The organism is Peribacillus sp. FSL R5-0717 (genome assembly GCF_038002945.1).
Lineage (GTDB): Bacteria > Bacillota > Bacilli > Bacillales > DSM-1321 > Peribacillus > Peribacillus frigoritolerans.
In genome coordinates this window covers 346,029-403,699 of the sequence record NZ_JBBOOF010000001.1, presented here as the reverse complement: position 1 = coordinate 403,699, position 57,671 = coordinate 346,029, and the positions used below count along the sequence as shown (strand labels likewise).

Genomic DNA, 57,671 nt, shown 5'->3' with positions numbered 1-57,671 from the left:
CACATACGTGGGGCCAACGTCGGGTGCAATGGGATATGGACTGCCTGCTGCTATTGGGGCAAAACTGGCGCAGCCTCACAAACATGTTGTTTCTATTTCGGGGGATGGTGGCTTCATGATGACTCTCCAAGAGATTGAAACCGCTGTAAGGTATAAAATTCCGACCATATCAATTGTTGTGAACAACAATATTTACGGAACAATTCGAGCACATCAAGAAAGGCATTTTCCAAACCGGGCCGTTGGAACTGACTTATCTAATCCTGATTTTGCTGGATTGGCCCGCTTATTTGGGGCACATGGTGAAAAGGTTGAAAAAAATATTGATTTTGCGCCAGCGCTGCAACGGGCGATTGCTTCAGGGTTGCCGTCTGTAATAGAAGTTGCAGTCAATCCAAAGATTCTTTCTGTAGGCCAGGACAAGAAGGAAGTATACGAAAAGTTAGTGTCTAATAATTAACTTTGGAAGTTAGCAGGACCCAATAAAAGGCATGTAAGGGAGGTATCATAGTTGTTAAAACCATATATAGTTGTTGAATGGAATGATACGGAAACAGATGCTAAAGGCTGGCTGGTTGTCCATAACTTTGTAAAAGGATACACAGGTGGCGGTACAAGAATGCACCCAACGGTTACAAGAGAAGAGGTCGAAAGGCTGGCCGAGGCGATGGCTTATAAGTATGTAGCCTGTGAGTCTGAGACGACTGGCGGTTGTAAAGCGGGCATTGCCTATGATTATAAAGCGCCAGACGCATATGCAGTGTTAAGAAGATTTCTGATTGCGATGATGCCTTATATAGATATAGGGGTATCGTTAGGCAGTGATTTAGGTACCAAATATGAAGATGTACTCAAAATATTTAATGAATTTGGCATTGATATCCCCTTAACGAAATCAATGAAGCAGAATCCGAATGTTCTGCAAGGGATAAAAGATTTCGATGAACTGTTGACGACAAAAATCGACGGGTTGTTTTTAAACGATGTCGTAACAGGCTATGGCGTGGCTTTCTCCGCAGATGAGGCATGGAAATTTAAAGGCGGAAAAGGTGGAGCAAGAGTCGTCATTCAAGGATTCGGCTGTGTAGGGGCAAGCTGTGCATTGAAAATGTTCCAGTTAGGTTATAAAGTTGTGGGAATTTCCGATGCAGCCCTTTTGGTTACATGTGACGAAGGATTGGATGTCCAAAAGCTTATTGATCATAAAAATATGTACGGGGAAATGGATAAAGCCTTTTTTGAACCGCATTATGATGTAAGGCCAAACACGGAATGGCTCGACATAGATTGCGACATTTTAATTCCGTCCGCACTGGAGGATGTCATCCACATATCCAATGCCAAAAGCGTTAAAGCGAGCTTGATTGTGGAGGCGGCAAACATTCCCCTTTCTCCCGAGGGAGACGAAATCATAAGACAGAGAGGTATTGATGTTGTCAATGATTTCGTTGCCAACCTGGGGGCGATAAGATTTTATGATGCGGTTATTTTCGGACTGATTAAACCAAATCCACAAGCTGTCGTCGATGATATAGAAAAACTATGCAGGAAAAATACGTATCATTTGTTTACTCAAGCAAAAAAACAAAAAAAATATCAAAGAGAAGTAGCTTATGAAATATTTAAACCGACAATCAGCGACCCTCCGGAATATGCAGTGCCTTCCGAAGCGTTATCGGGGAACTCTCGTTAACTTGTGTTAATCATGAAAGTGTTCAGGCAGTTTATCAATCAGGAACGGGGGGGAATTCATGCAAACAGAAGATGAAAATCAGCCAAAAGAATTACAGCGTTCAATGAAGAGCAGACATTTATTCATGCTCTCCTTAGGTGGGGTAATTGGAACAGGTCTTTTCCTGGGATCAGGATATGCAATCGGTGAAGCTGGACCCTTAGGAGCGATTGTTGCCTATTTGGTCGGTGGTTTATTAATGTACTTGGCGATGATTTGTCTCGGTGAATTATCGGTAGTGATGCCGGTATCCGGTTCCTTTCAGGTCCATGCAACGAAATTTATTGGTCCCGCCACTGGATTTGTCATTGGCTGGATTTACTGGCTAAGCTGGGCTCTTTACGTAGGCCTGGAATTTGTAGCGGCCGGTTTGCTCATGACCAGATGGTTTCCCGATATACCAGTATGGATATGGTGTGTGATATTTACGGTCCTTTTATTCACTATAAATGCATTAACTACGCGAAGTTTTGCAGAGACCGAGTATTGGTTCTCCGGGATTAAAGTGCTTGCCGTCATTCTCTTCATAATTATCGGTGCAGCAGCGATGTTTGGATTGATTCATATGGAGGATGCACACCCTGCCCCGTTCCTTTCCAATTTTATAGGAGATGGACTATTCCCTACAGGGTTCACGGGTGTTTTTATATCGATGATGACAGTCGTATATGCTTTCCAGGGATCGGAAATCATGGGTGTTGCAGCAGGAGAAACGGAAAACCCGCAAAAAAGCATTCCGAGAGCGATTCGAAACATCGTAATACGTGTGCTGCTTTTCTATGTACTGGCAATCTTTGTTCTATCGGCCATCGTTCCTTGGAAAGAAGTTGGGGTACTGGAAAGTCCATTTGTTACCGTGTTTGAAATGGTAGGCATTCCTTATGCAGCAGACATTATGAATTTCGTAATTTTGACGGCGGTCCTCTCTGTAGGAAACACGGGTCTGTTTGCTTGTACCAGGATCCTTTTCTCTCTTTCTCAAAACGGTATGGCACATTCTTCATTTGGAAAGCTCAATCGTCGCGGTGTACCTATGAACGCCTTACTAGTCACCATGGTCTTTGCCTTGCTGTCGCTGCTTACTAGTGTAGTAGCGGAAGAAACGTTATTCGTTGTGCTGCTTTCCATAAGCGGGGTTGGAGGAGTGCTTACTTGGATGGCGATTGCGTTCGCACAGTACAGATTCCGCAAGCAGTATATCAGAGCAGGCGGAAAGGTTGAAAATCTGAAGTTTAGAGTACCTTTTTTCCCGTTTGCCCCGATTCTCTGCATCATTATGTGTCTAGGTATTTTCGTGTTCACCGCTTATGATCCGACACAGCGAACTTCGTTGTATTGGGGATTGGGCTTCGTCGTTGCTTGCTATATATTTTACTATTTCAGATATGCGCGAAGGAACGTCGAGGTGCCAGCCTTAAAAACTGAACAGACCAATGATTTTATTCAATAGTGATTATTATATCAAGATATAAGAAAACGGTCGTTTAAGATTCATTTAGAAGTGCAGTTAAAAGCAAAACCTATAACTTAGAGAAGTAGAATAATAGAATACGGAGGAAATAGTATGCGTTACTTAAATTATATTAATGGAAAATGGAAAGAACCCACTACAGGGGAGTATAGAGAAAATCTTAGTCCCCATGATGGTGAAAATTTAGGAGAATTTCCATCTAGTGCGGCGGCTGATTTACATGATGCAGTGGCAGCCGCAAAAAGTTCATTCCCTTTATGGAAAAAACTTTCGTTTCAGCAACGGGCTTCATATTTGCAAAAAGCAGCTGATATTTTGAAAAAGAATATGCAGGAAGTAGGTCAAGATTTGATAAAGGAAGAAGGAAAAACATTCTTGGAAGGGATGGGGGAAGCCAATCGGGCTGCCAGCATACTTGAATATTATGCTGCTGAAGCTCGGCAGCCACTCGGGGAAGTAATTCCTTCAGCCAATGCCAATACATTTTTATATACTACCCGCACGCCGCTCGGTCCGGTGGGTTTGATTACACCATGGAACTTTCCTATCGCCATCCCTGTATGGAAATTGGCGCCGGCCCTGATTTACGGGAATACAGTCGTGATTAAACCGGCTGATCTTACACCTAAGTCTGTCCATCATGTGATAAAAGCCTTTGATGAAGCGGGTCTTCCGCCTGGTGTCATCAATTGTGTATTCGGAAGGGGTTCCGTCATTGGTGCTGCATTAGTGGAACATCCTGATGTGAAGGCTATATCTTTTACGGGCTCGAATCAAATAGGTCAGCAAATTCAAAAACAAGCCATTGAGCATGGAAAGAAAGTGCAAGCGGAAATGGGAGGGAAAAACCCGCTTGTCGTCCTCGCCGATGCTGATCTTGAAAAAGCAGTGGAAATAGCGATTGGCGGAGCTTTTAAATCCACAGGGCAAAAATGCACAGCCACTAGCCGGGTGATTGTGGAGGAAGGAATTTATGAAGTATTCCGGGAACGGCTTGTCGCACGTACGAAAGAATTAAAAGTGGGCGACCCGCTCAACGAAGAAACATATATAGGTCCGGCTGTATCTAAATCACAACGCGATGGCGTGCTTGAAATGATCGATGTTGGAAAATCAGAAGCTACACTTTTATGCGGAGGAGAGATCCCGGCAGGAGCGGAATTGGCGAATGGTTTTTATGTCAAGCCGGCAATCTTTGAAAATGTTCCTCAACATGCCCGCATTGCGCGTGAAGAAATCTTTGGACCAGTCATTGCCCTTTTTAAGGCCGGAAATTATGAGGAAGCAGTTAAGATGGCGAATGATACAGAGTATGGATTGAGCGCAGCCATTTGTACGAATAATTTAACTTCGGCTCAACGGTTTATTGAAGATGTTGAAGTGGGTCTTGTTCATGTCAATTCGGAAACGGCAGGAACCGAACCGCAAATGCCATTTGGCGGATGTAAAAGTTCAAGCGCAGGCAGCCGTGAACAAGGGAAGAGTGCCGTTGAATTCTATACAGAAGTCAAGACAGTCTATATGGATCGGATATAACTAAAATAGAATTAAGCGTTTTTAAACTTGTAAATTAGATCAGAAACAGGAGGGGGATTTCAAAATGTCCACGAAAGAAAATGTACAGTTCAGCCCAACACTGCCTTATTCACGGTATGTCGATCCAGAGGTATTCAATGAAGAAAGCAAAAAGATCTTCAGAAAGAGTTGGATTTTGGCAGGGCATGCAAGCCAAGTGGAAAAGGTAGGCGATTTCATGACATTGGATATCGCCGGAGAGCCTATTATCGTTTCTCACGGGACCGATGGTGAACTGCGTGCTTTCTACAATATTTGCCCTCATCGCGGAATGAAAGTAGAAAATGCCGATAAAGGAAATAAGAAAATTTTACAATGCGGATACCATGGATGGACGTTCAAATTAGATGGAAGTGTAAATAGAGCCCCTAATTTTAAAACGAATGAGCTGGGGATACACAGCTGTATGAAATCCATTCGCATAGAAGTTCAGAATGCCATGATTTTTGTCAATCTTGACAAAAATGCACCCCCTATGGCAGAAGCATATCGGGAATTTTTAGAGGAAATGAAAGAGTATCCATTCTTTGATTCACTGAAACTAGTTAGGGAAACCCGCCGTGTGGTAAAAGCTAATTGGAAGGCCATTGTTGACAATTACCTGGAATGTGATCATTGTTCCATTGCTCATCCTGGCTTTGCTAAATCCTTTGATTTAGCAAACTTTTGCACAACGACACATGACAATTTCACCTATCAATATATGACAGCAAGCAAGAATGGCGAAGGGGACCAAGCGCGTTTTTATTGGGTTTGGCCAAATATGATGATTAACGTTTATCCAGGAGACGGAAACGTGAATACCATTCAAGTAATTCCCGTTGATGCTGTGACGTCGTTAGGTATTTATCGGGATTATTCCTTAGATGAAAAAACAACCATAGAAAAAGAAGAATATTTTAAATTTGTTGATCAAGTACGGCAGGAAGATTTTGATCTAGTGGAAAAACTGCAAAAAGGATTAAGTTCCGAGGCATTTACAAATGGAATCTTTTCTCCAACAGAACATGCTGCAGTCTATTTTCATGAACTCATTGAAAATAAGCTCCAGAACTAACCACTGAGCTCTCAATTGGAATGCACTAAAAAAGGAATGTTCATGGAGAATTTGTAAATGAAAAAAACTAAGCAACCAACCAGTGTGATTCGGCAGTTTACCGGAGCATACTGGTTGAGTTGTTTTTTGTGTCGCCTTTTTTGCCTTATTTGTTATGGAATTTGCGAACTTCCTTTTATTTATTCGGAGTGGGAGGATTTGTTCTTCGATTGTTGTTCTTCAGCAAGAAACTCAAGAAAAACATTCATGGCAGTAAGCGGATGCTCATTTACTCGTTTAAAGTAGTTGTTTTTTCTGGCATCTGTTAAATAGTTGCTTTTTTTGATTCTCTCCAACATATATTTTTGACTCATTTTCACTATTTCTCTTTGGTTGTGTTTGTTTTCTTTTAATAAGGCAAATCCTACAGCTCCCACCAATGCATAGATTCCAAGTGCGATTTTCGAGATGGGTAAAGAGTCGTTCTTAAATAAAAGAAAAAAAAGATTAATGATGGAAAAGCCTATCATCACCGTTGAAAAAAAACCGTATTTCATATTTTTCTTCAACATGGGGGACAACTTTAATTGGAGTTGTTCGATTTCGTTTTGCATGAAACCGGGTATATTATTTATTTTGATATTCATTGTTTCCTCCTTATTATCTTGCACCAATAAATAAATGGCACTGTAAAATCGTACTTATTACTGAAATAGGAAAAGGAACCTATATATATCTTATCGTTTGGAAACATGTTTGTCATTTATTATACACTTGGACCTTTTTGAGGGAAAAGTAAACGCAGTGACACATGTGGATGATCAATGGAATGCCCTGTTATATGTGTTGAAAAAAATTCTTGAAGTATGAGGAGTCGAAATACAGATCATTTACCTTAATAAACCAATAGTGGTATGAATGATGAATGAATTATGGTAAAATGGTCCTCAAATGGAAGCTTTATTTTTTGTTTTTTCATTATTAATAGTTATGGATGACCTTCCCGCGCCTTTTTTTGTCATAATTACGTGACTATTGTGGTATTTAGTACTTTTAAATCGAGTTTTGGAACAAATCAATATATAATTAGAAGGCGAGATAGTAGATTCAAAGATTAAGGAGGGACATAGAATGATGGAATGGGCTCTGATCATTTTGTTCGCTGCAGCAGTATTACTGTTCATTTTATCGTTTATTAAAAAGGACTCTGTAAAAGTGGACAGTCAATTGGAACAGATTGCCAGCACTTTTGGGGATGAAATGAATGTATTACAGGAAAAAATCAGGAACATCGAGATAGATGCTGAAATTACGGTGCAAGAGGCAGGCATTTTGGCAATGTCTTCCGAAAAGCGAAACATGTTGCGTGAAGTACTCGACCTACATAAGCGAGGCTATTCATTTGAAAGCATCGCACTTAAGACAAAACAGCCGGAAGAAGAAATAGAACGGATGCTTACTCCTTACATGAAAACGACGAATGAAAGGAGAAATGTGGCCAATGACATCTAAATCAATGCGCAGCTTTGCCGGAGGCCTTGTTGTTGCCGCAGGCTTATGCGGTGCAGTGTACTTCTTTGGTCCAGGTGAAGCGACCGGCACGTCTGAGAAACTATCAGAAGATGAAATGAAAGAGTCTCTGGCTTCAGAAGGGTATGTCATACATTCCGAAAAAGAATGGGAAGATCAGATTGCTGAAGCACAGTCGGTTAAAGATAAGGCGGAGGCGGAAAAAGAAACGGTAAAAGAACCAACGGAAAAAATCATATACCGTACAGTTCTTACTGTGTCTAAAGGCTCGACAAGTATCGATGTGGGTAAAAACCTGCAAAAAGCAAAAGTCATCAAAAATGCCAATGAGTTTTCCGACGCGGTTGAAAAGAAAGGCAAGGCCAACGGATTACGACCTGGAACATATGTGGTGGATAGTGCGATGACTACGGAAAAAATAATTTCCATCATATTTAAATGAACATAAAAATGACCATCGGTAAGATGGTCGTTTCAGACTGTAGACAAACTCGATTTTCATCGAGTTTGTCTACAGTTTTTTTTGCTTGTACAAATTTGGACGTTGATTGGAGACGTTTGCTTAGAGAAGGCTTGAAAGGCAGTCGGCGGAAAGGGAGCAGGTACCTGAAATCAACTGGAACGTTTTTTAAAATGGCTGTTTTCCCATACTTTGTTGCAATATACCAGGTAGTGAGTTGTGGTTGATTTCCCCTCCAGATGCTCGCTTTCCGCGGGGCGGGCGGTGAGCCTCCTCGGCGTAAACGCCTGTGGGGTCTCACCTGTCCCGCTGCTCCCGCAGGAGTCTCGCACTTCCGCTCCAATCAACCTTAAATAGTTTCGTATTAAAAACTCTTTACGAAAAGTGCCTTTAAAATAAAAAGACCTATAATGGAATATGGTGGTCTCAGTTAATTCGCAAAATAGGCGTGAATGGTCTTATCCGAATCCCTTTCACGATTTTTCTGAGGGAATGGATACCATAATTTTAAAACAGACTTGGTTATACACCATGACTTTTTATTCATTTAAATAGAAAGAAACCTCAATAGATTGAAGAAATTTGCGACACTCCTGCCGAATAACTGGCTAGCCGAGACCCCGGAGACGTTTGCTTAGAGAAGGCTTGACAGGCAGTCGGCGGAAAGGGAGCAGGTACCTGAAATCAACTGGCATGCTTTTTTATATTTTTTTTAACTTAATCTTTGTCCGCACTCCAGCCCACACTGCAATGATAAGTCCTCCAATCGTATCCGCGATTAAATCGATCATTGTATCTTTATTTCCCCCGCCTTGCAGTGTCATTCCGAATAATTGATCAGAACTAAATTCGTAGATCTCCCATATGACACCTCCAAGTGCCGAGAAAGAAAGGGTGAACAAAAAGACGAACCAAGGGGATATCTCTTTGCCCGCATTTCTGTATACCAATCGTTCATATAAAGCAATTCCCGTAAAAGCAAGAAGGGAACCGCTTAACAAATGCAAAAATGTGTCCCACCAACCCAGTCCATACCAACCTAAAATAGATCCTAAAAATTGTGAAGCGAATAAGAAGATCAAATAGGAAATGATAATTGGCAAATTGAATTGAAGCTTGGTAAATAAGGCCAGTGAAAGGGGAATTGCCCCACATACCACACCGCCTATCGAAACCAGTGATTTGAAAGTTTCATCGGCTGTATAGTAATAAATAGATAAAGCTCCCATGAAAAGTACATACACTAAACTTAATGAAATAACTAACTTACGATTCATATGATTACCTCAACAAATCATCATAATTTTAATTTTTGTACACTAGAATAAATGGAAATGAGCAGGCCGCCGGTTAGCCCGAAAATTATATCGTACATGGTATCTTTGTTACCGCCTCGCTGCATGGTATGAGTAAAAGTGAGATCTCCCACAAATTCATATATTTCCCAAAAAGCAGTGACACAAGCTGAAAGTGAAAGAACAAAAAGGAAAATGACCCACCTTGAAGTGTCTTTTCTCGCTTTTTGAGGGATGTAAAGTTTATAAAGGGCAATCCCCACAAAACCCACGAAGATGCCTTTGTAGAAGTGAAGTCCAGAGTCCCACCATTTAAAATCAATATAAAAATTTGCGATGGATCCTAAAAATGCCGTACAGAAAATAAAAACATAATAGCCGATTATGATAGGAATGTTAAAGGGATTATTTTTTACAAATAGTAATGAAATGGGCAAGGCACTTACCACTATTCCGCCAAGAGCTACCATCCATCGGGAAGAATCATCTTTTTTGAGGTAGAAGATGAGTAACCCAGTCATGAATGCTATAAATACCAAACTAAAAATAATGATTATTTTATGTTTCAATATACTCACCTCATTCGTAAATATTCATTACGATCATCCAATCGAGCCAGATTGAACCCGGAAAAAATGACTATTTGGAGTATTTTTATGACGTTCATTTAAACTCTCTAACTCACTCAGTATATGATCACAATATTATTGGCTACCATGGTGCTTTTTAAAGATGTTTCTAAATTTAGCCGTTATAAACAATAATAAAGGCATGACCAGACCAAAAGCCGCTGCATGGAATAACCATATATTTTTATTGTATTCCCCGGATGAAGAGACCGTCGGAAAAACAATCAATGAATAAAAAACCATTATCACCCCTAAAGCTGTAGTAAATGGCCGATAATCCTTTATATTGAAAATGTTTGAAAATACGACAACCGAAACATAAAAATACATAACCGTCCTCGTATAAGTTGTGAAAATTCAAATAGTGGCAATTACTGCTTCGATCCGCATTAGGAAATTCCCTACATTTATTTTTTTTGCCATCGTGTAACTTGGAGCAATATTTCTTGCGGTGTTATCGGGTCCAAGAACCAAGATATCTAGCATGATAACCAGAATTAATATGATTCCTCCGATCAAGGTGCCAATATAAAAGGCTTTTCCCCCTTTTTTTCTTTCATTTACTTTTGAAGGGAAAATCATTAAAAACATAACAGGGGAAAGCGTGAACACGCTGACATAAAAAAGTATCGCCCGTATGATCACTACTGCAGCTAACAATATATTTAAAGCTACAAGAGGAGTATCCGGCATCCTAAAAGTTTTAATGAAATTCCCCACATAATAAGTGGTCTCGGCAGCAGTTGAAAAAGACCAGAAGAAAAATGTGAGATTGATCATCTTTCCGACTAACTTACCGAAAACCTTTTCATTTATTTGATCTAAAGCGAGATCAGGATATAAATTTCCAACCCTGATGTAAAACCATACAAAAATTAATGCGATTCCTGTTCCAAATAATGCAGCAAGCCATGCATCCTGCTTTGCAAAACCAGCTAAAGGAGAAGGAGTATGTAAAATAACCGTTCCTACCGAATACAAGAGGATTAAAATCATCAATTGATGTGATGAAATTTTGAAACTACCAGGCATTATTTTTCACCTATTTGTTTGTTCCTTCCTTCTTAATACTCCCTATTTTTGGCTATTCTTGTTCAAGTTATTCACACGGACATCAATTGCCTATCTTCAACAATCCACCCCCGTTACATCAATCGGTCGCGAATTTTCTGCCTTTTTACTGATGTAGCTCTACTATACAATCATAGAATTACTGTCCAAGAGAAAGTAATTTAATTCCTTATTCCCGAACCTTAATGGTTTAGGAACCGTATATTGTTTTAACTATGGCCTAACTTTTCAGTAATTCCTCATAGTACTTGATAGGGACCTTCTTGACTTTCCTGGAAGATATTAATTGCACTGAACGTGTACATTTCCTTTGATATGGCACAATTCTTGCAAATGATTTATTGGTATATCTAATATTTAGAGAAAGGAAGAGGAACTGTTGGACATATTGAAAAATATTTAAGCTCTAGGTTATCAAGCATATTTGATAGGCTTAAATGTCAGAAACTTAATCCGGATTCATAAAGGGCAAGGCGAAGCGGTTAAACTTAAAATGTTAGGAGAAATTAGTATGAAAATACCAGTGGAAAATATAGTGGAGTTAACTGTAGAACATCAATTTTTACAGGCTTTTCCTATATTGAGTCAGTTACGTACAGATTTGACTTTAAAGGAATATCTAGATTTATTAAATGATATGCGTAAGGAGGGTAAACGGTTATTTGCTTTATATCATGATACAAGCATTGTAGCATTAGCAGGTATTAGCTGGCGTGAAGATTCATATAATGAACGCTATGTTTATGTACAAGATTTGGTTACTGATGTAAATCATCGTCCTAGTGGCCTTGGATATAATCTGCTCAGTTATATACATAATTGGGCAAAAGAACAAGGAGCTGAATATATTACATTGGAAGCTTGAAATCGGCGCCTTGTCACCCATATTAGGATGGGGAAGAAGACTTATTGGGCGTAGTCTTTTTATCGTACATATGTACCGGAAATGAAATGTTGCGACTTCAAGAGTGTTGGGAAAATGGGGACAAAACAATTAAGAAGTTGAGTTTGGAAAAATACTTGGAATGAAAACAAGTTGAAGGAAAAAGCTCTTTACTCCCTAATTCTTGCCATCCAAAAATTAGTTGAAAGCTTTTAAAAACTCTGTGGAAATCTGCAGGGTTTTTTTTTGCTCTAAACCATCCCTTTTTCTGTCAATTTAGTCCAATAATGGATTATGCGAATATTGGCAATCTATGCATTTACTCATAGAATGCTTTTATACATAATTTCCAATGGATTTGATTTAGATTGTGCACCCTGCCGAATTGATTCTAAAAGGCAAATTTTTTCCGAGTTTGAAAAGATGGCGGGAAGTGGTTGATAACAATCGTGGATTTAAGGGAAAAAGTGAAATTTTGATAAAAGATTATCATGTATATAATGTTTTTTGCACAGCGATTTATTTTACATACATGGATATAATTGCAAAACGTTAGGAAATAGTTCAGACATCGTTATAAGGGATTTCCAAGCAGGTAAAAATGGGGAAATTAAGTTAGGAATCGTTTACACAGATGGATTAACGGATTCTGCTTCCATCCAGGATTTAATCCTCGACACTTTGATGGTTGAAATTCGGAACTCTGACTTGGACGTAGCGGTCCCTGATTGTTTTGAATTGATAAAATCACATACTCTTCCTGTAGAGGGAATAGTGGAAATAACAGAGTTTCAAAAGCTTTTCAACCATGTTTTATCAGGAGACACGATGTTATTGATGGACGGCTCCCCAAAAGGATTGGCACTCGGCTCGAGAGGGTGGGTCGATCGCGGAGTTCAAGAACCTTCCTCCCAAACAGTAGTAAGAGGGCCAAAGGATGGATTTACTGAAACGCTGCGAACAAATACTGCCTTAATAAGACGGAGAATAAAAGATCCTAACCTTTGGCTTGAAACAAAGCAGATTGGAGAAAAAACGCAAACGGACGTTGCGATTATGTATTTAAAAGGTGTTGCAAATGATAAAACGGTTTCAGAATTGCAAAGCCGGTTAAATCGAATCAATATAGATGCGATTCTTGAGAGTGGATCCATTGAAGAGCTTATTCAGGATGAAGTATACATTCCATTTCCAACGGTTTATAATACGGAGCGTCCTGATGCTGTAGCCGCTGCCATTTTAGTAGGAAGGATTGCGATAATGGTTGACGGAACGCCGTTTGTCCATATCGTTCCAGCACTGATGGTGCATTTTTTCCAGTTCCAGCGAAGACTATTATCAACGGGCAGATATTGCCACATTAATTCGAGTATTACGGTATTTATCCTTTTTCCTAGCTTTGCTAACACCGTCACTTTATGTAGCTGTTTCGACTTTTCATCAAGAAATGCTTCCTACTCCATTTCTCATAAGTCTTCATAACCAATATATATGGTTAGCTTCCGGCAACAACGATCCGAGATATCAATGTCGGGGATCGTTGTTGTGGGAAAATATGCATTTTTGCACTAACATAAAAAGAGTATATATTAGTGCAGCTCCCAACTTTTAACTAAAGCAGGTGCCCGCATCATAAAATAGCCATAATACGACATCAAATTCCAACATATTTCTACTTTTCCATTTTGTATAATGAGATAGAAGAATATTTTTAGGGAGTGATTGTTGTCATATGAAAAACAGGAAGGTTATTTCAACTCTGGGAGTTGCCGTTTTATCGGCGAGTATTGCGACACCAGCATTTGCAGCTAATGAAACATCCCCGGGAACACCCATTCAACAAACTTATTCGGTTTCAGGTTTTACAGATCATGCTGAACTAGGGAAAAAGCTAGAACAAATTGCGAGTGATAGCCAAGGTAAAGTAAAAGTGGAGGTAGCTGGATATTCCAATAGACATAGAGAAATCTATAAAGCAACCGTAGGAACTGGCGACAAAGTCGTTTTCATTCAAAGTGAGATCCATGGGAATGAGAAAACTGGTACGGATGCCATCTTGAATATCTTGAAGTTTTTGGGGACCAACTCACCTGAAGCGGAAAAAATTCGTAAAGAAATTACCTTGGTAGCTTTGCCTAAAATGAATCCCGATGCCGCTGAATTGAACCGTCGCGGAAATGATATGACCTGGGCAGAGGTCGTCGACCAGTTTCCGCAGTTAGCAGGAGCGAATCCATCTTGGAACTACTATACATACAAAAATGAATCATTCGATTATGAGTCCAAACCAGGTTTCGATGTTAATCGTGACTTTAATCCTGATTTAAATTATATTCCCCAAGCTAAAGACTTCCCTGGAAAATCATCCACCCCTGGTTGGTTCATAACACCTGAATCACAAATAACACGTGATGTTTACAAGTCTCTACTGAAGCAATACGGTAAGGTGGAGACTTTTGTGGACCTGCATCACCAAGCTCCCTATTATGAAGTTGATGGAACGGATGATTTAGTCACCTACTCGATTTCCGCTCAATTTGTTCCTGATCCAAGCTCGCCTTCAGGACAGGATTATGCAAAATATGCAAAAAACTATAATTATGATTTTTCCAGACAATTGAATGTGGCGGTATATAATGCCATGAAAGCACAAGGTAATTCTCCATATGGGAATATATCCTTGTATCCGCAAAATCAAAACCTTCCTGGAACGGCTTTAGGAGCCTTTGCTTTAAACGGAAGCGGGACAGTACTCTTTGAAGTTAGAGGTCAAACACAGTCTTTTGGCCAAAAGAAAAAAGGCATGCTCATTAAAGCAGTTGAAAGTGGCCTATATGGAATAATTGATGGAGTTACTGATGGCTCTGTATATAAAATCAATCCGGAACAATACGAGTCAATTCCACTGACGGAGGGCAGGCAATAATTAAAAGTGAGGAAAAGATAGTTTTATAACTTCCAGCCTATATTGAAGTAACCAGACGGAACTCTAGGCAAAGGTGTTCTATCTAAAAGGTAAGACAAAGTTGATTGGAGCGGGTGTACGAGACTCCTGCTTAGAAAAGCGCGCTAGGGGAGACCCCAAAGGCGAAAGCCGAGGAGGCTCCCCCGACCGCCCGCGGAAAGCGAGTGCCCTACGTTCCAATCAACGTCAGACGGGTGTCCGTCTGGTTTTTCTTCATCGGGAACAAAAATGTTTTTTGGTAGAAGAAAACTATTTGGAAACATAGTCATTTTTCACTATTAACATAAAGTAGTAAAAGTGTCAGAATATTATTAATAGTAATTTTTTCTGATTATTATATTTGATAAGGAGGGTTTTTATTGAATTTTAAAAAGAAGGTTCTATCAGTTTCATTATCTAGTTTAATGACGTTAAGCGCAGTAACAGCTGTTGCGTTACCTGTCGGAGCGGTTGGAAATGGTCCCAGTGCTGGAAATGGACAAGTTACAACTTCAAATCTTCATACATATGAAAGCCTGGTGAGCTATCTTGAAACGCAGGATGCTAAACAAGAAAGGCTGGCACTGGAAGTAATCGGGGAAACGGTAAAAGGAAGGGACATTTACCTAGCGAAGTACATCTCAAATCCTAAGAATCCAACCATACTATTTTTAACGCAACAGCATGGAAATGAACAACTGACTACCGAGGGTGCACTCGAATTCATTAAACACCTAGGCACGAACAAGGCTAAAGGTATTTTGGATAATGTCAATATACTGATCATTCCCATGTTAAATGCAGATGGGGCCATGGGAGATGTTAATTTCCCTCTTGATGACTATTTAGCAAAAGGTGATCGGCATTTAACACGGGCAAATGCAAATGGGATTGACTTGAACCGTGAGCATGATAAAAAAACTGATAACATGCAAGTAGAGGTAAAGGCTTTACACGAAAATGTATTTGCGAAATACGATATAGATTACATGATAGATTTACATCATCAAGGGACGCTAAGCGAAACGGACGGTGAACTTGTTTCAGGTTCAATTCTTTATCCTACAAACCCGAACGTAAAGCCTGAAGTGTTAGAAGCCTCAAAAAAATTGGGTGCTGTCGTATATAACTCCATTGAACCAACTGGTTGGGGGCATATTGGTAGGTATGATGGCGGTTCTGGAGAAAATATAGGCCGTAATGGTGCAGCCGTTCGCTATGATATTGCCACACTGCTCTTTGAGATGCGAGGTATGTCGGACCACAATGTCGAGTCAGTAGCGCTTGGACAAAAAAGTAATGGCTATCTAATAAAGCAAACGGTAACCACTTTGGATGCAGCTGTCAGAGCTCTTGCCGATGATTCAATTGAAACTGTAGATGCAAGCTTTTGGGACACCCTGCCAACACAATCCAATCGTCCCGGGATAGAATCGGACGAATAAAATGAAGACACATTCCATTCTTTCAGATGGGATGTGTTTTTTTATTTTCCTACACCGATAGACGAAGTTTTTATATGGAATGATTTATAGTCGAAATAGCAGGACAAGGATAAAGATGACATAGAAAAAAAGGCATCTGCTTTCACCTAAGATGCTCAGTTTGTCGACAAAAGGGGGTTCGGAATGATTTCACATAGAACCATGATTTTAAAGGAAGATTAGATGATCCTTAATGTTTTTTTCTGTTTAATGAAATCCTCAATAGATGGAAGAAATTTGCGACACTCCTGCCGAATAATTGGCGGATTTCTGAAATCAGGTTGAACATTTTTAAAGAAAAAAGACTGTAGACAAATTCACTTTCTTCGAATTTGTCTACAGTCTGAGCATCTGTTTTCATAAACAGGTGCTTTTTGAATTTCAGGACTTTATTTTGTACTTAGACTTTTATATCATTGGCTTGGATCTATCTGATCGATTAATAGTATCGGCCTATATGGCCAGTGTTTGTCCTATAAACTTTTTTCGGCTGAATTCTCCTTTTTTTCTTCTTCTTTTAGTTGTAAGGCTACTAGACTGGCAAAGTCATGAATGATGGTGGCTGCCAATAGTGATGTAATTTGTGTTGGATCATACGGCGGGAGGACTTCCACCAGGTCGAACCCAATAAAGTTGAATCCTTGCAGAGAGCGTATCATCTCAAGGGTTTCAAAGCTATTTAGACCGCCGACCTCCAATGTGCCAGTTCCAGGAGCGCAGGATGGATCGACAAAATCAATATCGAATGTCAAGAAACATGGTGTATCCCCAATGGTTTTCTTGACTTCCTTCACGACATCTTCGATTCCTCTCTTCTTCAGCTCGGGCGTAGTTATCACATTGTACCCTAGTTCTGTACTGGAATCTAAATCTCCTGGATGATTGAGCGTACCTCTGATGCCAATCTGGAAAACTTTATCCGTTTGGAGCAAGCCTTCCTCATATGCACGGATAAACGGGGAACCGTGCCAGTATTTTTCTTCGTAATAAGTATCCCAAGTATCTGTATGTGAATCAAAATGAAGAAGTGCAACAGGACCGTGGATTTTTGCGGCTGCTCTAAGATTGGCCAATGTTACGGAATGATCTCCTCCGATGCCTATTGGAATGATCCCGTTTTTCATCAAGTCTGACATAGCCTTTTCAATTAACTCATAGCTTCGATGTATATTATGGGGAATCACCGAAACATCCCCTATATCAATTGCATTACATTCATCAAAAGGAAATACCTTGTGAATGGGATGATAAGGAAACAACGTCATGGATGCTTGGCGGACTGCCTGTGGAGCAAACCGGGCTCCTACCCTGAATGAAGCAGCTGTATCAAAAGGCATACCTACCACTGCCAATTTGGCATTTTCCCTTGAAGAAGGTAAGCGCATAAATGATCCGGTGGTACAAAACTCTGGTTTAACATCAGGTGATAAAGGATATTTCATTTTTCTATTCCTCCATTTTCTTATAGCTTAATAATTTTGAAACTCATTTAAATGAATTCCTATTAGATGATTAATCATGCAATTACCATGCCAAGTCACTGTGAGTGATTTAATGAGGGTTTTTACCAGATAACATGGGCTTTGTGTATGCAAAGGCGAATAAGTTATGGGAAATTGAATCGCCGATGAAGAGATACTGAAAGACTTCATATCTGTGAATCAATCATTTGCCGGTAAGAATACAGGAATTAAGGTGTTTTTCGTTTGTCGAAATAAACCGAAATCATATGGCACAGAAATTGCATAAAGGTATACAGGTAAAACTTTTAAAAAAGAGGGAGGCATGGGGATTATTCTAGTTAAGAAATTGAACTCAATAGTTTGAAAGCGGTTTCAAGGAGGAATGATAGGTGGAAAATGAGGTTACATTGAAAAGATCACTGAAATTATGGCAAATCGTTATGATGGGGTTAGCATATATGACCCCCATGGTCGTATTTGATACATTCGGCATTGTATCTGGGATTACGGGCGGCCATGTGCCGACTGCCTATATCGTTGCATTGGTGGGGATGCTTTTTACAGCTGCGAGCTATGGAAAACTTGTAAAGGTTTTTCCTGCTGCAGGTTCTGCCTACACTTATACGCAAAAGGCGATAAACCCGCATTTAGGATTCCTGGTAGGATGGTCTTCGTTGTTGGACTATTTGTTTTTACCTATGGTCAATGCATTGTTGACCAAAATTTATTTGACAGCATTATTTCCAGGAGTTCCTACATGGATTTGGGTAGTATTGTTCGTAGCAATCGTCACCATTCTCAATCTCAGGAGCGTCAATGTACTTGCTAACTTTAATGCGCTTTTTGTTTTAATTCAGATTGCCATCATGGCAGTGTTCATCATTCTTGTTGTCAAAGGTTTGAATGATGGAGAAGGTACAGGAGAAGTGTTTACATTAATGCCTTTCGTAAATGAAGGGATGGACTTCTCGGCCATAATAACCGGGGCTACGATCCTTTGTTTTTCCTTTTTGGGATTCGATGCGGTAACGACACTATCTGAGGAAACGCCGGATCCGAAAAAAACGATTCCAAAAGCGATATTTTTAACTGCGCTATGGGGTGGAATCATCTTCATTACCGCATCTTTCTTTATTCAGCTCTTTTTTCCGGATATATCCCGTTTTAAGGAACCGGATGCTGCATTACCGGAAATCGCCCTTTATGTAGGCGGGAAGCTATTTCAATCCATTTTTCTTTGTACGACTTTCGTCAATACGCTAGCCTCGGGACTAGCATCACATGCCAGCGTTTCCCGTCTTTTGTATGTTATGGGCCGTGATAAAGTGTTTCCGGAAAAATGGTTTGGATTCATTCATCCCAAGTGGAAGACACCAGCCATTAATGTACTCATAGTTGGAGTCATTTCAATGTCGGCTTTATTCTTTGATTTAGTGACAGCAACGTCACTGATCAACTTTGGTGCATTAATGGCATTTACCTTTGTAAATCTTTCAGTGATCAGCCATTTTATCATTCGGGAAAAGGAGCACCGAACGATAAAGGGTTGTATTAAATACTTAATTATGCCTTTAATTGGAGCTATAGCAATTGCCATTCTATGGATCAACCTTGAGACAAGTTCCTTAATAATGGGGACAAGTTGGTTCATTATTGGTTTTTGTTATCTATTATATATCACAAAGGCATTCAGGAAGGCACCGCCCCAATACCAAGTTGAAGAAATTCAGCTATAAGACTTTGCAAGGAAAAACGCATCCGACAAGGATGCGTCAGAATGTAGACAAACTCGATGAAAATCGAGTTTGTCTACATTTTTTTTGGCTTGTACAAATTTGGACGTTGATTTCCACTTCAGGCACTCGCTTTCCGCGGGAGGTCCGGGAGCCTCCTCGGCGCAATTACGCCTGTGGGGTCTCCCTTAGACTCGCTATTCCCGCAGGAGTCTCGCACCTTCCGTTCCAATCAACTATGTTTAAAATTTTAGATGGAAGCTCCTTTTGTCTACAAACTGACGCATCCGATAAGGATCGTTTTTTTATATGCAATCCTGAAATGCCTATGAATTAATACATACCAAGCCTCTTAACGAAATGTAGTAAAACACATCCTTAAGCAGGCTATCTTCTTAGGCGTAGAATTTCTTCACGTGCTTTTTGATAGTTATCCATGGTTTTTTTATCGATTCGATGAAAAACACTTAAGTAAAGAGCATCAACCATGTTAAGTTGCATGATTCTAGATGCTATACTACCGATTCGTTGATCATGTTCGATGTCAGGAAAACAAAGTTGTATACTTGCTATTTTCAATAAAGGAGACTTTGTATAAGCGGTTATTGCCAATACTGGTACGTTTATCTTTTTCGCATATGAAGCCATCTCCAATATATCTTTTGTTTTTCCTGATGTGGAAAAAATGACCAATGCGTCTTCTGGTGTGAAATTGGAAATATAGGAAATAACTGTATGAAAGTCAGTGTTCATTCCTGTAGTAACGCCAAGTTTAGCAAATTTATTACTAGCATCCAATGCAGCCGTAGAGGAGCCCCCAACACCAAAAAATGCAATTTTCTTTGCTAGGCTTAAGCATTCTACTGCTTTTTCAAACTCTTTTTTGTTAAGCGTTTGTACTAAAGAGTCTAAAGCGAATTTATTGCTCATAGTTACTTTTTGGAAAAGTTGATAGGGCGTATCATTTTCACGCAGTAAAGAAAGATCATTAATGTTGTCATTATTTGAACTCATTTCTTTCACCAATGTATGTTGAAAGGTTTTAAAGCTGTCTATACCCATTCTTTTACAAAAACGGACAACACTAGCTTGGGAAACATTTGCGTTGGTTGATATTTCAGAAATCGTGTAAGTTTGCACCAAATCCGCATGGTCCAATATATATTTGGCTACTTGCCGTTCAGCACGAGACAAGGAATCGGCTTTTTCATTTATTTTTTGTAATAAAGTTAAGCTCATGATATGTCTCCTTTATTAAATATTTTATTAAATGATGTAAATCCCTATTGTTTCATTTATATCATAAATGAAATGTTTTTTGCACATAATGCAAAAAAAAATGCCATAAAAGAAATTTTATTTCTTATATTTTTAATAAAACATTGATTTTTTAATTCTTTTCCAATAAGATTGACTTGTGTGAATATTCAAAAAAATCAAATGTAAGGAGGAGATAGTTTGAATCGGGCCATTTTACTTGTAAGTCATGGGAATTTAGCTTCGACTATGAAAGACTGTGTAGAGCTTATAGCAGGGAAACAGAAGCAACTCTTTGCATTGAGCATGGATGATCAAGTAACGTTAGATTCATTTGCAAGAGAACTGGAATCGGCAGTCAATCAATTGTTGGATTGGTACAAAGAAATAATCATTCTGGCAGATATTAAAGGGGGTACCCCATGCAATGCAGCTACACTTCAAGTGTTGAAAGATAGCCGGGTACAAGTAATCGCTGGTTTTCATTTAGGTTTAGTTATTGAATCTTGCCTTTCATCTGTAAGTCCCGAAGAGCTTATAGCTAATACCTCTATGAGTATTAGCTATATAAACTCTACAGTTAACCCCATAAAGGAGGAATTGTAATGAGTATCGTTGTTACCCGTATCGATGAACGACTCATACATGGGCAAGTTGCTTATTCATGGAGTGTTGCTTATCAAGTCACAGAATTTATTGTAATTGATGATAGGGTTGCAACCGACCCTACACAACATTTGTTACTAAGCTTGGCAGTACCTTCGGGGAAAAGACATGCTATCCTTTCTGTCGAAGATGCAGTCAAATATCTGGTTGAGCAGTCTGATCAGGAAAAAACGTTTATTGTAGTAAAAAGTCCTCAAGTCCTTTTATCTCTCATTGAAAAAGGTATCATTCTGCCTTCTATAAATGTAGGCGGCATGTACTATAAAGTAGGAAAACAGGAAATAAGTAAAACAGTCTATTTGGATGAAGAAGATAAATCTATTTTTCTCAAGATTAGAGATCACGGGATCCCCTGTGAGATCAGAACCTCTCCTAATGATAAATCGATTGATTTATTCACCAAGATTTAATGGTCGAAAAGGTCGTCAGAGTAAAAAGGGGGAGGAAAAGTGGAAATTGAGTTAATATCAGCGATTTTGTTAAGTGGTTTTGTTGCATTTCTCATGACCGAAAATTATGGATATGGATATTGGATGATTAGCCGTCCCATTTTTGCTGGGCCATTGTTGGGACTAATAATGGGAGACCTACAGACTGGATTGATTGTAGGGGCAAGTGTGGAATTGATGTTTATGGGGGTCTTGCCCATTGGAGGTAGTGTTCCTCCTAATGCACAAATTGCTGGTCTAATTGGGACTATTTTCGCGATTAGTGCTGGGGGGAAGCCTGAGGTTGGAATTGCTCTGGCATTACCAATCGGTATTTTAGCACAATTTTTAATCATGCTAGCTTGGAACTTTAATATTTATCTAGTGCATCGGGCAGACAATGCTTTACAAGAGCTAAATCTAAAAAGGGCAGAACGGCTTCACCTTTTTGGAATAATCGTTTTTTTTACAGTGATGTTCATTCCAACTTTTTTAGCCGTTTATTTTGGTAGTGAATTTGTAAATAATATCGTAGGCTCAATGCCTTCTTGGTTTATGGAAGGGTTAAAGATTACAGCAGGGATCCTACCTGCAATTGGAATGGCCATGCTCCTGAAAATGATGAACTTCAAGAAGTTTTGGTCATTTTTCCTAATTGGATTTGTTCTGGCAGTCTACTTGGAACTAAATGTACTTTCGATAGCCTTTTTGGGTCTTGGAATCGCGGTCAGCATTACAGCAGTGGGAACGAAAGGAAATGATAGTGGAATTTCCCGTGATTCCTCCCGCAAGAGTACAGCTAAAACGACGATTCTGACAAGGAAAGATTTAATGAAAACATTCTTCCGCACTTTCTTCAGTATGACGTCTATAAATTATGAGCGTTATGGCAGTTTAGGATTCTGCTATGCGATATTGCCGGCACTCAAAAAACTCTATCCAAATAATCAGGATTTAAAAGAATCGGTTGTTCGTCATAATGAATTTTTTAACTGCCATCCGTATACTTCCAATGCCATCATAGGTGTTACTCTTGCACTTGAAGAACAACGGGCACAAGGTAATCCCATCACATCTGACACAATTTCTTCTACGAAAGCCGCATTGATGGGACCGCTCTCCGGAATTGGCGATTCTGTTTTTAAAGCAACTTTTATGACCATTTTTGCTGCAATCGGCGCTGGTTTGGCGTTGGATGGAAATTCACTTGGACCCATTATATTTATTGTGCCAAACGTCTTGCTCAATATTTTTTCTCGTTACTACGGTATTGTCTATGGGTACCAGTTTGGGATAAGCCTCATCCTTAAAATGAAAGACTCTGATGTGCTAAATAAGTTTGTTCAGGGAGCTACCATTGTAGGATTAATGGTAACAGGATCAATGGTAGTGAATTTTGTTAAAGTGGCCGTGGCTGCTAAATGGAACTTTGGTGGAAAAGAAATAAATTTACAAGAACTTCTTGATTCAATTTTACCTGGGCTTTTACCACTCCTCTTAACACTTGGTTTCTTATGGGCATTACTTAAATATCAAAAAGCTATCTACTGGTTAATCCTCCTTTGCTTTATGGTAGGATTAGCTGGTAAATTCTTGGGGGTTGTTTAGGTGGTAATTATGGATAAAAAAAACGTACTGGAATCTATTAAGAATGGATTGATAGTTTCGTGCCAGGCTAGAAGGGGATGGCCGATGTATGGGGCGGAAATCATGGGCGCATTAAGCAAGGCTGCAGAAAAGGGAGGCGCAGTTGGTATTAGGGCTACCGGGCCAGAAAATATTAAAGCGATTAAAAAGGTAACAAAATTGCCTGTATTAGGTATTCACAAGCAATGGACCGAAGAATGTGAAGTATATATTACTCCTACCTATGAAAGTGCTATAAGCATTATTGAGGCTGGAGCGTCAATCGTAGCATTAGATGGGACTCAACGAAAGCGCCCCCATGGAGAAACGGTAGAAAGAATCATAGGTAAAATCAATAGTGAGCATCCCAATATTTTAGTGATGGCAGATTGTGCGACTTTTGAAGAGGGACTAATCGCAGAAAAATTCGGTGCTGATATAATATCAACCACATTGTGTGGGTATACAGAGGAAACAAAATACGTGAAGGAGGTTGATTATGACCTTATTCGAAAACTCTCTTCTGCCTTAAATATCCCCATCATCGCTGAAGGGCATATTCATACGAAAGATCATGCTAGAAAAGCTATTGAAAGTGGAGCTTTTGCAGTCGTAGTAGGAACGGCCATTACTCGCCCGGAAATTATCACAAAAAGGTTTGTAGATGAGTTAAACCTGTTGGTTGGAAAATAGAGGTTTCAATATATATTTTGAGTATTTTTTAAGCTAAACAGTAGGTTCCTAGGATTGACTGCGGTGGATTAGATTTGTACCATCATTTGGCATCTGCTACAGGTCAACACTTTCTTTTTCAGGATAAACAAAAAAAGAGCACTCAATGAATGTTTATACATTTATCTGGTGCTTTTTTTTGTATTTAATCATCACTTTTTACATATGCAAATCTGAATTGCTTATGAATTAATACATATGTCCTGATGATTGTATGTGTGATATGGGTGAGGACAGATGGCGGTATGGTGCCATTCATACAATATCCTCAAAGCTGGCATGAAAGTTGCTTAATAAGTAATAAGAATAAAAGTGAGGTGCTAAAATGTCAGAGGAAATTAAGGTTATTGAAAAACGTCAATTGGATAATCCACTACAAGAATTCCAGGATATCTTAAAAGAAGCGATTCATGTTTTGGACTATCCAGAGCAGGTTTTTGATTTTCTGAAAGCGCCAATGCGTTTTCTGGAAGTCTGTATTCCTATTCAAATGGATAATGGCGAGACAAGGATGTTTCAAGGGTATCGTGCTCAACATAATGATGCAGCCGGTCCAACGAAAGGGGGAATCCGGTTTCACCCGGATGTCACTCCTGAAGAAGTTAAGGCATTGGCCGGATGGATGAGCTTGAAATGCGGAATAACCGATCTTCCATACGGAGGGGCAAAAGGCGGCATTGTGTGTGATCCGAGACAGATGAGTTCATCTGAGCTTGAACGATTAAGCAGAGGGTATGTCAGGGCAGTAAGTCAAATAGTGGGCCCTACAAAAGATATCCCGGCACCAGATATGTATACGAATTCACAAATCATGGCCTGGATGCTGGATGAATATGATCACATCAGGGAATTCGATTCACCTGGCTTCATTACAGGAAAGCCTCTGAGATTAGGAGGATCGAAGGGCAGGGAAAAAGCCACTTCCAAGGGCGTATTATATACACTTCAAATGATTTGTGATTTAAAGGGGATTCCCATTGAAGGCATGCGGGTAATCATCCAGGGATTCGGGAATGTTGGCAGTCATTTAGCATTGTATTTACATGAAATGGGGGCAAAGGTTGTCGGAATAGCGGATGAACTTGGAGGTTTATATGATCCGAATGGATTGGACATTCCTTACCTTTTGGAGAACAGGGACTCTTTTGGGGTCGTTTCGAACTTATACAAAGATTCATTATCCAATCAAGAATTATTGGAAAAAGAGTGTGATGTGCTGATCCCCGCAGCCATTAGCGGAGTGGTGAATAAGGATAATGCAAAACGACTAAAATGTGAAATCCTGATTGAAGCAGCAAATGGGCCGACGACAAAGGAAGCGATCAAGATTCTCGATGATAAAGGTATAGTGCTAGTCCCGGATATTTTGGCGAATTCAGGAGGGGTGATTGTCTCGTATTTTGAATGGTGCCAGAACAATCAAGGTTATTACTGGACGGAAGAGCTTGTAGATGAACGATTGAAGGAAAAGATAACGGCCAGCTTTTTGAATGTCTACCATACTTCACAAAAATATTCCGTGAACATGAAAGTGGCTGCTTATATTGAAGGGATTCGCAAAATAGCAGAAGCATCCCAGCTTCGGGGGTGGATCAGGTTCTGAACGAATTAGGGTTTACAAGAAAGGAGGCAATCCGTTGAATTTTGATATTCTTTCCGAAAATAAAGAAAACCAGGCTATTCATCATTATTGCTTATTGTCACAAGATTATAGATATGATGTAACCATTGTATATTCGGCCCAGTTTTTCGGTAAAGCAATGGTGACTTCCATGCAAAGCGGAAGAATGATCCTGCTTTGTGCCAATGATATTAATTTAGATCAGTACTGGGCTCCGACCCTTGGCATTGAACAAGAAGATATATCTGAGTTCCAAAACTTTCTAAGGTTAGTTTTACAAACCCCATTTCACTTTGAAGAATACTGAAGGAAGGAATGATGTAAATGTACGTTGATGTGATTCTTAGCCCTTGTGATGGCAGGATTGAAAAAATTTCAATATCCAAAAATTCCAGATTTTACGAATGGGAACAATTATTTCAGATTAAGAAGGCAGATGGAAGTGTGGAAATCATTGATATTGGTGTCAGCGGGAAAATAGAAACTTTGGAGGTATTGGAGGGCGAACCAGTGGTGGCCGGCGAGGTCCTCGCCTATTTTAAAGAAGATTTATTTGTGACCGGCAGCGATTAATATAAAACGAAAAGAAGATGAGATGATTCATCTTCTTTTTGTTTTATCCGATAATCCTCCACTTCTCTCTTATCATGGTCCCCTATACCCCAATTTTGCAGAAACCCGATTCCCAGTTTCCATCACATTCTTAATGAGGAAATCGAGTCTTTCATCTGTCAGGTTAAAACTGACAAAACCAATGCTCACCGCACCGTGAACCTCCCCGAAATGGTTCAATATCGGTACGGCAACAGAACATGTTCCCTCTGTTCTTTCACTGTGACTGATCCCATGTCCCTTCGTTTTAGTCTCTTGCAATATATCCCAAAAAGCTGCTCTTTCTTTAGTTGGCAGAAGAGCATCTACGATTTTTTTCGTTTGATTATATGGCATATATGCGAGCATCGCTTTATTGGCAGCCCCGATATGCATAGGTACACGTGAGCCAAGCTGGTCATAAACCCGGATTTGGCTCTTTTCACTGTCGATCCTTTCGATAACGAGTGATTCCATCCCGATTGGTTGGCTTAGATAGACGCTTTCCTCCACTTTGTTCATAAGCCTTTCGAGTTCAGGTCTTATTTGACTAATGTAATCCATTTTGTCATACATGCGTAAACCATATTCGAGCCAAATATTCCCCAAACCATATTGTTTGGATTGCCCGTCCTGTTGAATTAATCCATGCAAGGACATTGCCTTTAACAAACGATGCATGGAGCTGACAGGAAGATCACATTCTTGGGAAAGTTCCGTAATTGACAGCCAGTTTTCCGAAGAATTGGATACCAGCACCTTTATAACGTTCATGGCGCGGTCAATTGATTGCATATAAAAACCACCTATCTTTCCATACAAGTTAAATTAATTTATTTGAAAATTTAAAACATATTGACATTATACCAAAACTAAATTTATAATAAAAGAAAAATTCCTATTAGCGGAAACGTTTTCCGCTCTGCGGAAAAGGAGGGGGAGGCAGTGACATTTTGTTCGTCCATGTACAAACCATTGGAACGTGTCATTGTAAAACATCCGAAAGAAGCTTTTATTAGTCAAGAGCATTTAAGCCAAACATGGGAGAACTTCAACTTTTTGGAAGAGCCGGATTTCAACGTAGCGCTAACGGAGTATGGTGACTTTATATCCATTTTGGAGAAATATGTCCCAAACATCGATTATTTGCCAGCATCTTCGGTAGTTGGCATTGACTCCTTATATGCGCATGACCCAGTCAAATTCACTAGCCAAGGGGCCATTATTTTAAAGTCGGGGAAAGAATCGAGGCAGCCTGAAGCGACTGTATACAAGGAATACTGTAAGGAAAAGAACATCCCGATCATTGGGTATTTAACGGGTGATGCGGTCGCGGATGGCGGTGATATCGTTTGGCTTGATGATAAGACCTTGGTTGTCGGGCATGGTTATCGTACAAACGCTGAAGCCATTCGGCAATTAAAGGAAATGACCGCAAATCTTGTGGATGAATTCATCGTAGTTCAGCTTCCGCATGATCAAGGAGAGGCAGAGTGTCTCCATCTCATGTCTTTCATCAGCATGGTCGACCATGATTTAGCGGTAGTTCATTCCCGCCTTATGCCTGTATTTTTCAGAAAACTGCTAATTGAACGAGGCATTCAGCTTATCGAAGTGCCGATTGATGAGTACTTGAACTTGGGGTGTAATGTGCTTGCCATTGCTCCGCGGGTTTGCGTGATACCTTCTGGTAACGCTTACACGAAGCAAAAGTTAATCGATGCGGGAGCGACAGTTTATGAGTACAAAGGTACTGAAATCAGTTTCAAGGGCACTGGAGGTCCTACCTGTTTAACCTGCCCGGTGGTGCGTACAAATATTGATGAAGGGGGATTGAAATGAGTCAATTACTATGGGATACTCCAGAAACGCTCCGTGCTTTGTTGTGTGAACTTGTTAGCTGGGAAAGCCGGACTCTTACACCAGGGGAGCGAATGTTCCCTTATAAGGTGCAAGAGAAATTAAGGGAGCTTGATTATTTTAAAAGGAACCCGGCACACTTATCGCTTCACGAGGCAGATTTAGGAAGGAATTTTGTCAATGCCTTTTATAAACATCCCGATAGCAGGGAGACCGTAGTATTAATTAGCCATTTTGATACGGTTCATACTGAAGAATACGGTGACCTTGAGACTCTTGCATTTCAACCAGAGGAGCTCACGAAAAAACTTCATGATAGGAAAGATGATCTGCCGGAAGAAGCGCGCATTGATCTGGAATCAGGAAGGTACTTGTTTGGTAGAGGAACGATGGATATGAAAATGGGGCTTGCCCTTCATATGGCTATCATCGAAAAGGCAAGCATCGAACAATGGCCGATCAATCTCCTGCTGTTAACGGTTCCGGATGAGGAAGTGAATTCTGCGGGAATGAGGGCTGCAGTTAAAGAACTTGTGGCTTTACGGGATGAATATGACCTTTCCTATAAAATGTTTTTTAATAGTGAACCGTCCTTTTCACAGAAACCGGGTGATAATAAACATTATATTTATTCCGGAACTTTGGGGAAAATCATGCCCGCTGCCCTTTTTTATGGGAAAGAAACTCATGTAGGAGAGCCATTAAAGGGCATAACCGCTAACTATATAGCCTCGTTTCTCACGCAGCTCATGGAGTGGAACACTCTTTTTCTGGAAAGTGACCTTGGCGAGGAAACACCTTTACCCGTATCGCTTCAGCAAAAAGATTTAAAACTACAATATTCAACACAGACACCTTATCGGGCAGCCGCGCTTTATAATGTGTTCATCATGAAAAGAACAGCTGCAGAAATAATGGATCTATTCGAGCAGGTTGCGAACGAAGCAGCGATGAAATGCAATGAATCTTATAAAGAACTATGCCTGCGTGAACAAATTGAAGGTGTGGGCGAAGTACAAGTATTGCGCTACGAAAAGTTACTTTCATATGCCGAGGGCAAATTTGGCGGGAGTTTTGTTGAACAAATAAAGAGTGAAGTTAAAGGAAACAAGGATTTGGATGAACGGGAAAAATCAGTGCGGATCGCTGAAAAATTGATGATACAATGTCAGGAGCTTTCACCCGCCATTGTATTGCTGTTCGCACCGCCATATTATCCAGCCGTCAATTCGTCCGATGATCCGCTTATCATCGAATCTGTGAAATTAATGAAGGAAGCTGCAAGAAAGTTTGATGAAGAAGTCAGCCAAATTCATTATTTTAATGGCCTTTGTGATTTAAGCTATGTTCAATATACTGATGATTCTGACGGCTGGACGGCTTTTGAAAAAAATACACCAGTCTGGGGCGATACTTACAGCATTCCTTTTGCCGATATGCGAAAACTTCAGGCACCCGTACTTAATGTGGGGCCATTCGGCAAGGATGCCCATCAGCGTACTGAGCGCCTTCACATCGATAGCGCCTTTGTCCATACACCCGTTTTGCTTGAGAAGTTAATAAAGAGTATGTTTAAGTGTTTGGTTGAGAAGTGATGGTCCGACAGGAAAACTGGATTAACTAGCATTAAACTTTAACTGGGGGTATTAAGATGAATGACCTGCCTAATGGTCCAATCACTTCCAAGCCGCTTAATCAGAATAATAAGCCACTTAACCAACTAACAGAGTTGCCGGAAAAAGGGATAAATCCTTTTGTATTAATGTTTATCGTAATTGTGATAGTGACGGTTCTAACCTATATCTTACCAGCAGGCCAATATGAAAGAATTGAAAAGGATGGCCGAAGTGTAGTCGATCCCACTTCTTTTGAATTCGTAGAATCAACACCTGTGGGATTATTGGAAATGTTCAGCAGTATTCATGCAGGGATGATTGAAGGAGCGTCAATTATCTTGTTCGTCTTTTTGTTTGGCGGAGCACTGGGAATCATGCAGGCAACAGGAGCATTGGATTCCTTCATTAAATTTGTGGCTGTCCGATTCGGAACAAAAGAAAAATTGCTTATTCCGTTGATGGTATTAATCTTCGCATCATTAGGGACACTGATCGGCTCTGCTGAAGATGCATTAGTTTATATCGCCATCATTGTTCCGATGACGATCGCATTAGGCTTTGATGCACTTACTGGTTTTGCGATCGTCATCCTTGGAACATTGGCGACTGGATTCATTTCGGGCATTACGAACCCATTTAATGTTGGAGTTGCCCAAAGCATTGCAGAATTGCCCATGTATTCGGGAATGGGATTGCGAATCGCTCTTCTTGCAGTTTTTTATGTCGTTACAGTATTGTACATCTATTTTCATGCAATGAAGGTTAAAAGGAACCCTGAACTGGGGGAGTATGGGAAATTCAGGCGTGAAGAACATGGACAACTTGATAAAAACTTTAGGATGAGCAAAAGACATAGCGCTGCTTTAATTATTTTATTGGTGAATTTCATCCTATTAGTCTATGGAGTTATTAAATTAGGATGGTATATAAGTGAAATTGGCGGCTTGTTTTTATTAAGCGGGATCATAATGGGCCTAATCGGAGGCTTGACTCCGTCCAAGATGGCTAATGGTTTTATTTCAGGAGCAGGCGATATGGTTTCCGGGGCATTGATAATAGGTGTTGCTCAGACAATCTTGGTCATCATTACAAGTGGCGGCTTGCTTGATACCATTTTATATTATGCTGCAGGATTGGTTGAGCAGCTTCCTCCCGCCATAAATGCAATCGGAATGTTCATTGTCCAATTATTCCTTAACTTCATTGTTCCATCAGGAAGCGGACAAGCAGCATTGACGATGCCGATCATGGCTCCATTAGCGGATTTAATGGGTGTGACAAGACAAACGGCAGTTTTAGCTTTCCAATTAGGGGATGGGATTTCGAATATGATATTTCCGACTTCTGGAGTGCTATTGGCTGGACTGGCAGTGGCAGGCATATCATTCACGAAATGGGTAAAATGGGTATTTCCCTTTCTTTTGATTCAGGTTGCCGTAGCGATTATCTTTTTGATCATTGCTCAAAGCATACAGTATGGCCCTTTTTAAAGATCTAAAAAATCTGAATATTGGCACTAAGTGGTCAGGGAGGCATTTATGATGAAGACAATACAGGAGACAGTTGTGGATGAAGTGATTTCATGGAGACGTCATTTTCATGAAAATCCGGAACTCTCGTATCAGGAGCACCAGACTTCCGAATTCATCTATAGGAAATTAAAAACCTTTACAGGATTAGAAGTGACGAGACCTACCGAAACGAGTGTTTTAGCGGTTCTCAAAGGCGCAAAAAAATCACCCCGGAAATCGAATACCATTTCCTTTCGTGCAGATATTGATGCACTCCCGATTGAAGAGGAAGCAGATATTGAATATAAATCAAAAAATCCAGGGGTTATGCATGCATGCGGACATGATGCACATGCTGCGATGTTATTAGGCGCTGCAAAAGTCCTCTCCGGGAAAATAGACGAGATTAATGGAGAAATCAGGTTCATTTTCCAACATGCCGAAGAGGTTCTGCCAGGAGGAGCTCAGGAATTGGTGAAAAAAGGGGTCATGGAAGGAGTGGATTATGCATTTGCATTGCATGTTACTCCTTATGAACGAACAGGAACCATATGTTTAAGGGAAGGGGTATTCTGTGCAGCAGCCGATGATTTTGAAATTAAAATCATTGGGCAGGGCGGTCATGCGTCGACTCCGGAACTAACGGTAGATCCGCTTATCATTGGTGCAGAAATAACGACGAATATTCAACATATCGTTTCCAGAAAAATTTCAGCTCTTAGGACACCTGTCATTTCAGTCACCCAATTCCATTCCGGAAGTGCACTCAATGTCATACCTGAATATGCAGAAATCGGCGGTACCATTCGTTCCTTGGACGCTGATAGCCGAGTGAAAGCTAGGGAGTATCTAGAGCAAATCGTTAAGGGGATTTCAGAAGCGCATGGGGCAAAATGTGAAGTCACTTGGTATTTAGGGTATCCAGCGGTGGTGAATGATAAAGCTGCCGTTGATATTTCAAGAACGGTCATGGAAGGTATTTTTGAGGAAAATAATATCATCCAAGTTGATGATCCTATGTTTGGGACAGAAGATTTTTCGGCTTTTTCCGAAATCGTTCCCTCTTCCATGCAATTTCTAGGCGTCCATGATAATGAGTTTGGAAAAGCTTATCCTTTGCACCATCCTAAATTTAAAATCGATGAGAAGGCTTTAGGGTATGGAGTAAGATATTTTGTAGGAATAGCGGAAAAATTATGCGGTCATCAAAATAATTGAGAAAGCATGGATTAAGAAGAGACATCCCTTTTAGTTAAGTAAGGCTTTCGGTTGTCTTTTCTCTCGCTTTTGTCATAGTTAAGCAACTGCTTGAACAGCAAAAAGGTCAAAAAGGAATTTCATTTCAAAAATGTGAATTTCCCACATTTTAAAAATTAGCAACCTATTTAGGAGGAATATATATGTTTAATCACGCGATTGTAAGAAAGATTGGAAAAAGTTTTGTAAATGGCTTAACAACATCGGATTTAGGAAACCCGAATTATGAAAAAGCGCTTGTACAACACGAGGCTTATGTAGAAGCATTAAAACAATGCGGTGTGAAAGTGACCGTTCTAGAATCGGATGAGAGGTATCCTGATTCCACGTTTGTAGAAGATACCGCGGTGTTGACACCCAAATGTGCCCTTGTAACCAATCCTGGAGCAGAAAGCCGGAATGGTGAGATTAATGAAATGAAAGAAGTTTTAAAGGACTTTTATGACACAATCGAATATATTCAATCTCCAGGTATGTTAGATGGCGGGGATGTAATGCAAGTTGAGGATCACTTCTATGTTGGCCTTTCAACCAGAACGAATGAAGCAGGTGCTCTGCAGTTCAAAGATATCATGGGTAAGTATGGTTATGGCACGACCATCATTCCCCTTAAGAAATTCTTTCATTTAAAAACGGGTGTCAATTATCTGGGAGACAATAATTTATTAGTGGCAGGAGAATTCATTAATCATGAGGCTTTTTCTAGCTTTAATCAAATCATCGTAAAAGAGGAAGAAGAATATTCCGGTAACTGCGTCAGAATGAACGACTGCGTTATTGTCCCGAAAGGGTTTGAGGGTACAAAGAAAAAGATTGAAGAATTGGGATACACAGTGATTGAAGTGGAAATGACTGAATTTCAAAAACAAGATGGCGGCCTTAGTTGTCTTTCATTGAGGTTCTAAGATGGTCTGGGAGAAGGCATAGGCTAATAGATAAGATAAGGACGTGATTATATGGGGTATGGACTGGAGAATAATGATCAGCTGCAACGCTCAATGAAAAGACGCCATTTATTTATGCTTTCACTTGGCGGAGTAATTGGTACAGGCCTTTTTTTAAATGCTGGCTATACGATTAACCAAGCGGGGGCAGGAGGAGCCCTGATCGGTTATCTAGCAGGCGGTCTTATTTTGTATATGGTCATGGTCTGCCTTGGCGAGCTAGCCGTTCATATGCCGGTTACAGGATCATTCCAAAAATATGCTGCCGAATATATTGGGCCTTCCGCTGGTTTCTCTCTAGGATGGATGTATTTCGTAGGCTCAGCCGCAACTGCAGGAGTTGAATTTACGGCAGCAGGAATATTGATGAAACAATGGTTCCCCCATAGTCCTACCTGGATTTGGTGTGCGGTGTTCATAGTGCTTTTATTTACATTGAATGCATTAACGACAAGAGGTTTTGCAGAGGCGGAATATTGGTTCGCTGGAATAAAAATCGTTGCAGTGATTTTGTTTATCTTAATTGGAATCGCTGGTATCTTTGGTTTTGTCTCTTTATCTGATCGTCCAACCCCATTCTTCGAGAATTTGGCACCTTCTGGTCTATTTCCAGCTGGCGGCATTACAATTATCTTTGTGACAATGATGAATGTAATATTTTCTTATCAAGGCTCAGAACTTATAGGAATAGCGGCAGGTGAAAGTGAAAAACCTGAAGAAAACATTCCTAAAGCCATTCGAAACGTACTATTTAGAATCATTGTTTTTTACATTTCATCCATTATCATTCTTTCCGCCATATTCCCTTCTTCGGAATTAGGTTTATTGGAAAGTCCTTTTGTAACTTTGATGAAGATAGCGGGGATTCCTTATGCAGCAGGTATCATGAATTTCATTATATTAACAGCCATTCTTTCAGTGGGGAATTCATGTCTTTATGCATCTACAAGGTTGCTTTGGTCGATGGCCCATGATGGGATGGCACCAAAAGTGTTTGGTCTATTGTCCAAAAGGAAAGTTCCCTTGAATGCCCTTCTTTTTACAATATGCTTTTCGCTTCTCTCGTTATTGACTAGCTTCATTGCGGCGGATACTGTGTTCGTGATACTAATGTCCATAGCGGGTATATCCGTCACGATTTCATGGATGGGAATTGCTTTATCGCAATATATGTTTAGAAAGAAATTTATTAAAGCGGGTGGCAAAACGGAAGACTTACAATACATAGTACCGTTTTACCCATTCGTCCCGTTGTTTTGTTTAGGCTTTTGTTCGCTGATTCTAGTATTCCTTGCCTTTGACCCCACTCAAAGAGTTGGACTGTTTTATGGAATAGGATTTTTGGTAGCCTGTATATTATCCTATAAATTTAAATTGGCTAAGAAAGCAGAGTCGAACACGAACTTGGAAAATGAAAAAATATTGTAATAGAGTCCCTATATTGATTGCCCGTTTGTATAAAAGGTTAGCCAGTTATTACTGGTTAACCTTTTTTTAATCTTGTAGCTGCGGTCACTTGAATGATTATTTGGGAGGGGAATACTGACATTTTGACGAAATAGATGAATATCATATTACGAACATAGGAAGGAGGAATGGGAATGTCTGATAACAAAGTGACTAATAACATCACAACGAGTATAGAGGGGCGCGATATTTGACGGGCAGCGGGACCTTGTTTTTTCTGAGCACTGGCTGGATGGTGGGGACCGAGTGGATGGCAAACGGAAAATCGGGTAATTAATTTTAAGACTGACGGCGTATGGCATTATTGCATGCGGTGCACAAATGAAAACCAAGGTGAATTTTATGGCCAAGAATCTTGGGGGAAAGCTGTTTATCAAGAAATAACCGTACCCGAGAAGATTGTCTTAACGGACATGTTTGCAGATGAAGAAGGCAACGCAGCCGACGGTATGCCAGTTATACTGGTAACGTTGACGTTTGTTGAACACGAGGGTAAGACAAAACTCATCATGTGTTCTCGATTCGCTTCAGTCGAGGGGCTTCAGCAAGTAATTGGAATGGGTATAATCCAAGGATGTGCCTCACAATTTTACCGCCTCGACGACCTGCTGGATAAGCTTCAGGAGCTGTGGTAAAAAGGTATGGGTGCTATTTAACAACTCGTGTCAATGAACCTAACATATGCGAATCTTACAAGCAGGATCGCTTTTTTCTTATGCAGCTAAGGACAATGAAGCATGTGGAGAGAAGGAAAAGAAAACTATACAATTAAAAATGGGGGAAGTAATGAAAATCAATCACATAAATTTAACTGTTAATGATGTTACAGCTTCACGCGACTTTTTAGAAACATACTTTGGATTGACATGTGCAGGAAGTAGGGGAGATGGGTTCGCTGCAATGAAAGATGATGATGGTTCCATATTGACTCTGATGAAAGGAAGCAATGTACTATACCCCAAAACTTTTCATGTTGGATTCATTCAAGAAAATGAAGAACAAGTTAACAGGATCAATCAGAGGTTGAAGGAGGATGGATTCAAGGTAAAACCTCCACAACACATACACAGATATACTTTCTACGTGGAAGCGCCAGGAGGATTTAACGTTGAAGTACTGTGTTAAAAGTATAAGGAGATGAAATGCCGTTTTCAAAAGATGAATGAGGTGGAAAAACTGAAAAAAATGGTAGTGAAAGTACTAAAAATGATGGATTTACACAAAATATTACTGCAATGGAAATGCAAGAATTTGTTCAAAATCAATTGATGGAAAAAATGAAAATACCTACATTCATTGCAATCTAGGGAAGCTCCAAAGTTGGAGCGATGGATGTAGTCATGCTCTAGAAATCCACCATGCATCTCTAAGGTACTTGATTTTAAAAAGATCTTCTATTTATTCTTGAATCATTCACAATTTTACTAAATGATAATATACGAATTTAAGGGCAATACTACTTAAGAATTGTAGTATTGCCCTTAGTTTTTCACAACTGATGATATTGACAATGAATTGAGAAAATCAGGAATGAAGGGGCTTGACAAGTATTTTTTTGAAATTTGCTTCTTCCCATCCTATCGTGGAGACGTTAAGGTGGTATATCGGACTTTGTTTACGCAAACCAAATCCATTCATGATAAGATAAATAAATCAAATACTAGTAAGGCGGGGTGGAGTCAGTCAATTCTGGATCCTCCCTGCCTTTTTTGCCCACCCGATATTTGGAGGTTTTATTTTGAATGTTATCGCAAATAAATTTAAAAAAATGGGATACAAGCATGTTTCTTTGTACGCCGTCATAGCACTTTGTTTTGTCTTATCTGTTTTCTTTGTTCATTACAATTATTCATTCTATGAACGCCCAATAGCCAAAGTCATTAAAACAAATCTGGAAAATACAACTGAATTGAATGATATGTATCAAAATGAAGATCGACTATTTACCCAGAGTATAATAGCCGAATTACAAAATGGAGAAGAAAAAGGAAAACTTATTCATCTAAAGAATGAATATTCCTCATCCGGAGCGTTTGATCAAGAATATCGAGTTGGAAATGATTTATTTGTTTCGATTGATACGAAGACAAAAGGAAATAAAGAGTTGACTGGAACCATAAAAGACGTAAAACGGGATAAATATGTGTTGATCGTAGCATGGGTTTTTATTTTGACATTACTTATCGTTGGAAAAAAACAAGGCCTGCTTTCAATTATTAGTTTGGCAGTCAATGCCATACTATTGTCATATGCATTAGATTTTTATTTGAATACATCAAACATTGGTTTGGTTTTGATATGCAGTATAAGCATCATACTATTTACGGTCTTTTCCCTTTTACTAGTTAATGGTTTTAATGAAAAAACATATGCAGCCGTTATTGCGACACTGTTAGGGACATTTCTATCTCTGCTCATTGCTTATCTTGTTATGTGGTTAACTTCCGAAAAGGGCCTTCGATATGAAGAGATGCAATTTATCACTCGTCCTTATAAAATGGTGTTTTTGGCAGGGTTATTTATCGGTTCTTTAGGAGCCGTAATGGATATAGCCATTACCATGTCTTCTTCGATTTTCGGGTTGTATGAAAAGAATAACCATATATCACTAAAAGCACTTAAAACTTCAGGATTAGAGATTGGAAAAGACATAATGGGAACCATGACAAATATTTTGTTTTTTGCCTATATAAGTGGTTCCATTCCTATGATTATTTTGTATTTGAAAAATGATTCCCCATTAGGTTTTACCCTTTCCATGAACCTCACATTGGAATTGGCCCGTGCCCTAGCTGGTGGTATCGGAATCGTGTTAACTATCCCGATCGGTCTATATGTCTCTATTTTTTTCATTAATCGAAAGAGGGAAAGATAATGAATGTATTAGTGTTGCTAGCGTTTATACTATTTATATTAATGATCTTGATTGGCGGAAAAAAAGGGGCACGTTCATTTTTTGCTTTGTTCCTAAACTTCGGTGTGTTACTTTTCACCATCATTTTTATGACTAATCCATATATTGATCCGTATATCGTAACATTGGCTGCATGTACGGTGATTAGTTATATTAATTTATTTTTCATTAACGAAGTGAACAGTACAACAAAAACAGCATTCATTTCTACTATTATCACGATTGTTATTGTCCTCTTTTTTATTGTCATTGTGACCGAAAATGCGATGATACAAGGTTTCGGTGAAGAAGAAATAGAAGAGCTTAGCATCTTTTCCCTTTATATTGGGGTGGATTTTGTTAAAATTGGAGCTTCAGTAATTATTATGAGTACTATTGGCGCGATAATCGATACAGCCATGGCCATTGCATCTCCCATGCGAGAAATGCATCATCACCATCCATCCATTAGCAAGAAGGAATTATTCACATTTGGATTGAGTATTGGGAGGGATATTTTAGGGACATCTACGAATACACTATTTTTTGCTTTCTTTGGAGGCTATTTGGCATTGCTTATATGGTTTAAAGATTTGTCCTATTCTGTTGGGGAAATAGTAAACTCAAAAATATTCAGTGCTGAAATGATCACAATATTTTGTGCTGGAACCGGAGTAGCCCTGATAATTCCTATTACAGCCTTGATTACTGCTTATTTTTTGGTGAAAAAAGGAGAAAATAAAGAGAAAGCTATATAGGTTCATGGCAAAAAGGCTTATGGGCACTCATTTGTATAATCGGAATAAGTCTTTGTTTTTTTGGCAAATGATCCATATTCGGCGGGATACGCTTAACCGTTTCATTTTTGAGGACGGTTGGTGGAGGAACAAGATGCCATATTGCCTATATAAACCTACAGCCATTTTAATTGCTTGATGTATATATATGGTTTGATAATAACGAAAAAGCTGACTGCAGAAGCCCGTTCAAAACGGCTCCTGTTATCAGCTTTTCTTTTTTACCATGGGCCCCAATTCGATAATGGGACTGCACGCCGAAATCAAACATGTATGTTTAGCTGTTTGCGGAGACGTTGCATTTCTGAATTGAAATAGGCTTTGCTGTAATCACATCCGACAATTGCTACGATATTGCCGTCATCATCGATGATTGGCGCAAAGCTTGTTTTCCACTCACCGTACCTGTCTTCGTATATGGGAGTAACACCCGCTTTACCATTAAACGCCTGGTAAGCGACATTGACCATTTCCGGTGGACCCATATATTCTTCCCCCGGTTCAATTACAAAGCCTTTGTCTGCAACAAGGTGAATCAGACGTCCATCCTCCGACATGATGAATATAAAGACCCATTCAATTACGCCTTCCTTTTCTTGAATCATGGTAAGTTTTTGTTTTAATTTCTGGGAATAGGAAGTTTGCCGGTTCATATTTTTTTGTAGACTGATAACCTCTTCAGCTGGAATGATAGCTGCGGTTACAACGGCAATGGATCGAAGCCGCTGGTTTATTTGTTCTTCTAAAATGGCCCGTTTATCCACTGGTGAAAAGCTTGCCTCTTCCATTTTATTTCGTAATTTTTTATATTTCCTGCTCATCGTCGGCTGGCTGACTTCCAATACCTTTGCCGCCAGTTTCAATGATTTATATTGTTCCATCGCCATGTTGATGAGTTGTTCTTCCACAAGGTCAACGGCTTCCTGCAAAGGCATTAGGAAATCGATGACAGGTAGTGAAAGAGGTTTGGGCCCTTTAAATGGAAGCACCTCTTTAACCAAAGCAACATCCACTTCCGGCATTCCGCTAGTAATCACAAGTCTTTCAACTGTATTTTCAAGTTCGCGCACGTTACCGGGCCATTGATAGATGCAAAGCAAGTCGATTGCATCCGGGGTGAACGCTACCTTTCGATTGTACAGTGTATTGTACTTTTGTAAAAAAAACTGAACCAGGTGGGGGATCTCATCTACACGATTTCTTAGCGGCGGAAGATGGATAGGCACGACATGAAGACGATAATATAAGTCTTCTCGGAATTCACTTTTTTTCACCATTTTTTCGAGCGATTTATTTGTTGCGGCAATCACTTGAATGTCAACAGGGTGTGAGGTCGTACTTCCAATTGGTGTGACAACTCGTTCCTGAAGGACCCGAAGCAGTTTTACCTGTACGTTAAGCGGTAACTCGCCCACTTCATCCAAAAATAAGATACCTTTATGGGCCAGTGTGAATTTTCCCTTGGCGCCTTCTTTCCGTGCGCTGGTAAAAGCCCCTTCTACATAGCCAAACAGTTCGCTTTCAATCAGGTTTTCTGGGATGGCGCCGCAATTGACAGGTATAAATGGTCCGTCGCTTCTATTACCCATATTATGTATGGCTCTGGCGGCTATTTCCTTTCCTACACCGGATTCCCCCAATAAAAGGACGGTTGCGCTGACATCACAAACCATTTGCATTTTATGCAGAACATCAAGCATCGGTTTACTGCGGATCACAAATGGAAAAGTTGGCTTTTTCGATTCCATTAATGGTCCCGATTGACCCCTTGATGTATCTGGATATGAGTCTTTAATTTCTTTGTAAGCCCAGACCCATGCCCCGGATTCAATTGGGTATGCCGTCATCAGCAGCTCATGACCCTGCCATGAGGACTGCATGAAAGATCTTTTCTCATTTTTGCCCATTATCTCTTCTGCCAAGCTTGTGGAAAATAAATCTTGTTCAACATCCTTGATGGAACCACCGACATTAGCGGATTTGATTGTATGGAATAAGGTTTTCCCTGTTCCGGTCGATTTCATGATGGTGCCATTTTTATCTGTCACAATAAGCTGATCGTAAATAGACAAGAGTGCAGAGGTGAAGTGATCCATTTATGTCTACCTGCCTTTCATTTAACTTCCTAGTTTCATATTACAGAAATTTCACAATTGTTCAATAGTTTCAAAAATGAATATTCTTCCTATTGAAAACCCTGTTAGCATAGTGCTTTCTGATTGGCATGGTTATTGCAATAAGTAAAGAGAAGGGACTAGAAAGCATGATTGCAAAGGAGGGAGAAGCGATTTTGAATAAAGAGAATCAGTTCCGACAGAATATCAATTCTGAAGATCCCTTTATTAAAAATCTATATTCAGATTTGAATGAGCGGATCAATGCGTATGAGCAGGAAGATGCCGTGAAAATCGAAAAAATGAAATGGAGTGATGCGACAGGTTCTATTTTTTTCATGATTTTAATCATCGCCTACCTAATCTATTCATTTGTCTAAAATGTTGTTTAGGTCACGAAGAACAATGACAGCCTCATTCCAAGCCATACAATCATTATTTTAATAGTTGGGAGAGAAGTGTGTGAGCAAAGAGAATTCCTCCATTTCAAAGGATGTGGCCTTTGGGTTCTTACCGGCAAGTAAAAACGACCGGATTTTTAACCTACGGGATTTAATTTTAGTTCAAGTTGTTATTGGCCTCTCATCTTTTGGGCTGTTGACTGGCGGATATACAGGTACAATGCTTGACGCAAAGCAGTCACTTGCAGCGATTTTATTCGGTAACGCCTTCCCTATGCTGTTGATTGTTCCCATTACCCTTTATTTTGCGCGTTATGGCATAGACACTTTTGTAGGGTTTCGAAGTTCACTTGGTTATTTAGGATCCAATATCTTTTTCTTTGTTTTTCTTATTTTAACCCTCGGCTACATTTCCATTGCGCTCTTTATGTCCGGCCAGGCGTTGGCAGAGGCTGCTAATTGGCTGGGGATGCCCGCGATTTTTTCAAGCCAAGCAATGGGGGCGCCGTTTTTCTCGATATTACTCTTTATCTGTGCATTTCTTGTAACCGTGAGGGGACCGGTAGCGATTCAAAAATATACCGCAGTGGCCGTGCCGGTTTTTATGGTTCTCATGTTTGGCCTTCTCGCAATTGTCTTGTTTGGACAGGGATTCACGAAAGTTGCCCATATACTTCCTTCTGAACCCTTTGAAACGACTTCTCGTTCATTCGCGACAGCCCTGGAATTAAATATCGGTCTCGGCTTTTCATGGCTTCCGTATCTTGGCCAATACAGCCGTTTGTCCAAAACAGAAGGAGGCGCATTTAAAGCGGGATTCTATAGCTATGGAATCATCGTCTGTATCGCTGCTTTAGTTGGGGCCCTTGCTGCATTAGTCGCTGGTTCACTTAATCCTTCTGACTGGATGTTTTCCATCGCAGGAAGTTGGGGCGGCTTCATTGGCTTGATTTTACTTTCGGTAGGGAATGTCGGTGCAGCCATTTTCCTTATGTACTCACAAGCTGTCAGCTTTAAAACTGTATTTCCGAAAAAATCATGGATGATTGCAATGGGAACGACCGTACCGACTATATTCTTACTTCTAAGCTCAACGTTCTACGATGCATTTGGCTCATTCATTGCTGTCATTTCCTTCATTATGGCTGTACTTGGCGGCATTGTCGTGGCAGATTACTTTTTTGTAAAGCGCCAACGCATTTCAATAAGGGATTTGTATGACACACAAGGCTCTTATACTTATTGGAAAGGCATTAACCCGTCTGCCGTTCTCACGGTGGTCATTGGAACGATCGTTTACTGGGCACTCTATAATCCATTGACTTTTGAAGCAAGTGACTTTTTCCTTTATACAGCTGCCGGAATTCCAACATACTTTGTCGCTTTAGTCACCTACTATGTTTCATCTAAATACATTTTCCGTTATGAAGTTGACATGGTGCGTCCATCCGTGGAATTAAAGGAAGCTAAGTAGAAAAAACCACTTTAAAGAATCTAGGGAACGAGAGGAGATTGTTCAATGTTTACACAAAGTTTAGATTTCAAAACAACAGATTTAGATACATTCCCATTTCCATTCACTTCAGGTAACTATCGTTATTCAAACGACTTGAAAAAACTCTCAAACGTTAACTGTATTGAAGTTACACCAGAATACAAACTCCAAGTGGAAACGAAGCGTCGACTCCTTGAAGAACAGCCGCATATAAGGTTTCAATCTTTTTCACACACAATGGAAATGCAATGGGAAGTGTTGGAAATGCTGATTGACATGGCAGCTGATCGCTATCCGGAGCATTTCGAGGTCATTAAAGATGGGGACAAATGGACTTTCAAGAACCACATTTTCGGGGAAACCGATTCATTCGTGTATGGCGATGCCAGCACGCTTCCAAATGAGCCGCTTGACTATATAGGCCGCCATTTCCATAATGATTTTGTTTTAATGGTTCATCGCGATAGTAATTTCTATTTGGAAGTGGGTCAAGTTTCATACGCTGCACTCTTCTCGGCTAACTGGAATAAAGGGATGTCCTTTGATGAGATACATGCACCTGTTCCATTCGTATCACGGAAAGGTGATGAACTCGCAGATCGCGTTCGTAAGTTTTTATTATCCATCGAGCCAGGAAAGCCATGGACACGCATCAATTGGAACCTGATGGCGGACCGTTGGGATGTCAACTATGAAACGATGGATGTCTGGGGACCGCAACGTTCTGAAATAACACCGGAAAATGCAGGTAAACTTGTTCGTTTGCGTGTTGAAGAACAAAAATTTTATCGCATGCCACGAAGCAATGCCATTCTATTCGTATTGAATACTCAATTCCTGCCGCTAGAGGATTTGACATTGCGCCAGGAGTGGTTTGATCTGACATATAGCGTACTGCAGGATATTCCCGGACCAATGGCTGAATACAAAGGAATTGCCCCATTCCTTCCACAATCGGTCGAATATTTGAGGAGTATCGATGAAAAGAAAAAAGCGAAGCTAAACAATAAGTAGGAGGATAGGGCCTTGTACAATAGTCCAGTATTGTTTGATAAATCCATTACGATCGTAAATAAATTTACCCCTCGGAATGAACGAAGAAAGTTTGTCGTCATTTCCGATCAAGCCGGATATGATCAGGCGAAAAGTTACACTTCTGAAATCGAAGGTACAGTGCCTGTTGAATGTCTATCCATTAACGGAATGGAAGATAAAGAGGAGATTAAGAGAGTCATCCTGTCACAAAAGATGGGCACCCAATTTTATATTGCGGCTGCATGGAACAATGCCGTCATGATCTTCTCGCTCGGAGTGGAGGCTGGTCTATCTGAAGCTGAGATCCAGACGGTGATTATCGGGCCTAAACGACGATACGTATATTGCATGAAATGTTTCGAAGTGTCGGAAGTCGAAGAAGAAGCAGAAATTGCAGAATGTGACCATTGCAAAGCCAGTCTTGAAATAGGTCCTTTTTATTCAATCGTACGGGAAGGTTATATTGGTTACCCATACATCCCGATCGGAAAAGAAGAAGTAGGGAGCTGATCATCATGCGGGTAGTAGGAAATATTCAAATGAAAGTAAACAAGATCATTCAAGAAACTCCATTCGTGAAACAGTTCGAGTTGATTCCAGTTGATGGAAAGCCGTTGCCTGCATTTACAGGCGGTTCGCATTTGACCACTTACATGCCGGCTGGAGATAAGATTTTCGAGCGAGAGTACTCCCTTATCAGCAACCCAAGGGACCGCAATAAATATGCGATATCCATTCGGCGTGATGAGGCATCACGCGGAGGTTCGGCTTTCTGGCATGATCAAGTAAAGGTAGATTCCAGGTTGGAAGTCAGTTTTCCTAAAAATAACTTCCCTCTCAGCTTTCGAGCTAAGCATCATGCTTTTTATGCAGCTGGAATCGGCATAACCCCATTTCTGGCAATGATGGAAGACATGGCCGCCGAAGGGCAAACCTTCGAACTCCATTATGCTGCACGCACTCCGGAGTTATGTACTTTTTATGATCTGCTGAAAGCCAAATACAATGATCAATGCACCTTTTATTTTTCACAGGCAGAAGACAAACGCAGAATGATGCCCGAGACGATGATGGATCATCGCATTGGCACGCACGTCTATTTTTGCGGACCAATCGAGATGGTGCAAGAGTATCGAAAAGCTGCCAGTTCCTATGGTTATCCGGAACATGCGATCCACTTCGAATTATTTGCGGCAAAAAATGATGGGGCGAGAGATCCATTCATCGTCGACCTTACAGACAGTGATCGGTCCATCCGCGTTCATGAGGGTGAAACACTGCTTGATGCGCTTTTAAGGGAAGGAATCGATGCACCTTATTCTTGTAAAGTAGGCGGGTGCGGAAGTTGTGAGGTGGATGTTGCAGAAGGTGAAGTGGATCACCGTGATTTCTTCCTTAGCGAAGAAAACCGTCAAACACGGAAATCAATCCTGACATGCTGCTCACGTGCGAAGGACGACAGACTGGTCTTAAAACTGTAACGATTAATCCCGTACAGATTATAAAAAAATAATGAAAACCGGAGGAATGAAACATGACTATATTAGAAACGGCAGTATTAGAGCTTAAAAATTACATCGACGGTAAGTGGCAGGCCTCATCTTCAAATGAAGTAATCCCGGTAATCAATCCTGCAACACAGGAAATCATCGCAAAAGCTCCGCGTGCCACCAAAGAAGATACAGAAAGGGCAATCTCAGTAGCGAAGGCAGCCTTTGAAAGTGGAATCTGGTCAGGCCTAACAGCACAGGAGCGTGCTTCCTACCTATATAAAATTGCAGATAAAATCGATGAACGTGCCGAAGAGTTAACGATTCTTGAAACAATGGACAACGGGAAACTTAAAGCAGAGGCAGGTTTCGATATTGCTGATGCCGCAGCGTGTTTCCGTTACTACGCTGGTTTGGTCCTTCATCCAGAAGGGGAAACGTATCAAGTTCCCGCTCCCGTGCAAGCGATGGTTGTTCGTGAGCCAGTAGGTGTAGCCGGTTTGATTGTACCTTGGAATTTCCCACTTCTAATGAGTGTCTGGAAAATCGCACCGGCGCTTGCGGCAGGAAACACCATTGTATATAAACCGGCTGAAGTGACACCTGTTACAGCAATGAAATTATTCGAAATCCTGGAGGAAGCAGGCATCCCGAAAGGTGTGGCTAATATGGTGATGGGCCGCGGCACTGTTGTCGGACAAACCATCGCGGAAAGCAACGATGTTGACATTGTTTCATTTACAGGAAGTACGGATGTTGGCCGCACTATCATGAAGGCGGCAGCGGGCAACTTAAAGAAAATTTCCCTTGAGCTTGGCGGTAAATCACCTAACATCGTTTTTGCAGATGCAGATTTAGAGACAGCCGTCGATTATGGATTATTTGGCATCTTCTTCGGTGCCGGCCAAGTTTGTTCATCAGGCAGCCGAATTCTAGTTGAAGAAAGTATTTATGATGAATATGTAAAACGCTATGTTGAACGCGCAAATAAAATTAAAGTTGGACCTGGACTTGCAGAAGACAGCAACATGGGGGCCATTGTCAGCGAAGCGCAAATGAATAGCATTTTGAACTATATTGAAATCGGCAAACAGGAAGGTGCGACACTTGCGGCAGGCGGTTACCGTCTTGTTGATGGCGGTCTTGACAAAGGGTACTTCATTGCACCGACTGTCTTCACCGATGTAACACCTGACATGCGCATCGTACAAGAGGAGATCTTCGGTCCAGTCGTTGTCATTCAAAAGTTCAAAGATGAAGAAGAAGCTATTAAACTGGCAAATGATACAGACTACGGCCTTGCAGGCGGCGTCTTCACTAACGATGGAGCAAAAGGATTGCGTGTGATCAAGAAGGTACGGGCAGGCATCACATGGGTAAATGATTATCATCCAACATATGTCGAGGCGCCATGGGGCGGTTACAAACAGAGCGGGATTGGACGCAGTTTAGGAAAATACGGCTTGGACGAATACCAGGAAATTAAACAAATCAACATCAATCTCGATGTAAAACCCGTCGGCTGGTTTCCAAAATAATCGTCACTTACTTTCTTTAATCAAACCAAAAACCTAATCCAAATACGGATTAGGTTTCAGTTTGGCGACAAAATGGGGTTAGTGAAAGGGTTATGTGTAATGATTTCCACTCCAGGCACTCGCTTTCCGAGGGCGGTCCGCCCTCGGGGTCTCACTTGGCCACGCTTTTCCTGCGAGTCTCGTACCTTCCCTGTTCGAATCCAACTGGAACTTCTTTTTTAAGAAATATTGAAGGGAAACTGGCTCTTCTTCTCCAATTCGTTTAAACAGTCTGGCGGTTTCATCAATTTTTTGACAAAAGGAGTTTCGAATTGCACTCGCCCCGAACCAAGATTTTAAAATTAAACTTGAGTATCTTTCATGTTTTTTACTAGTTTATATGGATGAAACCCTCACTAGATTGAAGAGATTTGCGACATCCTGCCGAATTACTGGCTAGCCGAAACCCCACAGGCGCTTGCGCTGAGGAGGCTTGGCAGACAGTCGGCGGAAAGGGAGCGGATCTCTGAAATCAGCTGCAACTTTTTTCAATGCAAACTGAGTTTTCATCGAGTTTGTCTACAGTCTGAAACCTAATCCAAATACGGATTAGGTTTTTTCAAACTGTAGAAAAACCTTTTAAAGCACTTAACAAATGATCTTAAGCTTCAACTGAGAATTAAAAAATCTCAAGGAATGAGCCATTTCGCAGGCATTTTTATTATGCAACAAAAGGACAAGTTTTCCTGTGATGAGTGAAAATGGATTTGAGCATAAAAAACACCATTGATATGATAAAGTAACATACCATTGCCATTTATAAATGAGATTGAATCGTTTTACCGGTGCAGCATTTATTCTTGGTGTCGTTGATTGTCGTACATAGTATCATTACAAAGAAAAAGGAAAAAACATTACATAATGCTCACACAATATAAGTTAATAAGTTCATTGTCTTCTTTAATTGAATAGACTTGGAAGCCGACAGGACCTCAAAAAGTCTTCAATCAAGGAGGAAGCGTTCTATCAATTAGTAAAGACCAGCCAGGGAGTGGATATTGATGACTAAGTTTTATTCGGATATGACAGTGGAGGAAGCAATATCGTGTTTCCCGATAGGAAGCACTGAAGTGGAAGTTTTGGATGATTCAGAGGATTTCATCGGATTTTTGACAATAGAGGCTTTATCAGCGGCAGTGCAGCAGAGTGATTTGACGAAGCCCATTTCTCATTTCATTACGGTTAATGCACCGCTGCAAAATTTACGGAATTACTCAATACCATATGATCAATTTCAAGCATTCTTTGAGAGTGATTTATGCAGGGTTGTTTTTAATGCACTGTATGATGGAGTGTATATCACAGATGGTGATGGAACGACATTATTTATCAATCAAGCTTATCAACGTATTACTGGAATAAGAGAAGAGGAGATCATCGGAAAACCGATGAGTTATTTAATTGAGCAAGGTATGATATCCGTTTCAGCTTCATTGGATTCCATTCGAACGAAGAATCAAGTTACTTTGACACAAAGAATTCGAAATGGAAGAAAGATTATCGTATCGGCAACACCTATTCTATCGCCACAAAATGAAGTCATATTTGTCATAAATAGTGTCAGGGATATTACTGAATTAATCCGGATGAAGTATACGATTGACAGCCAAAAGTTATCTTTTCAACCTATTTCCCAATTATTGCCTGGCTCGGAACAGGTCAATTTACAGGAAATAATCATTGGTCCTTCTACAACTCCTTTATTCAAACTTGCTGATAAAGTGGCAAAAACGGATGCGAAGATCTTGTTGCAGGGGGAAACGGGAGTAGGGAAGAGTTTAATCGCCAAGTACATACATGCCAAAAGCTCCAGGAAGGAAAAGATTTTCCTTGAATTAAATTGCGGAGCCATTCCAGCGAACTTGGTGGAATCTGAACTTTTTGGATATGAACCAGGGGCATTTACCGGATCCCTTAAGAATGGAAAAATGGGGATTTTTGAGAAAGTGAATGGTGGCACGTTATTTTTGGACGAAATTGGGGATTTACCTTTAGAGTTACAGGTGAAACTTTTGAAAGTGGTAGAAGAAAACAAGTTTATGAGAGTGGGTTCTACCGAAATGAAAGAAGTGGATGTCAGGTTAATTACAGCCACACATCGCGATCTTGCCTCCCTGGTGCAAGAAGGATCCTTCCGCGAAGATCTTTATTACCGGCTTAATATCGTTTCCTTTGAAGTCCCTCCTTTACGCCAGAGAAAGGAAGAAACGATCCCGCTTTTAGAAATGTATTTGAAAAAATTCAATGAAAAATATAATGAGAAGAAAAAGATGACACCGGAATGCTATGAATGGCTGACGAACTATTCGTGGCCTGGCAATATACGTGAGCTTGCGAGTCTTGCAGAGCGGCTGGTCGTCACGACATATGATGATACGATTGATTTGTCTAATTTACCATCTTTCATCCAGCCGGTCTTATCAAAAAAACCGACAACACATTCTTTGAAGGAAGCCGTTTCCGAGCTGGAGCGTTCCCTGATATTGAATGCGATGAAGAAGTATGGGACTACAAGGGCCGCTGCCATCTCTTTGGATATCAGTCAAAGCGCTTTGGTGCAAAAAATGAAAAAATTTCACATGCGATTAGAAAACGAATCGAATTAGTTTATTTGATTTGTTTTCCACTCATTATTGATCCGGTAACACATGAAAAAAAGGGTATCTCCCTTATAAATCAAGCGTTTTCACTTTGGCATGATTCCTGCATTAGTAAAAACATGAAAGGGGAGGTAACCATGAATATTTCTATATTTTCTATGGCAAACAAATTGGTGACAGGAGCAGACTCTTTACAGCAGCTGACTGATGAGGCTACGCGATTAGGGATGAGGAATCCGTTGATCGTTACAGATAAAGTTTTAGTGGGTGCCGGGGTTGTACAAAGGGTTGAGGATTTACTTTCATCAGCATACGGTATTTTCCCTGATGTGAATCCAGAACCGGAAATTGAAATCGTTGAGAATTGTGTACGGACAATCAAGGATGGAAAACATGATGGACTGATTGCGGTAGGCGGTGGAAGTGCGATGGATATTGCGAAAGCCTCTTCCGTCATGGCTACGAATTCAGGCAGCATCGATACCTATTTCGGTACGAACTTGATTGAAGTCCCAGGTCTACCTTTAATAGCCATACCGACGACGGCAGGAACCGGGTCAGAAGTGACGAATATTTCGATTTTATCGGACAAGAAAGAACAGGTTAAGAAGGGAATTGTAAGTCCGTATCTTTTACCGGATGTAGCGATTGTATCGCCCGTCATGACGCTGACTTGCCCGCCAAGTGTGACTGCTGCGAGTGGAGTGGATGCACTTGTTCATGCGGTCGAGGCTTATATTTCCAAATTTGCTTCGCCCGTTACGGATGCCTTGGCAATTGGGGCCATGAAGTTAATCGCTGTACATTTACCAAAGGCTTATGCTGCGCCAGATAATCTGGAAGCTCGGGAAGCGATGATCACAGGAAGCCTAATGGCAGGGTTAGCTTTTGGCAATGCAGGTGTTGGAGCTGTTCATGCCTTAGCTTATCCGCTTGGAGGCCGCTTCCATTTATCACATGGAGTCAGCAATTCATTATTACTGCCATTTGTCATGAAGTGGAATAAAATTGCCTGTTTGGAAAGGTTTCGCGACATTGCTGAAGCACTTGGAGAGAAAGTCAATCATTTAAATGATGATGAGGCAGCGGATAAAGCGATAGAAGCGATGACCAGAATATGTCGCTATGTTGATATACCACAGTCACTAAGTGAATTTGAGATTCCTGAATCGGCTTTAAGTGAAATGGCTGCCGAGGCCATCAAACAAGTCCGTTTACTTCGCAATAATCCCCGTGCATTAAACGTTCGGGATATCGAAAAAATATACCGTTCAGCCTATGGCTTTTAAGTGGAGGAAACATTATGAAATGGAAAAAACGCCGCTATGGAGAAGAGACATCGTATATACCTGCGGGACCTTTTAAGATAAGACTGCCATTTGTCCATTATCGTTTTGAGTGGCCTGACTACGTTCAAGGATTATTGATGTGTGCAGTTGACCTTGGAGCGATAACGCTGCTTGCAGACCATCTCGGTATGCCTTTTGACGTGGCTCTAGCCGTCGTTATCTTGAATGGATTATTATACTTGGCGCATCATTTACTCGGGGACCCGGTTATACCAGGTTGGATTACACCTGCGGTTCCATTGCTTGTATTGTTCGTCGGGCAATTTCCGGAGGGGCCTGATCGGGTCTATGCACTCGTTGCGTTTCAATTAACATTAGGTATTTTATCGATATTGCTAGGAATGACCGGACTTGCCAGTAAGGTCGTGCGACTAGTGCCGAATGCAATCAAATCAGGCATTATTTTAGGGGCGGGTATTGGTGCTGTCGTTTCCATTTTTGAAGTGGGTGGAAAGTTTGATTTATTTCCTTATACAATTAGCATTTGTATCGGCTTTGCTTTTTATCTGCTTTTTTCGAAAAGTTTTGGAAAATTGAAAATGCGAAATAAAGCTTGGGTATTCATAGGGAATTTAGGGATATTGCCGGCAATTTTACTCGCGGTCTTTGTAGCCCCTATTTTCGGAGAAGCAAAATGGCCTGATATCCAATGGGGATTCAGCAGTCCGGATTTCGCTACGCTATGGTCAGACTATACTGTTTTCGGTTTAGGTTTTCCTGCCTTGACCTTCTTTTTAAGTGCGATTCCAGCTGTTTTTGCTACTTATTTAGTCGTATTCGGGGATGTGCTCAAAACAAAAGCGCTGCTTTCTGAATCCGATGAGGTCAGGGAAGATGAAAAGGTGGACTATAATCCAAACAGAGCCCATTTAATTTTTGGCGGCCGAAATGTGATCATGAGTTTTATCGGACCTGATATAACAATGTGCGGTCCGTTGTGGGCAGCCATGCAGGTCGTGGTTGTGGAACGGTTCAAGAATGGCAAGAAAGCCATGAATTCTTTCTTCGGCGGTGCCGGCTCGTTCCGTTGGGGTACGAATACAGGGTTATTCTTATTGCCGGTAGTCAGCCTGGTGGAACCCATTCTCGGTGTCGCCTTGGCCTTGACGCTTTTGGTTCAAGGATATGTTAGCGTACGCGTAGGCGTGATGCAGGCGAAGAGCCAACGCGACCTCGGAATTGCAGGTGTCGTTGCTGCCATCCTTGTTATAAAAGGTGCTGGCATGGCGTTTGCTGCAGGCATTCTATTATGTGCCCTATTATATGGCAAGGACTTTTTCAAAGGAGAGAATGATAAGACTTTTACAGATCATGGAGAAGGAGAGGAGAGTAAAGCATCATGAAAAAAATAGTGGAAAAATGGCCAATTTATATTAATGGCGCACCTATTCATACAGAAAGTCACTTTGTAGTGGAAAATCCAGCAACATTGGAGCCTGTGGGCTATGTTCCGGACGCTAACGAAAAAGAGGCAAAGGCTGCTGTGGATGCAGCTCAAGCTGCTTTTCTGACTTGGTCGAAAACGAGTGCATACCATAGGGCGGAATTACTTGAGAAATGGTATACCATCATTGAGAACAGGCTGGATGAAATCGCAACGATCATGACCCTGGAACAAGGAAAGCCATTGGCAGAGGCAAAAGGTGAAATGAAGTACGCCTCAAGTTTCGTGAAATGGTACGCTGAAGAAGCAAAGCGCAACTATGGGGAAATCATACCAGCCTCCGTTGCATCAAAGCGTATTTTAGTGCAAAAGCAGGCAGTCGGTGTCATTGCTGCCATTACCCCGTGGAATTTTCCTGCTGCCATGATCACGAGAAAAGTGGCGCCAGCTCTTGCTGCGGGATGTACCGTGGTCATAAAACCTGCGGAACAAACGCCTTTGACCGCTTTGCTATTGGTTGAAAGTGCTCATGAAGCGGGCATTCCGGCTGGTGTGATAAATATTGTAACTACACAAAAACCGGGAGATGTATCAGATGTGTGGATGAATGATTCACGTGTTAAGAAGATTACATTTACAGGCTCCACTCCAGTAGGGAAACATTTAATGAAAAAGGCGGCAGAAACAGTGAAAAAAGTCTCGCTTGAACTCGGTGGATTGGCTCCGTTCATCATTGCTGAGGATGCGAATATCGAAGAAGCAGTAAATGGTTTGATTCAATCGAAATTCAGGAATGCTGGACAAACATGTATTTGTGCGAACAGGATATTCGTCCATGAGACAATTGAACAGCCGTTTTTACAAGCTTTCGAACAAGCCGTTTTAGCTTTGAAGGTTGGAAATGGAATGGAGCGAGCCGATCTTGGTCCATTGATAGATGGAGCTGCAGTTAAAAAGGTTCGGCTTCAATTGGAGGATGCTGCAAGTAAGGGGGCCATCCTCCATAACACCTCAAGAGTCGATGAAAAACAAGGCCATTTCATAGCACCAGCCATACTTTCCAATGTAACGGATGATATGCTGTGCATGCAGGAAGAAACGTTTGGGCCAATTGCGCCAGTCAGTACATTCAGAACCGATCAAGAAGCGATAGATCGAGCCAATAACACGAATTTTGGCTTGGCAGCTTATGTGTATACCGAGTCACTTAATAAGGCGGTTGCCTACTCGGATGCACTTGAATATGGGATTGTCGGTATTAATGACAGTGCCCCATCCACTGCACAAGCGCCATTTGGAGGCATGAAGGAAAGCGGTATAGGCAGGGAAGGCGGACACTACGGCATGGATGAATATTTAGAAGTGAAGTATGTCTCCATGCAGCTTGGCCAGTAAAAAAACGGAAGGGTCCGCCATGATTCTTAAGGCAAAAAAAGAGTGGAAGGCACATCAATTATCGATGTGCCTTCCACTCTTTTTCAATGGTTAAAATGCATTTTTACGTCCCTTCAGATAGGAAGGAGGAAAGGTCATGTTTCCAAGGATGACATCGGAGTCAGCACCGGTAGCCATGGGAACGTTACTTGTATGACCATGGAAAGTCTCATTTGCAAGTAATGCAAAAGCTACCGCTTCTTTTGCTTCAGAAGAGTATCCCAACTCTTCTTGAGTCAAAACTCGAATAGAATTTCCAAGCAGTGATTGAATCATGTTTAATAGCGTTTTGTTATAGCTGCCACCGCCGCCAATGATCACTTCTTCAATACTGGTTTTTGGAAAGATGAAATTTCGATAGTTTTCCACAATGGACTTTGCTGTAAACATCGTTACTGTTGCCAAAATATCTTGGTTTGGAAGCGATTCAAAAATCTTTAATAGTTTTACTACATATTGCTTTCCAAACAATTCCCTGCCCGTTGATTTTGGTGGAGGGCTCATAATATAAGGATGACTGATACAATAAGATAAAAGTTCGTCATTGATTTGTCCTTGTTTAGCTATGTTTCCACTTTCGTCATAGCTTTTATTGAACAATTGGCGGCATACTTCATCAATAATCATATTCCCAGGCCCTGTATCAAAAGCGTACATGTCATCCAAAGATGCTTGCTTGGGTAAGACGGTTACATTTCCAATGCCACCTATGTTTTGAAGTAATCGTCCCTTTGCTTCACTTCTATAAAGAATGTATTCGGTAAAAGGAACAAGAGGAGCTCCTTGTCCACCAGCAGCCATGTCCATCGTCCGGAAATTCGAGATTACAAGTGTGTTTGTATCGTGAGCAATTACTGCAGCTTCCCCAATTTGCAAAGTGGAGGGTATATAATTTTGTTCTTTTAAAGGCTGGTGGTAAATGGTTTGTCCATGGGATCCAATAAGATCAAGTTTATTAATGGGAAATCCAGATTTATGACAAACTTCCTTTACGGCATTGGCAAATAATTTCCCTAATTTAAAATTCAAACTGCATATTAACTGCACATTGGATGTATCTGCAGATAAAGACTGCATAATTTCTTTTTCAATTTCTTTTGGAAACGGGCATGTCATGAACTCAATCATTTCGATTTCAGTCTCGAGTCCACTATTATTCACCCGAACGAGTGCGGCATCAATTCCATCCAGTGATGTTCCGGACATTAATCCAACTATGTACATCGTCATTCCACCTACTTCGATTCTTTTATCATCGTGATATAGCATGATTTACAACAGTGTATGCTATTAAGATAAAACCTTTCCAATATATTGTTTATGGATGCTTTACGTCCATTGTTCACTGAGAAGGGCCTTTTAAACTATCAGTCTATTTCTTGAAGATCATTTTACTTTTATATCAATCCGTTTAGTTTGTTTGCTTTCATTGTGAGTGCGGTCCAATGCTGTCACAACATATGTGTAAGTCTTTCCTTTTTCTACACTGCCGTCATTAAACAATTGACTTGTATTTTCTTTATGCACTGTGGCAAGTAAGTTCGTTGAATCTTCAATGTTTCCTTTTTTCTTCCCATCAAAACGATAAATGGCATAATAGGTGGCATCTGATTGCTTATGATCTTGAATTTCGAATTGTATCCCATCTCCTGATTGTGTGGCCTTGCTCACCTTTGGGGCCTTTGGTGCATGATCATCAATCCAAGGCATGGCTGGAACCAATGCGGGATGCTTATAAATATCCTCGCTTAAGCGATCCGCTATCCCAAGAGGGTTTTTCCGTAAATCCTTGGCACTGAAATGCATGCTTCCATCAAATTCCTTATATGTTCGATTCAGTTTTAACTGGTTTGGCATTTCTTCAGGGTTGAACCAGTTTTGCACACCATTGGACTCTGTATTAATTTTATAGTCTCCCTGTCCAATATAGAGTTGAACATTTTTTCCTGCGACTTCTTTTGTCCACCAATCCAGAAGTTTGGCATAGTCAGCTACTGGCAATCCTATATTCCAATATAATTGAGGGGCAATATAATCAATGTATCCATTATTGATCCATGTTCGGGTATCTGCATATAAATCATCATAATTCGTTTGTCCTGCGGCAGTGTCAGATCCTGTGGGATCAACTGCTTTGTTGCGCCAAACTCCAAATGGACTTATACCAAACTTCACATATGATTTTTCTGCCTTGATTTCTTCATTTATATTCTTAACAAGGTTATTTACATTATCCCTGCGCCAATCTTCAACATTTGTAAATCTATCTGCTCCATATTTTTGATAGGAAATATTATCTGGGAAAGGTACTCCTGCAATCTTGTAAGGATAGAAATAATCGTCCATATGGACTGCATCGATATCATAATTCTTAACAACTTCCAATATTCCATCGATCACAAACCGTTGTACGCCAGGAATGCCTGGGTCAAAGTACAATTGCTGTCCATATGGTATGACCCAATCCGGATGCTTTCTAGCAGGATGAGATTCTGGAAGATTATCAATATCCGATATTTCAGCTGTTTTACCTAAAGGCATCGTAATGCGGTACGGATTAAACCACGCATGGAATTCCATATTGCGCTCATGTGCTGCTTCTACCATGAATGCAAGAGGGTCATACCCGGGATCTTTTCCTTGGACTCCTGTTAAATATTTTGACCAAAGACCGTATTCAGAAGGATAAAAAGCATCCGCAGTGGGTTTAATTTGCATAACGACAGCATTCATTCCCATCGCTTTTTGTTCATCCAAATATTTTATGAATTCTTCTTTCTGTACTGATATGGATAAACCAGGTTTGGACGGCCAGTCAATATTTAATACACTTGCAATCCAAGTTGCCCGCAGTTCCTGTTTTACATAAGTGGTTGCTTGCGGGATTGTCCCTGATTCTGCATTTGCAACCAAATCAGCTGGAAGGAGAAGTGATCCTCCCACCAATGCGGCTAGTGCCAATGAACCGAATTTTTTCTTTGTAATTCTTACATGCATCAATAGTACAACCTCATTTCATTACTAATATTTATATTTAATTATTTGTAAGCGTTAACAAATAATGAATATATGTATTTATCACCTATGAAAACTGAGATAAAATCCAACAATAAAAAGAATCGTAGGTTTGGTTCACGAAATGGCTACTCGGTTCACCTTTATTTTTAGCAGAAAGATAACAATCAATTAGTTATCTTACTTTTATTTTAAAATTAAATTTTAAAAATGTATACACAATATTGAAATTAAATTTTAATAGTGATATAGTCTCTTTAGCTAATAAAGTTTCACCACTTTCACCACTGAAATAAAAAAGGATGATATGTATGCTAGAGCATTTAACGACAGAGAGTCGTAATGAAAAGACCATGAGTTTAGATGAAATGGGAACTCTTGAATTTTTAGAAGTGATGAACGAAGAAGACATTAAAGTTGCCCATTGTGTAAAAAAAGAACTTCCGCAAATATCTAAAGCTGTGGACATGATCGTTGAAGCCATGAATAAAAACGGCAGATTAATTTACATGGGTGCAGGAACAAGCGGGCGCATCGGTTTATTGGATGCAGTAGAATGTCCCCCAACATTCAATACCGATCCGAGTGAAGTAGTGGGTCTCATAGCTGGTGGGGAAAAGGCTTTCATTAAGGCGGTTGAAGGTGCTGAAGACAGTTTTGAATTAGGTCCTGAAGATTTGAAGAAAATCGAATTGACAAACAGGGACGTCGTAGTGGGCATTGCAGCTAGTGGACGCACTCCATATGTTATTGCTGGATTGGAATATGCCAATCAAGTTGGTGCAGGAACTGTGTCGATAAGCTGTAACAAAGGTTCCGAAATAGGTAAGATTGCAAAAGTTGCGATTGAAGTGGTAAATGGGCCTGAAGTCCTGACGGGTTCTACACGTTTAAAAGCTGGAACATCGCAAAAGTTAGTATGCAATATGCTTTCGACCGCCTCAATGGTTGGAGTTGGAAAAGTTTATGGAAATTTAATGGTAGATTTACAGTTAACTAATGAAAAGCTGGTTGAACGTGCAAAACGTATTATCATGGATGCTACTGACTGCAGCTATGAAATTGCAGATGAATTTTTAGAAAAGGCACATGCCCAGCCTAAAATCGCCATTGTCATGATTTTAACGAATGTATCATATGAAGAAGCGTCAAATCGTTTAGTGAAGGCACAAGGATTCATAAGAAAAACGATTTAACGCTTTTTA

52 protein-coding genes (1 of these 52 only partly in view) are annotated in these 57,671 nt (G+C 40.4%); 41 read left to right on the top strand and 11 right to left on the bottom strand.

The features are described 5' to 3' along the window. From NYE65_RS01945 to NYE65_RS01925, 5 genes are all read left to right on the top strand, one after another. Positions 1-460 carry the 3' end of a thiamine pyrophosphate-dependent enzyme gene (locus NYE65_RS01945; protein WP_340859662.1) on the top strand. It extends 1,205 nt beyond the left edge of the window, so the window shows 460 of its 1,665 coding nt (coding positions 1,206-1,665); its start codon lies beyond the left edge, outside the window; it ends in the stop codon at positions 458-460. A gap of 51 nt (positions 461-511) precedes the next feature. Next, positions 512-1,693 (top strand): Glu/Leu/Phe/Val family dehydrogenase, encoded by a 1,182-nt coding sequence (locus NYE65_RS01940; RefSeq protein ID WP_340859661.1) that lies wholly within the window; start codon positions 512-514, stop codon positions 1,691-1,693. 58 nt (positions 1,694-1,751) lie between these two features. Next, on the top strand, positions 1,752-3,182 hold the full coding sequence (locus NYE65_RS01935; protein ID WP_340859660.1) for an amino acid permease: 1,431 nt from the start codon (positions 1,752-1,754) through the stop codon (positions 3,180-3,182). Positions 3,183-3,296: 114 nt separating this feature from the next. Then, the gene (locus tag NYE65_RS01930; RefSeq protein ID WP_340859659.1) at positions 3,297-4,739 is read left to right on the top strand and encodes an aldehyde dehydrogenase family protein; all 1,443 of its coding nucleotides are present in this window, start codon (positions 3,297-3,299) and stop codon (positions 4,737-4,739) included. 64 nt (positions 4,740-4,803) lie between these two features. Next, positions 4,804-5,835 carry an aromatic ring-hydroxylating oxygenase subunit alpha gene (locus tag NYE65_RS01925; RefSeq protein ID WP_340859658.1) on the top strand — a complete coding sequence of 344 codons (1,032 nt, stop codon included), beginning with the start codon at positions 4,804-4,806 and terminating at the stop codon, positions 5,833-5,835. Positions 5,836-6,014: 179 nt separating this feature from the next. On the opposite strand, the gene NYE65_RS01920 is transcribed toward NYE65_RS01925, so the two are convergent. Beyond that, on the bottom strand, positions 6,015-6,461 hold the full coding sequence (locus NYE65_RS01920; RefSeq protein ID WP_328176748.1) for a DUF5392 family protein: 447 nt from the start codon (positions 6,459-6,461) through the stop codon (positions 6,015-6,017). Positions 6,462-6,945: 484 nt separating this feature from the next. On the opposite strand from NYE65_RS01920, the gene NYE65_RS01915 reads away from it, so the two are divergent. Together NYE65_RS01915 and NYE65_RS01910 are read left to right on the top strand one after the other, a co-directional pair. Then, complete coding sequence (locus tag NYE65_RS01915) at positions 6,946-7,326, top strand: hypothetical protein (protein ID WP_222619893.1); 381 nt, start codon at positions 6,946-6,948, stop codon at positions 7,324-7,326. Further along, the gene (locus tag NYE65_RS01910; protein WP_057277853.1) at positions 7,316-7,786 is read left to right on the top strand and encodes an endolytic transglycosylase MltG; all 471 of its coding nucleotides are present in this window, start codon (positions 7,316-7,318) and stop codon (positions 7,784-7,786) included. The genes NYE65_RS01915 and NYE65_RS01910 overlap by 11 nt, the downstream gene beginning before the upstream one ends. A 719-nt stretch (positions 7,787-8,505) precedes the next feature. Here the strand turns inward: NYE65_RS01910 and NYE65_RS01905 are convergent. The 4 genes from NYE65_RS01905 to NYE65_RS01890 form a co-directional block, all read right to left on the bottom strand. Then, complete coding sequence (locus NYE65_RS01905; protein ID WP_328178588.1) at positions 8,506-9,081, bottom strand: hypothetical protein; 576 nt, start codon at positions 9,079-9,081, stop codon at positions 8,506-8,508. Between the two features lie 20 nt (positions 9,082-9,101). Then, on the bottom strand, positions 9,102-9,677 hold the full coding sequence (locus NYE65_RS01900) for a membrane-spanning protein (RefSeq protein ID WP_340859654.1): 576 nt from the start codon (positions 9,675-9,677) through the stop codon (positions 9,102-9,104). A gap of 126 nt (positions 9,678-9,803) precedes the next feature. Next, positions 9,804-10,058, bottom strand: a complete 255-nt coding sequence (locus tag NYE65_RS01895) for a hypothetical protein (RefSeq protein ID WP_328178590.1) — start codon at positions 10,056-10,058, stop codon at positions 9,804-9,806. Positions 10,059-10,085: 27 nt separating this feature from the next. Further along, positions 10,086-10,760 carry a GerAB/ArcD/ProY family transporter gene (locus NYE65_RS01890; protein ID WP_340859653.1) on the bottom strand — a complete coding sequence of 225 codons (675 nt, stop codon included), beginning with the start codon at positions 10,758-10,760 and terminating at the stop codon, positions 10,086-10,088. 550 nt (positions 10,761-11,310) lie between these two features. Here NYE65_RS01890 and NYE65_RS01885 point away from each other — a divergent pair. The 5 genes from NYE65_RS01885 (at position 11,311) to NYE65_RS01865 (ending at position 16,071) form a co-directional block, all read left to right on the top strand. Further along, positions 11,311-11,664 (top strand): GNAT family N-acetyltransferase, encoded by a 354-nt coding sequence (locus NYE65_RS01885; RefSeq protein WP_057277857.1) that lies wholly within the window; start codon positions 11,311-11,313, stop codon positions 11,662-11,664. A 525-nt stretch (positions 11,665-12,189) separates the two neighbouring features. Beyond that, a complete protein-coding gene (locus NYE65_RS01880) occupies positions 12,190-13,164 on the top strand; it encodes a spore germination protein (RefSeq protein WP_328178592.1) in 975 nt (324 codons plus the stop codon). Next, complete coding sequence (locus NYE65_RS01875; protein WP_328178605.1) at positions 13,046-13,294, top strand: spore germination protein; 249 nt, start codon at positions 13,046-13,048, stop codon at positions 13,292-13,294. The genes NYE65_RS01880 and NYE65_RS01875 overlap by 119 nt, the downstream gene beginning before the upstream one ends. A gap of 120 nt (positions 13,295-13,414) precedes the next feature. Continuing rightward, positions 13,415-14,608, top strand: a complete 1,194-nt coding sequence (locus tag NYE65_RS01870) for a M14 family zinc carboxypeptidase (RefSeq protein ID WP_340859651.1) — start codon at positions 13,415-13,417, stop codon at positions 14,606-14,608. Between the two features lie 398 nt (positions 14,609-15,006). Next, positions 15,007-16,071: a M14 family zinc carboxypeptidase gene (locus NYE65_RS01865; RefSeq protein ID WP_328178594.1), complete on the top strand. Its 1,065-nt coding sequence runs from the start codon at positions 15,007-15,009 to the stop codon at positions 16,069-16,071. Positions 16,072-16,583: 512 nt separating this feature from the next. On the opposite strand, the gene speB is transcribed toward NYE65_RS01865, so the two are convergent. Continuing rightward, the gene (gene speB / locus NYE65_RS01860) at positions 16,584-17,552 is read right to left on the bottom strand and encodes an agmatinase (RefSeq protein ID WP_034307776.1); all 969 of its coding nucleotides are present in this window, start codon (positions 17,550-17,552) and stop codon (positions 16,584-16,586) included. Positions 17,553-17,962: 410 nt separating this feature from the next. Here speB and NYE65_RS01855 point away from each other — a divergent pair, with 410 nt between their 5' ends. Next, on the top strand, positions 17,963-19,309 hold the full coding sequence (locus NYE65_RS01855; protein ID WP_340859649.1) for an APC family permease: 1,347 nt from the start codon (positions 17,963-17,965) through the stop codon (positions 19,307-19,309). A gap of 384 nt (positions 19,310-19,693) precedes the next feature. Here the strand turns inward: NYE65_RS01855 and NYE65_RS01850 are convergent, their stop codons facing one another. Next, positions 19,694-20,548 (bottom strand): MurR/RpiR family transcriptional regulator, encoded by an 855-nt coding sequence (locus NYE65_RS01850; RefSeq protein WP_445670441.1) that lies wholly within the window; start codon positions 20,546-20,548, stop codon positions 19,694-19,696. Positions 20,549-20,764: 216 nt separating this feature from the next. Here NYE65_RS01850 and NYE65_RS01845 point away from each other — a divergent pair, with 216 nt between their 5' ends. The 7 genes from NYE65_RS01845 (at position 20,765) to NYE65_RS01815 (ending at position 26,209) form a co-directional block, all read left to right on the top strand. After that, a complete protein-coding gene (locus NYE65_RS01845; RefSeq protein ID WP_268591162.1) occupies positions 20,765-21,169 on the top strand; it encodes a PTS sugar transporter subunit IIA in 405 nt (134 codons plus the stop codon). Further along, entirely contained in the window at positions 21,169-21,639 is a 471-nt protein-coding gene (locus NYE65_RS01840; RefSeq protein WP_262871336.1) for a PTS system mannose/fructose/N-acetylgalactosamine-transporter subunit IIB, read from the top strand. The genes NYE65_RS01845 and NYE65_RS01840 overlap by 1 nt, the downstream gene beginning before the upstream one ends. A 39-nt stretch (positions 21,640-21,678) precedes the next feature. Beyond that, complete coding sequence (locus tag NYE65_RS01835) at positions 21,679-23,265, top strand: PTS system mannose/fructose/sorbose family transporter subunit IID (protein ID WP_223255929.1); 1,587 nt, start codon at positions 21,679-21,681, stop codon at positions 23,263-23,265. A gap of 9 nt (positions 23,266-23,274) precedes the next feature. After that, complete coding sequence (locus NYE65_RS01830; RefSeq protein WP_063577687.1) at positions 23,275-23,976, top strand: N-acetylmannosamine-6-phosphate 2-epimerase; 702 nt, start codon at positions 23,275-23,277, stop codon at positions 23,974-23,976. A 364-nt stretch (positions 23,977-24,340) separates the two neighbouring features. After that, positions 24,341-25,618 carry a Glu/Leu/Phe/Val family dehydrogenase gene (locus NYE65_RS01825; RefSeq protein ID WP_053535500.1) on the top strand — a complete coding sequence of 426 codons (1,278 nt, stop codon included), beginning with the start codon at positions 24,341-24,343 and terminating at the stop codon, positions 25,616-25,618. A gap of 34 nt (positions 25,619-25,652) precedes the next feature. Further along, positions 25,653-25,943, top strand: coding sequence for an SAV0927 family protein (locus NYE65_RS01820; RefSeq protein ID WP_034307765.1), 291 nt, complete (start codon positions 25,653-25,655; stop codon positions 25,941-25,943). A gap of 17 nt (positions 25,944-25,960) precedes the next feature. Further along, positions 25,961-26,209, top strand: coding sequence for a hypothetical protein (locus NYE65_RS01815; protein ID WP_057277871.1), 249 nt, complete (start codon positions 25,961-25,963; stop codon positions 26,207-26,209). Between the two features lie 72 nt (positions 26,210-26,281). Here NYE65_RS01815 and NYE65_RS01810 read toward each other — a convergent pair whose 3' ends face one another. After that, on the bottom strand, positions 26,282-27,022 hold the full coding sequence (locus NYE65_RS01810; RefSeq protein ID WP_098865372.1) for an IclR family transcriptional regulator: 741 nt from the start codon (positions 27,020-27,022) through the stop codon (positions 26,282-26,284). Between the two features lie 168 nt (positions 27,023-27,190). On the opposite strand from NYE65_RS01810, the gene NYE65_RS01805 reads away from it, so the two are divergent. From NYE65_RS01805 to NYE65_RS01760, 10 genes are all read left to right on the top strand, one after another. Further along, positions 27,191-28,069 carry a dimethylarginine dimethylaminohydrolase family protein gene (locus NYE65_RS01805; RefSeq protein ID WP_340862078.1) on the top strand — a complete coding sequence of 293 codons (879 nt, stop codon included), beginning with the start codon at positions 27,191-27,193 and terminating at the stop codon, positions 28,067-28,069. After that, positions 28,066-29,682: a M20/M25/M40 family metallo-hydrolase gene (locus NYE65_RS01800; RefSeq protein WP_340859640.1), complete on the top strand. Its 1,617-nt coding sequence runs from the start codon at positions 28,066-28,068 to the stop codon at positions 29,680-29,682. Before NYE65_RS01805 ends, NYE65_RS01800 begins: the two co-directional genes overlap by 4 nt. A gap of 167 nt (positions 29,683-29,849) precedes the next feature. After that, entirely contained in the window at positions 29,850-31,193 is a 1,344-nt protein-coding gene (locus NYE65_RS01795; RefSeq protein ID WP_226990525.1) for a YfcC family protein, read from the top strand. Positions 31,194-31,244: 51 nt separating this feature from the next. After that, the gene (locus NYE65_RS01790; protein ID WP_445670393.1) at positions 31,245-32,432 is read left to right on the top strand and encodes an amidohydrolase; all 1,188 of its coding nucleotides are present in this window, start codon (positions 31,245-31,247) and stop codon (positions 32,430-32,432) included. A gap of 182 nt (positions 32,433-32,614) precedes the next feature. Beyond that, positions 32,615-33,376: a dimethylarginine dimethylaminohydrolase family protein gene (locus NYE65_RS01785; protein WP_034307753.1), complete on the top strand. Its 762-nt coding sequence runs from the start codon at positions 32,615-32,617 to the stop codon at positions 33,374-33,376. Between the two features lie 51 nt (positions 33,377-33,427). After that, the gene (locus NYE65_RS01780) at positions 33,428-34,843 is read left to right on the top strand and encodes an amino acid permease (protein WP_340859638.1); all 1,416 of its coding nucleotides are present in this window, start codon (positions 33,428-33,430) and stop codon (positions 34,841-34,843) included. A 263-nt stretch (positions 34,844-35,106) separates the two neighbouring features. Continuing rightward, complete coding sequence (locus NYE65_RS01775; protein ID WP_340862077.1) at positions 35,107-35,517, top strand: SRPBCC domain-containing protein; 411 nt, start codon at positions 35,107-35,109, stop codon at positions 35,515-35,517. 151 nt (positions 35,518-35,668) lie between these two features. Next, positions 35,669-36,007, top strand: a complete 339-nt coding sequence (locus NYE65_RS01770; RefSeq protein WP_328178600.1) for a VOC family protein — start codon at positions 35,669-35,671, stop codon at positions 36,005-36,007. Between the two features lie 613 nt (positions 36,008-36,620). Next, positions 36,621-37,757, top strand: coding sequence for a YibE/F family protein (locus NYE65_RS01765; RefSeq protein ID WP_445670392.1), 1,137 nt, complete (start codon positions 36,621-36,623; stop codon positions 37,755-37,757). Further along, positions 37,757-38,533: a YibE/F family protein gene (locus NYE65_RS01760; protein ID WP_340859637.1), complete on the top strand. Its 777-nt coding sequence runs from the start codon at positions 37,757-37,759 to the stop codon at positions 38,531-38,533. The genes NYE65_RS01765 and NYE65_RS01760 overlap by 1 nt, the downstream gene beginning before the upstream one ends. 302 nt (positions 38,534-38,835) lie before the next feature. Here the strand turns inward: NYE65_RS01760 and NYE65_RS01755 are convergent, their stop codons facing one another. Continuing rightward, complete coding sequence (locus NYE65_RS01755) at positions 38,836-40,668, bottom strand: sigma 54-interacting transcriptional regulator (protein ID WP_340859635.1); 1,833 nt, start codon at positions 40,666-40,668, stop codon at positions 38,836-38,838. Positions 40,669-40,835: 167 nt separating this feature from the next. Between NYE65_RS01755 and NYE65_RS01750 the strand changes: the two genes are divergently transcribed. The 10 genes from NYE65_RS01750 (at position 40,836) to NYE65_RS01705 (ending at position 53,412) form a co-directional block, all read left to right on the top strand. After that, positions 40,836-41,066: a hypothetical protein gene (locus tag NYE65_RS01750; RefSeq protein ID WP_145504747.1), complete on the top strand. Its 231-nt coding sequence runs from the start codon at positions 40,836-40,838 to the stop codon at positions 41,064-41,066. Between the two features lie 82 nt (positions 41,067-41,148). After that, positions 41,149-42,561, top strand: a complete 1,413-nt coding sequence (locus tag NYE65_RS01745) for a purine-cytosine permease family protein (protein ID WP_034307741.1) — start codon at positions 41,149-41,151, stop codon at positions 42,559-42,561. 45 nt (positions 42,562-42,606) lie between these two features. After that, entirely contained in the window at positions 42,607-43,596 is a 990-nt protein-coding gene (locus NYE65_RS01740; protein WP_340859633.1) for a heme-dependent oxidative N-demethylase family protein, read from the top strand. Between the two features lie 12 nt (positions 43,597-43,608). Next, positions 43,609-44,127, top strand: coding sequence for a hypothetical protein (locus tag NYE65_RS01735; RefSeq protein WP_340859632.1), 519 nt, complete (start codon positions 43,609-43,611; stop codon positions 44,125-44,127). 5 nt (positions 44,128-44,132) lie between these two features. Continuing rightward, positions 44,133-45,098, top strand: a complete 966-nt coding sequence (locus tag NYE65_RS01730; RefSeq protein ID WP_340859631.1) for a PDR/VanB family oxidoreductase — start codon at positions 44,133-44,135, stop codon at positions 45,096-45,098. Between the two features lie 53 nt (positions 45,099-45,151). Next, positions 45,152-46,645, top strand: coding sequence for an aldehyde dehydrogenase family protein (locus NYE65_RS01725; protein ID WP_340859630.1), 1,494 nt, complete (start codon positions 45,152-45,154; stop codon positions 46,643-46,645). A 1,040-nt stretch (positions 46,646-47,685) separates the two neighbouring features. Continuing rightward, positions 47,686-49,290, top strand: coding sequence for a sigma-54 interaction domain-containing protein (locus NYE65_RS01720; protein WP_328178561.1), 1,605 nt, complete (start codon positions 47,686-47,688; stop codon positions 49,288-49,290). 131 nt (positions 49,291-49,421) lie between these two features. Beyond that, positions 49,422-50,573 carry an iron-containing alcohol dehydrogenase gene (locus NYE65_RS01715; protein ID WP_340859629.1) on the top strand — a complete coding sequence of 384 codons (1,152 nt, stop codon included), beginning with the start codon at positions 49,422-49,424 and terminating at the stop codon, positions 50,571-50,573. Positions 50,574-50,587: 14 nt separating this feature from the next. Beyond that, positions 50,588-51,976 (top strand): hypothetical protein, encoded by a 1,389-nt coding sequence (locus NYE65_RS01710; RefSeq protein WP_340859628.1) that lies wholly within the window; start codon positions 50,588-50,590, stop codon positions 51,974-51,976. Then, entirely contained in the window at positions 51,973-53,412 is a 1,440-nt protein-coding gene (locus tag NYE65_RS01705) for an NAD-dependent succinate-semialdehyde dehydrogenase (RefSeq protein WP_340859627.1), read from the top strand. The genes NYE65_RS01710 and NYE65_RS01705 overlap by 4 nt, the downstream gene beginning before the upstream one ends. A gap of 90 nt (positions 53,413-53,502) precedes the next feature. Here the strand turns inward: NYE65_RS01705 and anmK are convergent, their stop codons facing one another. Continuing rightward, positions 53,503-54,675: an anhydro-N-acetylmuramic acid kinase AnmK gene (gene anmK, locus NYE65_RS01700; protein WP_340859626.1), complete on the bottom strand. Its 1,173-nt coding sequence runs from the start codon at positions 54,673-54,675 to the stop codon at positions 53,503-53,505. Positions 54,676-54,837: 162 nt separating this feature from the next. After that, positions 54,838-56,448 carry a glycoside hydrolase family 10 protein gene (locus NYE65_RS01695; RefSeq protein WP_340862075.1) on the bottom strand — a complete coding sequence of 537 codons (1,611 nt, stop codon included), beginning with the start codon at positions 56,446-56,448 and terminating at the stop codon, positions 54,838-54,840. 329 nt (positions 56,449-56,777) lie between these two features. Here NYE65_RS01695 and murQ point away from each other — a divergent pair, with 329 nt between their 5' ends. Next, positions 56,778-57,662 carry an N-acetylmuramic acid 6-phosphate etherase gene (gene murQ, locus NYE65_RS01690; protein ID WP_063575832.1) on the top strand — a complete coding sequence of 295 codons (885 nt, stop codon included), beginning with the start codon at positions 56,778-56,780 and terminating at the stop codon, positions 57,660-57,662. Positions 57,663-57,671 lie beyond the last annotated feature (9 nt).

Bases quoted from the DNA above. Each gene is read 5' to 3' on its own strand.
- NYE65_RS01780 (WP_340859638.1), top strand. From the start codon at position 33,428: ATGGGGTATGGACTGGAGAATAATGATCAGCTGCAACGCTCAATGAAA.
- NYE65_RS01740 (WP_340859633.1), top strand. From the start codon at position 42,607: ATGTTTACACAAAGTTTAGATTTCAAAACAACAGATTTAGATACATTC.
- NYE65_RS01770 (WP_328178600.1), top strand. From the start codon at position 35,669: ATGAAAATCAATCACATAAATTTAACTGTTAATGATGTTACAGCTTCA.
- NYE65_RS01935 (WP_340859660.1), top strand. From the start codon at position 1,752: ATGCAAACAGAAGATGAAAATCAGCCAAAAGAATTACAGCGTTCAATG.
- NYE65_RS01890 (WP_340859653.1), bottom strand. From the start codon at position 10,760: ATGCCTGGTAGTTTCAAAATTTCATCACATCAATTGATGATTTTAATC.
- NYE65_RS01905 (WP_328178588.1), bottom strand. From the start codon at position 9,081: ATGAATCGTAAGTTAGTTATTTCATTAAGTTTAGTGTATGTACTTTTC.
- NYE65_RS01760 (WP_340859637.1), top strand. From the start codon at position 37,757: ATGAATGTATTAGTGTTGCTAGCGTTTATACTATTTATATTAATGATC.
- NYE65_RS01795 (WP_226990525.1), top strand. From the start codon at position 29,850: ATGTTTATCGTAATTGTGATAGTGACGGTTCTAACCTATATCTTACCA.
- speB (WP_034307776.1), bottom strand. From the start codon at position 17,552: ATGAAATATCCTTTATCACCTGATGTTAAACCAGAGTTTTGTACCACC.
- NYE65_RS01755 (WP_340859635.1), bottom strand. From the start codon at position 40,668: ATGGATCACTTCACCTCTGCACTCTTGTCTATTTACGATCAGCTTATT.
- NYE65_RS01810 (WP_098865372.1), bottom strand. From the start codon at position 27,022: ATGCAATCAATTGACCGCGCCATGAACGTTATAAAGGTGCTGGTATCC.
- NYE65_RS01885 (WP_057277857.1), top strand. From the start codon at position 11,311: ATGAAAATACCAGTGGAAAATATAGTGGAGTTAACTGTAGAACATCAA.
- NYE65_RS01720 (WP_328178561.1), top strand. From the start codon at position 47,686: ATGACTAAGTTTTATTCGGATATGACAGTGGAGGAAGCAATATCGTGT.
- NYE65_RS01925 (WP_340859658.1), top strand. From the start codon at position 4,804: ATGTCCACGAAAGAAAATGTACAGTTCAGCCCAACACTGCCTTATTCA.
- NYE65_RS01705 (WP_340859627.1), top strand. From the start codon at position 51,973: ATGAAAAAAATAGTGGAAAAATGGCCAATTTATATTAATGGCGCACCT.
- anmK (WP_340859626.1), bottom strand. From the start codon at position 54,675: ATGTACATAGTTGGATTAATGTCCGGAACATCACTGGATGGAATTGAT.
- NYE65_RS01920 (WP_328176748.1), bottom strand. From the start codon at position 6,461: ATGAATATCAAAATAAATAATATACCCGGTTTCATGCAAAACGAAATC.
- NYE65_RS01730 (WP_340859631.1), top strand. From the start codon at position 44,133: ATGCGGGTAGTAGGAAATATTCAAATGAAAGTAAACAAGATCATTCAA.
- NYE65_RS01910 (WP_057277853.1), top strand. From the start codon at position 7,316: ATGACATCTAAATCAATGCGCAGCTTTGCCGGAGGCCTTGTTGTTGCC.
- NYE65_RS01750 (WP_145504747.1), top strand. From the start codon at position 40,836: ATGATTGCAAAGGAGGGAGAAGCGATTTTGAATAAAGAGAATCAGTTC.
- NYE65_RS01930 (WP_340859659.1), top strand. From the start codon at position 3,297: ATGCGTTACTTAAATTATATTAATGGAAAATGGAAAGAACCCACTACA.
- NYE65_RS01825 (WP_053535500.1), top strand. From the start codon at position 24,341: ATGTCAGAGGAAATTAAGGTTATTGAAAAACGTCAATTGGATAATCCA.
- NYE65_RS01840 (WP_262871336.1), top strand. From the start codon at position 21,169: ATGAGTATCGTTGTTACCCGTATCGATGAACGACTCATACATGGGCAA.
- NYE65_RS01785 (WP_034307753.1), top strand. From the start codon at position 32,615: ATGTTTAATCACGCGATTGTAAGAAAGATTGGAAAAAGTTTTGTAAAT.
- NYE65_RS01870 (WP_340859651.1), top strand. From the start codon at position 13,415: ATGAAAAACAGGAAGGTTATTTCAACTCTGGGAGTTGCCGTTTTATCG.
- NYE65_RS01915 (WP_222619893.1), top strand. From the start codon at position 6,946: ATGATGGAATGGGCTCTGATCATTTTGTTCGCTGCAGCAGTATTACTG.
- NYE65_RS01725 (WP_340859630.1), top strand. From the start codon at position 45,152: ATGACTATATTAGAAACGGCAGTATTAGAGCTTAAAAATTACATCGAC.
- murQ (WP_063575832.1), top strand. From the start codon at position 56,778: ATGCTAGAGCATTTAACGACAGAGAGTCGTAATGAAAAGACCATGAGT.
- NYE65_RS01790 (WP_445670393.1), top strand. From the start codon at position 31,245: ATGAAGACAATACAGGAGACAGTTGTGGATGAAGTGATTTCATGGAGA.
- NYE65_RS01710 (WP_340859628.1), top strand. From the start codon at position 50,588: ATGAAATGGAAAAAACGCCGCTATGGAGAAGAGACATCGTATATACCT.
- NYE65_RS01815 (WP_057277871.1), top strand. From the start codon at position 25,961: ATGTACGTTGATGTGATTCTTAGCCCTTGTGATGGCAGGATTGAAAAA.
- NYE65_RS01830 (WP_063577687.1), top strand. From the start codon at position 23,275: ATGGATAAAAAAAACGTACTGGAATCTATTAAGAATGGATTGATAGTT.
- NYE65_RS01805 (WP_340862078.1), top strand. From the start codon at position 27,191: ATGTACAAACCATTGGAACGTGTCATTGTAAAACATCCGAAAGAAGCT.
- NYE65_RS01715 (WP_340859629.1), top strand. From the start codon at position 49,422: ATGAATATTTCTATATTTTCTATGGCAAACAAATTGGTGACAGGAGCA.
- NYE65_RS01895 (WP_328178590.1), bottom strand. From the start codon at position 10,058: ATGTATTTTTATGTTTCGGTTGTCGTATTTTCAAACATTTTCAATATA.
- NYE65_RS01800 (WP_340859640.1), top strand. From the start codon at position 28,066: ATGAGTCAATTACTATGGGATACTCCAGAAACGCTCCGTGCTTTGTTG.
- NYE65_RS01695 (WP_340862075.1), bottom strand. From the start codon at position 56,448: ATGCATGTAAGAATTACAAAGAAAAAATTCGGTTCATTGGCACTAGCC.